At 40.7% G+C, this 54,182-nt stretch carries 44 protein-coding genes and 2 pseudogenes; 23 read left to right on the forward strand and 23 right to left on the reverse strand.

Translation table 11 applies throughout. The annotated features are described in order from the left end of the window. Positions 1-701: 701 nt before the first annotated feature. The 5 genes from FTU62_RS15210 (at position 702) to FTU62_RS15230 (ending at position 6,490) form a co-directional block, all read left to right on the forward strand. Complete coding sequence (locus tag FTU62_RS15210) at positions 702-2,075, forward strand: MFS transporter (RefSeq protein WP_180103107.1); 1,374 nt, start codon at positions 702-704, stop codon at positions 2,073-2,075. A gap of 361 nt (positions 2,076-2,436) precedes the next feature. Further along, positions 2,437-3,882, forward strand: coding sequence for an aldehyde dehydrogenase family protein (locus FTU62_RS15215; RefSeq protein WP_257223239.1), 1,446 nt, complete (start codon positions 2,437-2,439; stop codon positions 3,880-3,882). An 86-nt stretch (positions 3,883-3,968) separates the two neighbouring features. After that, positions 3,969-4,529 (forward strand): DUF1287 domain-containing protein, encoded by a 561-nt coding sequence (locus tag FTU62_RS15220; protein ID WP_180103109.1) that lies wholly within the window; start codon positions 3,969-3,971, stop codon positions 4,527-4,529. 367 nt (positions 4,530-4,896) lie between these two features. After that, entirely contained in the window at positions 4,897-6,381 is a 1,485-nt protein-coding gene (locus tag FTU62_RS15225) for a sodium-dependent transporter (RefSeq protein ID WP_180103110.1), read from the forward strand. A 1-nt stretch (position 6,382) separates the two neighbouring features. Beyond that, entirely contained in the window at positions 6,383-6,490 is a 108-nt protein-coding gene (locus tag FTU62_RS15230; protein ID WP_078194501.1) for a methionine/alanine import family NSS transporter small subunit, read from the forward strand. Positions 6,491-6,563: 73 nt separating this feature from the next. Here the strand turns inward: FTU62_RS15230 and rsmB are convergent, their stop codons facing one another. Next, a complete protein-coding gene (rsmB, locus tag FTU62_RS15235) occupies positions 6,564-7,871 on the reverse strand; it encodes a 16S rRNA (cytosine(967)-C(5))-methyltransferase RsmB (protein ID WP_180079291.1) in 1,308 nt (435 codons plus the stop codon). After that, positions 7,871-8,830, reverse strand: a complete 960-nt coding sequence (fmt, locus tag FTU62_RS15240) for a methionyl-tRNA formyltransferase (RefSeq protein ID WP_180103111.1) — start codon at positions 8,828-8,830, stop codon at positions 7,871-7,873. The genes rsmB and fmt overlap by 1 nt, the downstream gene beginning before the upstream one ends. A gap of 437 nt (positions 8,831-9,267) precedes the next feature. Here fmt and ilvD (FTU62_RS15245) point away from each other — a divergent pair, with 437 nt between their 5' ends. From ilvD (FTU62_RS15245) to FTU62_RS15260, 4 genes are all read left to right on the forward strand, one after another. Continuing rightward, a complete protein-coding gene (gene ilvD / locus FTU62_RS15245; protein ID WP_180103112.1) occupies positions 9,268-11,097 on the forward strand; it encodes a dihydroxy-acid dehydratase in 1,830 nt (609 codons plus the stop codon). A 686-nt stretch (positions 11,098-11,783) separates the two neighbouring features. Then, complete coding sequence (gene ilvD / locus FTU62_RS15250) at positions 11,784-13,469, forward strand: dihydroxy-acid dehydratase (RefSeq protein WP_180103113.1); 1,686 nt, start codon at positions 11,784-11,786, stop codon at positions 13,467-13,469. 151 nt (positions 13,470-13,620) lie between these two features. Further along, positions 13,621-14,943, forward strand: a complete 1,323-nt coding sequence (locus tag FTU62_RS15255; protein ID WP_180103114.1) for a hypothetical protein — start codon at positions 13,621-13,623, stop codon at positions 14,941-14,943. Continuing rightward, a complete protein-coding gene (locus FTU62_RS15260) occupies positions 14,924-15,211 on the forward strand; it encodes a chorismate mutase (RefSeq protein ID WP_180026224.1) in 288 nt (95 codons plus the stop codon). The genes FTU62_RS15255 and FTU62_RS15260 overlap by 20 nt, the downstream gene beginning before the upstream one ends. 69 nt (positions 15,212-15,280) lie before the next feature. On the opposite strand, the pseudogene FTU62_RS15265 reads toward FTU62_RS15260, so the two are convergent. Next, a pseudogene (locus tag FTU62_RS15265) lies at positions 15,281-16,473 on the reverse strand (ISNCY family transposase). 180 nt (positions 16,474-16,653) lie between these two features. Continuing rightward, positions 16,654-17,262 (reverse strand): FMN-dependent NADH-azoreductase, encoded by a 609-nt coding sequence (locus tag FTU62_RS15270; RefSeq protein ID WP_078194113.1) that lies wholly within the window; start codon positions 17,260-17,262, stop codon positions 16,654-16,656. Positions 17,263-17,360: 98 nt separating this feature from the next. Between FTU62_RS15270 and FTU62_RS15275 the strand changes: the two genes are divergently transcribed. Beyond that, positions 17,361-18,272: a LysR family transcriptional regulator gene (locus tag FTU62_RS15275; protein ID WP_180103115.1), complete on the forward strand. Its 912-nt coding sequence runs from the start codon at positions 17,361-17,363 to the stop codon at positions 18,270-18,272. A gap of 379 nt (positions 18,273-18,651) precedes the next feature. Continuing rightward, positions 18,652-19,389 carry a sulfite exporter TauE/SafE family protein gene (locus FTU62_RS15280; protein ID WP_180103116.1) on the forward strand — a complete coding sequence of 246 codons (738 nt, stop codon included), beginning with the start codon at positions 18,652-18,654 and terminating at the stop codon, positions 19,387-19,389. Between the two features lie 3 nt (positions 19,390-19,392). On the opposite strand, the gene FTU62_RS15285 is transcribed toward FTU62_RS15280, so the two are convergent. From FTU62_RS15285 to FTU62_RS15300, 4 genes are all read right to left on the reverse strand, one after another. Next, complete coding sequence (locus FTU62_RS15285) at positions 19,393-20,301, reverse strand: LysR family transcriptional regulator (RefSeq protein WP_180103117.1); 909 nt, start codon at positions 20,299-20,301, stop codon at positions 19,393-19,395. Positions 20,302-20,416: 115 nt separating this feature from the next. After that, complete coding sequence (locus tag FTU62_RS15290) at positions 20,417-21,721, reverse strand: solute carrier family 23 protein (RefSeq protein WP_180103118.1); 1,305 nt, start codon at positions 21,719-21,721, stop codon at positions 20,417-20,419. A gap of 297 nt (positions 21,722-22,018) precedes the next feature. After that, positions 22,019-24,703: a phosphoenolpyruvate carboxylase gene (ppc, locus tag FTU62_RS15295; RefSeq protein WP_180103119.1), complete on the reverse strand. Its 2,685-nt coding sequence runs from the start codon at positions 24,701-24,703 to the stop codon at positions 22,019-22,021. Positions 24,704-24,855: 152 nt separating this feature from the next. Continuing rightward, the gene (locus FTU62_RS15300) at positions 24,856-25,479 is read right to left on the reverse strand and encodes a TetR/AcrR family transcriptional regulator (protein ID WP_180103120.1); all 624 of its coding nucleotides are present in this window, start codon (positions 25,477-25,479) and stop codon (positions 24,856-24,858) included. Between the two features lie 151 nt (positions 25,480-25,630). Between FTU62_RS15300 and FTU62_RS15305 the strand changes: the two genes are divergently transcribed. From FTU62_RS15305 to dnaJ, 4 genes are all read left to right on the forward strand, one after another. Beyond that, a complete protein-coding gene (locus FTU62_RS15305) occupies positions 25,631-26,737 on the forward strand; it encodes an efflux RND transporter periplasmic adaptor subunit (RefSeq protein ID WP_180103121.1) in 1,107 nt (368 codons plus the stop codon). After that, entirely contained in the window at positions 26,737-29,874 is a 3,138-nt protein-coding gene (locus FTU62_RS15310; RefSeq protein WP_180103122.1) for an efflux RND transporter permease subunit, read from the forward strand. Before FTU62_RS15305 ends, FTU62_RS15310 begins: the two co-directional genes overlap by 1 nt. 133 nt (positions 29,875-30,007) lie before the next feature. After that, complete coding sequence (locus tag FTU62_RS15315) at positions 30,008-30,385, forward strand: hypothetical protein (protein ID WP_180103123.1); 378 nt, start codon at positions 30,008-30,010, stop codon at positions 30,383-30,385. A 106-nt stretch (positions 30,386-30,491) separates the two neighbouring features. Next, positions 30,492-31,610, forward strand: a complete 1,119-nt coding sequence (gene dnaJ / locus FTU62_RS15320) for a molecular chaperone DnaJ (protein WP_078194104.1) — start codon at positions 30,492-30,494, stop codon at positions 31,608-31,610. 84 nt (positions 31,611-31,694) lie between these two features. On the opposite strand, the gene FTU62_RS15325 is transcribed toward dnaJ, so the two are convergent. Further along, on the reverse strand, positions 31,695-33,338 hold the full coding sequence (locus FTU62_RS15325; RefSeq protein WP_180103124.1) for a PglL family O-oligosaccharyltransferase: 1,644 nt from the start codon (positions 33,336-33,338) through the stop codon (positions 31,695-31,697). A 198-nt stretch (positions 33,339-33,536) separates the two neighbouring features. Between FTU62_RS15325 and dapB the strand changes: the two genes are divergently transcribed. Both dapB and FTU62_RS15335 read left to right on the forward strand, forming a co-directional pair. Further along, entirely contained in the window at positions 33,537-34,358 is an 822-nt protein-coding gene (dapB, locus tag FTU62_RS15330; RefSeq protein WP_078194102.1) for a 4-hydroxy-tetrahydrodipicolinate reductase, read from the forward strand. Between the two features lie 58 nt (positions 34,359-34,416). After that, positions 34,417-35,061 (forward strand): START domain-containing protein, encoded by a 645-nt coding sequence (locus tag FTU62_RS15335; RefSeq protein ID WP_180066868.1) that lies wholly within the window; start codon positions 34,417-34,419, stop codon positions 35,059-35,061. Between the two features lie 32 nt (positions 35,062-35,093). On the opposite strand, the gene FTU62_RS15340 is transcribed toward FTU62_RS15335, so the two are convergent. Then, positions 35,094-35,522 carry a hypothetical protein gene (locus FTU62_RS15340; RefSeq protein WP_257223240.1) on the reverse strand — a complete coding sequence of 143 codons (429 nt, stop codon included), beginning with the start codon at positions 35,520-35,522 and terminating at the stop codon, positions 35,094-35,096. Between the two features lie 107 nt (positions 35,523-35,629). On the opposite strand from FTU62_RS15340, the gene FTU62_RS15345 reads away from it, so the two are divergent. Further along, positions 35,630-37,066, forward strand: a complete 1,437-nt coding sequence (locus FTU62_RS15345; RefSeq protein ID WP_180103125.1) for a PLP-dependent aminotransferase family protein — start codon at positions 35,630-35,632, stop codon at positions 37,064-37,066. Positions 37,067-37,136: 70 nt separating this feature from the next. Here the strand turns inward: FTU62_RS15345 and FTU62_RS15350 are convergent, their stop codons facing one another. The 12 genes from FTU62_RS15350 to FTU62_RS15405 form a co-directional block, all read right to left on the reverse strand. Continuing rightward, complete coding sequence (locus tag FTU62_RS15350) at positions 37,137-38,159, reverse strand: NAD(P)-dependent alcohol dehydrogenase (RefSeq protein WP_078194099.1); 1,023 nt, start codon at positions 38,157-38,159, stop codon at positions 37,137-37,139. Between the two features lie 24 nt (positions 38,160-38,183). Further along, complete coding sequence (locus FTU62_RS15355; RefSeq protein WP_180103126.1) at positions 38,184-38,753, reverse strand: DNA-3-methyladenine glycosylase I; 570 nt, start codon at positions 38,751-38,753, stop codon at positions 38,184-38,186. A 20-nt stretch (positions 38,754-38,773) separates the two neighbouring features. Further along, positions 38,774-39,019, reverse strand: a complete 246-nt coding sequence (locus tag FTU62_RS15360; RefSeq protein WP_078191630.1) for a hypothetical protein — start codon at positions 39,017-39,019, stop codon at positions 38,774-38,776. 15 nt (positions 39,020-39,034) lie between these two features. Further along, positions 39,035-39,562 (reverse strand): M23 family metallopeptidase, encoded by a 528-nt coding sequence (locus FTU62_RS15365; protein ID WP_168379469.1) that lies wholly within the window; start codon positions 39,560-39,562, stop codon positions 39,035-39,037. A 67-nt stretch (positions 39,563-39,629) separates the two neighbouring features. After that, the gene (gene mutY, locus FTU62_RS15370; protein ID WP_180103127.1) at positions 39,630-40,676 is read right to left on the reverse strand and encodes an A/G-specific adenine glycosylase; all 1,047 of its coding nucleotides are present in this window, start codon (positions 40,674-40,676) and stop codon (positions 39,630-39,632) included. Positions 40,677-40,831: 155 nt separating this feature from the next. Beyond that, the gene (locus FTU62_RS15375; protein WP_078191628.1) at positions 40,832-41,191 is read right to left on the reverse strand and encodes an HIT family protein; all 360 of its coding nucleotides are present in this window, start codon (positions 41,189-41,191) and stop codon (positions 40,832-40,834) included. 51 nt (positions 41,192-41,242) lie between these two features. Then, entirely contained in the window at positions 41,243-41,983 is a 741-nt protein-coding gene (locus FTU62_RS15380) for a dienelactone hydrolase family protein (protein ID WP_180103128.1), read from the reverse strand. A 194-nt stretch (positions 41,984-42,177) separates the two neighbouring features. Next, positions 42,178-42,870, reverse strand: coding sequence for an FKBP-type peptidyl-prolyl cis-trans isomerase (locus FTU62_RS15385; RefSeq protein WP_180103129.1), 693 nt, complete (start codon positions 42,868-42,870; stop codon positions 42,178-42,180). Positions 42,871-42,924: 54 nt separating this feature from the next. Next, the gene (locus FTU62_RS15390) at positions 42,925-43,638 is read right to left on the reverse strand and encodes an FKBP-type peptidyl-prolyl cis-trans isomerase (RefSeq protein ID WP_180103130.1); all 714 of its coding nucleotides are present in this window, start codon (positions 43,636-43,638) and stop codon (positions 42,925-42,927) included. A gap of 247 nt (positions 43,639-43,885) precedes the next feature. Then, positions 43,886-46,072 (reverse strand): polysaccharide biosynthesis tyrosine autokinase, encoded by a 2,187-nt coding sequence (locus FTU62_RS15395; protein WP_180103131.1) that lies wholly within the window; start codon positions 46,070-46,072, stop codon positions 43,886-43,888. Between the two features lie 16 nt (positions 46,073-46,088). Beyond that, a complete protein-coding gene (locus FTU62_RS15400) occupies positions 46,089-46,517 on the reverse strand; it encodes a low molecular weight protein-tyrosine-phosphatase (RefSeq protein ID WP_180024801.1) in 429 nt (142 codons plus the stop codon). Continuing rightward, positions 46,517-47,575, reverse strand: coding sequence for a polysaccharide biosynthesis/export family protein (locus FTU62_RS15405; RefSeq protein ID WP_180103137.1), 1,059 nt, complete (start codon positions 47,573-47,575; stop codon positions 46,517-46,519). Before FTU62_RS15405 ends, FTU62_RS15400 begins: the two co-directional genes overlap by 1 nt. A 415-nt stretch (positions 47,576-47,990) precedes the next feature. Here FTU62_RS15405 and tviB point away from each other — a divergent pair, with 415 nt between their 5' ends. From tviB to FTU62_RS15430, 5 genes are read left to right on the forward strand one after another with little or no spacing between them, the layout of a single operon-like run. Continuing rightward, complete coding sequence (gene tviB, locus FTU62_RS15410; RefSeq protein WP_180103132.1) at positions 47,991-49,268, forward strand: Vi polysaccharide biosynthesis UDP-N-acetylglucosamine C-6 dehydrogenase TviB; 1,278 nt, start codon at positions 47,991-47,993, stop codon at positions 49,266-49,268. A 22-nt stretch (positions 49,269-49,290) separates the two neighbouring features. Continuing rightward, positions 49,291-50,313, forward strand: a complete 1,023-nt coding sequence (locus tag FTU62_RS15415) for an NAD-dependent epimerase/dehydratase family protein (protein ID WP_180103133.1) — start codon at positions 49,291-49,293, stop codon at positions 50,311-50,313. 2 nt (positions 50,314-50,315) lie between these two features. Further along, a complete protein-coding gene (locus FTU62_RS15420; RefSeq protein ID WP_180103134.1) occupies positions 50,316-51,584 on the forward strand; it encodes a flippase in 1,269 nt (422 codons plus the stop codon). Further along, positions 51,581-52,588, forward strand: coding sequence for a RimK family alpha-L-glutamate ligase (locus FTU62_RS15425; RefSeq protein WP_180103135.1), 1,008 nt, complete (start codon positions 51,581-51,583; stop codon positions 52,586-52,588). Before FTU62_RS15420 ends, FTU62_RS15425 begins: the two co-directional genes overlap by 4 nt. Positions 52,589-52,595: 7 nt before the next feature. Beyond that, complete coding sequence (locus tag FTU62_RS15430) at positions 52,596-53,981, forward strand: O-antigen polymerase (RefSeq protein ID WP_180103136.1); 1,386 nt, start codon at positions 52,596-52,598, stop codon at positions 53,979-53,981. 93 nt (positions 53,982-54,074) lie between these two features. On the opposite strand, the pseudogene FTU62_RS15435 reads toward FTU62_RS15430, so the two are convergent. After that, positions 54,075-54,182, reverse strand: a pseudogene (locus FTU62_RS15435) (IS5/IS1182 family transposase); the annotation flags it as partial.

Below are 54,182 nucleotides of genomic sequence, written 5' to 3' on the forward strand. Positions count from 1 at the left end.
TTCCCGAACTCAGAAGTGAAACCTCTTAGCGCTGATGGTAGTGTGGGGTTACCCATGTGAGAGTAAGTCATCGCCAGCTCATTATTCGAAACACCCCCTGACTCGTGCAGGGGGTGTTTTTTTATGCGGGGAAAAAAGGGGCGAAGAAAAGCAGAAGCACAAAACAGGGAGATGATAAAAATATTGATAGATTGTGGCTTGAATTATCTAAACATGGATGATTATTAGACAATAAACGCATTTAAAAATCATTAATTGAGGGAATTCTCAGCTTAAAAATGTCGGAAAACATGAATGTAAGTCAGCTAAAACAACAGTTTAAATGTCTAATTATCGACTTAAGTGATGGCTGATGACTTATGATTTAGAAATCTACGACTTAGATCGTAGAACTGCGATTTTTTTCTATAAAATTTGAGTTTTATTCTGACAATTTTCATATCAAATAATCTATCGTCTGATTGTGGTTTAGCTTCTAATAACACATTGATAATTAATCATTATTAAAACTAGACCCGCAGTCCATCGATTTTTTTATGTATAAATATTTCAAAAATATCTAAGTTTTTATGACATTTTATTCCCAAACGACATAGATATATCTGAAAGGTATGGGTCTATACCTTTGTAATTTTGGACAATTTACATTGAAAAACGGCATTGTAGCGAAAAATAAAACTCACAATTGGAGGTGAGGTTCAATGTCTACAAGCACAATGAATGTGAATAGCGTTGTCGATAACGCTAAGTTCACAAAATCGCATTTCAGCATCATGATGTGGTGTCTAATTCTTATTTTATTTGATGGCTACGACTTAGCGATCAATGGTGTTGCGCTGCCTTTATTGATGAAAGACTGGGGATTAACAGCTGTTCAAGCAGGTATGCTAGCGAGTACAGCACTTGCAGGGATGATGTTTGGTGCCATGATGTTTGGTACTTTGGCTGATAAGATTGGCCGTAAAAAAGTCATCATGATCTGTGTATTTTTATTCAGTACATTCACATTTTTAGGTGGTTTTGCATCAAATCCTACTGAATTTGGTGCTTTACGTTTTATTGCTGGACTTGGCATTGGTGGAGTATTACCGAACCTTGTGGCATTGACGTCTGAATATGCACCTAAGCATCTACGCAGTACTTTAGTGACCACTATGTTCAGTGGTTATGCAATGGGTGGCATCATGGCCGCTCTATTTGGTTCATGGTTTACTGCGGATTATGGCTGGCAAATCATGTTCTTCATTGCGGGTATTCCACTGTTACTGTTGCCGTTTGCTTGGAAATTTTTACCTGAATCGCTCACATTTTTGGTGAAGGCGAATCGTCACGATGAAGCTCGTAGGATGATTCAAACCATTGCACCAGAGCAAACGGTGACTGCAAATACTCAACTTGAACTGACTGAAGTTGCTGTTCCGGGTGGAGCGTCTGTTAGAGCATTGTATAAGCAAGGTCGTGGCATAAGTACGATGTTGTTTTGGCTATGCTTCTTTATGTGTCTATTAACCCTGTATGCATTAGGTAGTTGGTTACCAAAACTAATGATGGCCGCAGGTTATTCATTAGGTAGCAGTTTGACGTTCCTCTTGGCGATGAACATTGGTGCGGTAATTGGTACGATTGGGGGAGGTATCTTAGCGGATAAGTTCCATTTAAAACCGGTGATCATTACATTATGTCTGGCAGGTGCTGTGGCATTATCTTTACTCGGCTTTAATTCTCCACAGCCTGTGATCTACCTGTTGGTTGCAGTCGCAGGTGCATCAGCAATTGGTTCTCAAATCTTACTCTATAGCTATGTTGCACAGTATTATCCGCTGTCTGTTCGTTCGACAGGAATTGGTTGGGCATCTGCTGTGGGGCGTACAGGTGCGATTGTTGGTCCGATTCTGATCGGCTATTTATTATCACAAGAATTGCCACATCAAATTAACTTTATGGCCGTGGGAATTCCAGTGGTGATCGCAGCGATTGCAGTGTTCTTTATTCGCAAAGCGCAAACGGATGAAGAGGTTGACGCTTTAGAAAATGTGAATAAGGCTTCAGTGAAAACACAACGTTCGTATAGCTAAATCATAGATTTAAAAAGCCCGTCATTTGATGGGCTTTTTTCATGTTGTATTCACATTTTTTATTATTAATTTAGTTTTGAAGAATTTATTAATATTATGATAAATAATGAGATTTTTTATTTTAAATAACTTTTCTAATTTAATGTCATTGTTATATAGAGACTCGATCATACGTTTTTCAGTGCAAGCAGAGGTTTGAAAATAGGGGATGAAGTTCAGGGCGTATAAGTAATCAAGTTTGAGGCTTGTGGTTCATTTTGTTACTTAAATATAGTGAACTCTGTGCTCAGTCAGCGCATGATAGAGAGCATAGATTTATTCACATTTATCAATAATGTCTCAAGATCATGGAAATATCATCATGTCCAAAGCCGTACAAGATATAAAAGATTATCCGCTCTATGTTGCAGGTAAAGCAGTGACTACCGATCAGTGGTTAGAAGTGAATCAAAAATATACCCAAGACGTATATGCACGCGTTGCACTCGCAGATGCTGCAACCATTGAAAAAGCCATTGATTCAGCGGTTAAATCTAGCGCTGCAATGGCGGCATTGGAACCTTTTCAAAAACAAAAAATCTTACTGCACTGTGTTAAACGTTTTAATGAAATGCGTGCAGAATTGACTGAAATTTTAATTGCGGAAGGTGGAAAACCGCGTAAAGCCGCAGCTGCTGAAGTTGAACGTTTAATTAATACCTTTCAAATTGCTGCCGATGCTGTCACACAGATGGATGATGGTCGCATGATCCCATTGGCGGTTACCGCAGCGGCATCTGGCTATCAAGGCATGGTCAAACATGTGCCAATTGGTCCTGTATCGTTGATCAGCCCGTTTAATTTTCCGATCAATCTGACTGCGCATAAAATTGCACCTGCCATTGCCGCAGGCTGTCCATTTGTGTTGAAGCCTGCAAGTTTGACGCCTATTTCAGCTTTAAAAATTGCGGAAGTTTTGGCAGAAACGGATTTACCTAAAGGTGCTTTTTCAGTTTTACCTTGTCCACGTGAACATGCAGATGTCTTGGTCACAGATGACCGATTTAAACTGCTCAGCTTTACCGGTTCAGATGTGGTTGGTTGGGATATGAAAGCGCGTGCGGGACGTAAAAAAGTGACTTTAGAACTTGGCGGTAATGCTGCGGTATTGGTTGAGCCTGATACTGAAATTTCAGCGGCATTTATTGAACGCTTAGTCGGTGGGGCGTATAACCATGCAGGGCAGGTGTGTATCAGCGTACAACGCATCTTGGTGCATGCTGATATCTATGCCGATGTGAAGAAAAAACTCGTGGCGAGAATGAAGGAGCTTAAAGCGGCTGATCCACAGTTGGAAAGCACCATGGTCGGTCCAATGATTAAGGAAGCAGAAGCAACACGCGTGCATAAATGGGTCGATAAAGCAGTAAAAAAAGGTGCCAAAGCATTGGTTCGTGGTGAACATCAGGGGGCTTTGCTCGATCCAATTTTATTAGAAAATGTCGATGAATCGCTAGAAGTGTATAAAGATGAAATCTTTGGCCCTGTAGCGATTTTAGAGAAATACAAAAACTTTGAAAAAGGTATCGCCAAAATTAATAGCAGCCGTTTTGGTTTACAGGCGGGCATCTATACGCAAAATTTGAATAAAATGTTGTATGCGTGGAATCACTTAGAGGTCGGTGGAGTGATTATTAATGACATTCCATCTTTCCGTGTTGATAACATGCCATATGGTGGCGTAAAAGATTCTGGCTTAGGCCGTGAAGGAATTCAGTCTGCCATTCGAGATATGCAAGAAGAACGCGTATTGGCGATAAAACTGTAGCAGTTTAAACTTGGGCTTGGTTCAGTATGGATCTGTTCGAAGCCCATTTTTTAATCATTTCAAAAACCTAAAGTGCATAAGAAAAAATGAAAAGAATTTTATTATTGGTCAGTTTGATGACCGTGAATATGGCTGTCTTTGCCTTTAACGCCACTCAAATGGTGACGGATGCACGCAGTCAGATTGGGAAAACCTTATATTATGATCCTGCGTATACTGCACTGCGTTATCCGATGGGAGATGTCCCTTTAATCAAGGGTGTTTGTACCGACGTGGTAATTCGTGCATTACGACAGCAAGGAATTGATTTACAACAAGCCATTCATGAAGATATGAAAGCCAATTTTAAGCAGTATCCACAAAAATGGGGCTTAAAAGGAACAGATAAAAATATTGATCATCGGCGTGTTCCCAATATTCAAACCTGGATGCTACGTCAGGGCTTTGTTGTCAAAGATAAGCAGTATTTGGCCGGAGATATTGTCACTTGGGACTTAGGGCGTGGTTTAGTGCATATCGGTGTGGTTTCAGATCGTAAAGTGAAAGCTAGCGGTGTTCCGCTGATTATCCATAATATTGGAGAGGGCACACAGGAAGAAGATATTTTGCATGCCTATCAAATTACCGGACATTATCGAGTGAAATAACTTTAAAAATTTAATTGGAAATAAAATATTCCTAAAAGTTATATTATTGATAACTTAAATTGTATGAAAAATAAGCTGATTAAATGAACATTTAAGCCTAAACACATTATAAAAATGGAATATTTTCCGTAGAAATTACAGAAAAACTTAAAAAAAGTGAGTATTGTTAATTCATACAAAGGGAAAGTTATTTGTGGTGTTTTTAACCAAAATGCGCATGTGATTTTTCTGTTTGCAATTTGGTATAGACGCTCACAAGGTATCTCACCAGATCAAACACCCAGAATTTTATTTTTATGGTTCTTTTTTTGCTCGCGATATAACCATAACAAGCAGCAGTTAAAGATGCCTGAGGTTTAGGTGTTCTATGTCAGATAATCGTGAAAACTGGTCGGCACGATCAGGATTTATCATTGCCGCTATTGGTTCCGCTGTAGGTTTGGGAAACATTTGGCGTTTCCCTTACGTGGCGTATGAAAATGGTGGCGGTGCATTTTTAATTCCCTATTTAATTGCAATTTTTGCAGCGGGTTTGCCTTTATTATTCTTAGATTATGCAGTGGGGCATAAATTCCGAAAAGCACCGCCTACTGCATATAAAAAACTTATGAACAGTGAGGCATTAGGCTGGTGGCAAGTGATGGTGACACTCATCATCGGGATCTACTATGCCAGCGTATTGTCATGGGCCGGCAGTTATATTTTCTACTCAATTGGTCAAAAATGGGGTGAAGATACGCAAGGCTTCTTCTTTAATACCTACTTGCAAAATGCCGATGGAATTGCCTTTGGTTTTGTACCGACCTTATTTTTTGGATTGGTGATTGTTTGGGTGATTACCATGTTCATTTTATATGGTGGTGTGAAGAAGGGTGTAGAGCTTTCGAATAAAATCTTTATTCCATTGTTGGTGATTTTGTTCTCGATTTTAGTGATTCAAGCAGTGCGTTTACCGGGTGCTACAGAAGGTCTAAATGCATTCTTTACACCAAATTGGGATGCGATGACTGACTATAAAGTATGGTTAGCAGCCTTTGGTCATATCTTCTTCTCGTTATCAATTGGTTTCGGGATCATGTTGACCTATGCGTCTTACTTAAAAGCAAAAACCAACTTGACTGGTTCAGGTGTTGTGGTTGCATTAGCTAACTCATCATTTGAAATCTTAGCGGGTATTGGTATTTTTGCAGCATTGGGCTTTATGGCGCATAGTGCAGGTGTACCTGTAAATGAAGTTGTTTCAGGTGGTATTGGCTTGGCCTTCATTGCTTTCCCGAAAATCATTTCGAGCTTGGGTACGGGCGGTGATTTATTTGGTTTCTTGTTCTTCTCATCACTTGCAGTTGCGGGTATAACGTCAATGGTGAGTATTTTGGAAGTGCCAATCGCGTCGTTCCAAGATAAATTCGGCTGGTCACGTAAAAAAGCCGTAACGATTGTGGCAGGTGGTTCTGCCATTGTATCAACCTTAATTTTCTCAACCCACAGTGCAATTACTTTCGTTGACATCATTGACTACTTTGCTAATAACATTGGTATCGTAGCGGGTGGTTTGTTCTCGATTATCTTGGTGTCGTGGTTCCGTCGTCCATTGCTTGCGCAATTACGTGATCATGTGAATCAATATTCAAGTATCAAATTGGGCTTTGGTTGGAACTTCTTATTAACGGTTGTTACTCCGCTTTCATTATTAGTAGCTTTAGGCTTAACCATTAAAGACGTTGCATCTAAAGGCTATGGTGGTTATCCAGTAGACGTGTTATTGCCTGTTGCTGGTGTGGTCATTGCATTCTTTATGCTTGGTGCGATTGTATTTAGTTGCATGAAAGACAAAAACCCTGAGGAGAAATAACATGAATACATCTGCATTAATCATGATGATCATTTCAATGGTTTTACTTTGGGGCGGTTTGATCTTAGCGTCGATTCATTTAGCAAAACATCCAGATGAAGAAGATTAAACTTCATCGTTGATAAAAAGGAACCCGAGGGTTCCTTTTTTATGTGGTACTAAAAAGCAAATTCTATTGTAGATTAAGCTGTTTTTTGAATGCGGCAGTAGAAGAAGCCATCGCCATAACCCACTTTCGGGAACAATTGACGACCATGGATTTGTTCAACACCCCAATCCGCTTCAATTTTAATTTCTTGGGCATCGGCATGATTGGCAAAGAACTCAACCATTTGCTGTTCATTTTCAGCTTTTAAAATCGAGCATGTGATATAAAGCAGCGTGCCGCCGACTTTAAGCTGCTTCCACATGTTTTCCAAAATTTGTTTTTGTAACACTACAGTTTTTGCAATGTCGCCCGATTGACGTAGTAAACGTATATCAGGATGACGACGCATTACACCGACAGCAGTACATGGGGCATCGAGCACGATACAATCAGCAAGTTCAGGAGCAGTATAGGTGATGGCATCGGCAGTCTGAATTTCAACATGTTTACCATCGAGATCCAAACGATCAAGGTTTTCAACCACACGTTTCAGGCGCTTCTCATCTTGATCCAATGCGATGAGTTTCTTCGGTTGGAAGGTCTCTAAAATATGTGCGGTTTTACCACCCGGCGCAGCACATGCATCAATCACGAATTTACCATCGAGATTTGGTAATAGTGTTGCACACAGCTGAGCATGTTCATCTTGTACTGAAAAACCACCAGCTTCAAAGCCCGGTAAGCTTGGAATATGTAGGCTTTCGTCCATCACAATACCGACATTAGAGAGTTCACAGCGATGTGCATCGATGCCTTCATCTTCCAAAATATCAAGGTATTCATCACGGCTCACTTGGCGTGTATTGACACGTAAAGTCAGTGGTGCAATTTGCTTAAGCTCATAGCTGAGCTCGTCAAATTGTTCGCCCCAGTCTTTTTTCAGGCGTTTGGTTAACCAACTTGGTAGATTTGTGGCTTGTTCAAGCACGTCGTAGAACTGTTCTGTTTCACGTGTTGCACGGCGCAAAATTGCGTTGATTAAGCCACTTAGACTTCCCATACCCAATTGTTTTGCAGCTTCCACCGTTTCAGAAATTGCAGCGTGAGCCGCGACACGGGTACACAATAATTGGTACAAACCAAGGTATAAACAGGTTTCAACCACTTGGTTATCTACTGGTTTAGACAGTAATGGTAAAGTCAATTGTTTCAATGCATACCATTGACGTAAACAACCGAGCACCAATTCATGGAATAACGCACGGTCTTTATCTGACACGATATTCATTTGCTGCGCGAGTACCGATTGCAGCGATTGACCATTTTGGACAGCCAATAACGTCTTCACTACCTGAGCACGTAAATTAAGGTCTCGGGTCGAGGCGTTGGGAGATTGCTTCATTATAAAATTTGTCCAATAGTCAATTTTTGGGTTTGTAAAATTTGTACAGGGTTGAGTGGTTTAGCACCCGGCCATTGTAAAGAGGTCAAAATAATCACGCTGCCATTGGCACAGGCAACGTGTATGCCTTTTTTGTCGATGGCAATGATTTCACCTGCTTGAGCGTTCGGTGCAGACACAGCAGAAAGTTCAGAATGCCAAACACGTAAGTTGTTTTGTTCATTCAACTGAATAAATGCTACCGGCCACGGATTAAAGGCGCGAATGTTACGATCAATTTGTACGGCATCGATGGACCAATCAATTTTTGCTTCGGCTTTTGAAAGCTTATGTGCATAAACTGTTAATGCTTCGTCTTGGACTTCACGGCTGTCTAAATATTGCTGCAATGTTTGTTCAGTGTCTAAAACGGCAGCAATTGCAGTTGCACCTTGCTCTGCAAGTTTGTCATGCAAAGTTGCAGAGGTATCCGTTGCTTCAATCGGGCAGATGGTTTTATACATCATGTCGCCAGTATCGAGTCCGGCTGCCATTTTCATAATGGTGACACCTGTTTCAATATCACCTGTTGCGATGGCACGTTGAATCGGTGCTGCACCGCGCCAACGTGGCAGCAATGAACCATGAATATTCAGGCAACCATATTTCGGGGTATCTAGCACGACTTGCGGCAAGATCAAACCATAGGCTGCAACCACCATAACATCGGCATTTAAAGCGGCTAATTCAGCTTGTGCGGCTAAACCTTCTTCAGTCGATGATTTGAAATGAAGGGGTTGGTAAACAGGAATATGGTGCTTTAAAGCCAATTGCTTTACGGCAGAAGCTGTGAGTTTTTGTCCACGTCCAGCTTTGCGGTCAGGTTGAGTGTATACCGCAACAATTTCATGTTGTGTGTTGAGCAATGCAGCTAGTGCTGTTGCGGCAAATTCTGGCGTACCGGCAAAGATGATTTTCAAAATGAATGAACCGAATCTGTGTTGAATATGTGGATTATAGCAAATGATTAATGCGTAATTTAGAACATTAGAAATTGATTTTTGCAACTTTGAAGCTGTCCAAGCTCAATGATTTCATAACCCAAAATCGCAAATTTGCAATTTTTAAATAAATTATATTTATATAAAATTTAAAAATTATTCATGAAAGTTTTGTATTGTGCAGCCATTGATGGCGGTATAGTAGATTTCAGTTAAAAGATTTTTGTCGTCAAATCACTCGGTTTTATTTATAGACCCATCTGCCCAAATCTCAGCTTAAAAAGCCATCTTTAAAAACAATGGCTTGGTGTATGATAGGTTTAAAATTCGACTGATTTTACATCATTGTCAGTATGATTTAGCCAGAGTGAATCTGTAGGATTCATTTCAAGCTCAAACTTTGTTGGAAATATAAAATGCCTGACTATCGTTCAAAAACATCGACACACGGAAGAAATATGGCGGGTGCGCGCGGCTTATGGCGCGCAACTGGTATGAAAGATGAAGACTTCGGTAAACCAATTATTGCCGTCGTGAACTCATTTACTCAATTTGTACCGGGTCACGTTCATCTTAAAGACCTTGGTCAACTCGTGGCGCGTCAAATTGAGCAAGCAGGCGGTGTAGCTAAAGAGTTCAATACCATTGCAGTCGATGACGGTATTGCGATGGGTCATGATGGCATGTTGTATTCATTGCCTTCACGTGACTTGATTGCAGACTCAGTAGAATACATGGTGAGCGCGCACTGTGCCGATGCCATGGTATGTATTTCCAACTGTGACAAAATTACTCCAGGGATGTTGATGGCGGCAATGCGTTTGAACATTCCAGTGGTATTTGTCTCTGGTGGTCCAATGGAAGCGGGTAAAGTTAAAATCCGTGGCAACGACAAAGCCATCGACTTAATTGATGCCATGATTGTGGCTGCAGATGACAACTATACCGATGAAGAAGTAGCAGAATACGAACGCTCTGCATGCCCAACTTGCGGTTCATGCTCAGGTATGTTCACCGCAAACTCAATGAACTGCTTAACAGAAGCATTGGGCCTGTCTTTACCGGGTAACGGTTCTACACTGGCAACACATGCAAACCGTAAAAAATTATTCGAACGCGCAGGCTCTTTAATTGTTGAATTGGCTAAACGTCATTATGAACAAGATGATTACAGCGTATTGCCACGTGAAATGGTGACCAAAGCCTCGTATGAAAATGCCATGACTTTAGACATCGCGATGGGTGGTTCAACCAATACCGTTCTACACTTGTTGGCTGCAGCCAATGAAGCTGGCGTTGATTTCACGATGGACGACATTGACCGTTTGTCTCGTAAAGTGCCTGTTCTGTGTAAAGTTGCACCTGCGAAAAACGACGTGCATATGGAAGATGTACACCGTGCGGGCGGCATCATGTCCATTCTCGGTGAATTAGACCGTGCAGGCTTATTGGACACATCTGTAGGTACTGTTCACGAAGCAACACTTAAAGATGCTTTGGATAAATGGGACATCATCCGTACTGAAGATGAAGAAGTGTATAAATTCTTTAAATCAGCACCAGGTGGTGTACCGACTCAAACTGCATTCTCACAAGACCGTTACTACTCACGTTTAGACGGCGACCGTGAAAATGGCGTGATCCGTAATGCTGAACATGCGTTCTCGAAAGACGGTGGCTTAGCTGTGCTTTACGGCAACATTGCGCTCGATGGTTGTATCGTAAAAACTGCGGGTGTAGATGATTCAATCTTGAAATTCAACGGTACTGCACGTGTGTTTGAAAGCCAAGATTCAGCAGTAGAGGCGATCTTGGGTAATGAAATCAAAGCCGGTGATGTGGTTGTGATTCGCTATGAAGGCCCACGTGGTGGTCCGGGTATGCAAGAAATGTTGTACCCAACCAGCTACTTAAAATCGAAAGGTCTAGGCAAAGAATGTGCATTATTGACTGACGGTCGTTTCTCGGGCGGTTCGTCAGGCCTGTCTATTGGTCACGTTTCACCTGAAGCAGCAGAAGGCGGTGCAATTGGTTTGGTGGAAGATGGTGATTTAATTGAAATCGATATTCCAAACCGTACCATCAACTTAGCTGTTGATGAAGAAACCATGGCTGCTCGCCGTGCAGCGCAAGAAGCCAAAGGTTGGCATCCAGTTGAAGAGCGTCCACGCAAAATTTCGAAAGCATTGAAAGCCTATGCAATGCATACCACAAGTGCGGCGAAAGGCGCAGTACGTGAAATCTAAATTTTAGATCTCCAAATAAAAAAGCACTCCACATGGAGTGCTTTTTTAATTTACATCTACATAACTTGCATTGGATACGAGGAAACGTCATCTGCAACTGTTTGAGGCAAACGGTAATTTAAAAGTGGATGTTTCTGCGATCAATTTTTTAGTTGCAAACAGTTGCCGAGTTTTGCGGATGACAAATGGTTTTGGTTACTTTTGCCGAAACAAAAGTAACATACGAGCTCCGAAAATTAGCTTTTATAGAGGTAAGACTCCGCTGTAATCAGCTTTTAAATGAAATAATGGGACAATAATTCTAAGTTATAGATTTCTTAATCTGATTAAATATAATGTTTCTTGAAGCAACTAAATAAAATTTAATAATTAGTGGATTTCATTAAAATTCTAAAAAGACAGCCTCGAATAGTAGCTATAATTTATGTGGCTTTGTGTAGGCAATCCCTTACTTTTGAAAGATCAAAAGTAACAAAATCTTTTGTTCTCCTGATATGGTATCCCTGCCATACAGGAAAACAGCGACATCCATGTCGCTTTGTCATGTGATTGAATGGTATTGCATGCGCTAAAAATCTCTTTTGTTGAGATGTAATTTCTTTTACATGCCGAGCGCTTTCTATACAATAAATTTAAAAGAACCCGCCAAAGCTGAAGCCAAAATCAGCCATCGCCAAGGAAGAACAATGAGTAAAAATAATATCCGCGAACATTCAGCACCTGTTTATGACGGCATAGAAAATGCGCCTGCACGTTCCATGATGCGTGCCACGGGCTTCCAAGATGCCGACTTTAAGCGCCCATTTATAGGCATTGCCTCGACTTGGGCCAATGTCACGCCGTGTAATATGCATATTGATGGCTTGGCGCGTGAAGCTGAAAAGGGGGTGAATGCTGCAGGCGGGAAAGGCATTATTTTTAATACCATCACCATTTCTGACGGTATATCCAACGGTACAGAAGGCATGAAGTATTCATTGCTATCGAGGGAAATCATTGCCGATTCCATTGAAGCCGTAGTGGGCTGTCAGGCCTATGATGGCGTAATTGCCATAGGCGGCTGCGACAAGAACATGCCGGGCTGTATCATGGGTTTGGCGCGATTAAACCGTCCGGGCCTGTTTATTTATGGTGGCACCATCAAACCCGGAGCAGGGCATACCGACATGATTTCGGTATTTGAAGCAGTGGGTCAGCATGCCAAAGGCGAAATCAATGAAATTCAAGTGAAGCAGATTGAAGAAGTCGCGCTGCCGGGGCCGGGTTCATGCGGTGGTATGTACACGGCCAATTCGATGGCTTCAGCGATTGAAGCACTGGGCATGAGCTTGCCGGGGTCTTCAGCACAGGAAGCGGTATCCGCGGATAAAATTGCCGATTGCCAACGCGCAGGTGAAGCCGTGATGAACCTGCTGCGTTTAGATATTAAGCCGCGCGACATTATGACCAAAGCTGCTTTTGAAAACTCGATTAAAGTGCTAATTGCCTTAGGTGGGTCAACCAATGGCGTACTGCATTTGATTGCCATGGCGCATACCGCAGGCGTGGAACTGTCTTTGGATGATTTTGTGCGCATCGGTAAAGATATTCCTGTGGTGGCCGATGTGCGGCCATCGGGTAAATATTTAATGTCGGAACTGATCGCCATTGGTGGTATTCAGCCGCTGATGAAGCGCATGCTGGATGCAGGTATGCTCGATGGTTCTTGCTTAACCGTTACGGGCAAAACTTTGGCGGAAAACTTAGCGGAGGTAGCAGACTATCCTGCAGGTCAACAAATTATTCTGCCGTTTGATGCACCGATCAAAAAGGATTCGCACTTAGTAGTGCTCAAAGGCAATTTATCACCGACAGGTGCTGTGGCTAAAATTACCGGTAAAGAAGGGCTGTATTTTGAGGGGCCTGCGCGGGTATTTGAGGGTGAGCAGGGTGCCATGCGCGGTATTTTAGATGGCGAAGTACGAGAAGGTGAAGTAGTGGTGATCCGCGGTGTTGGGCCGAAAGGCGGGCCGGGTATGCCGGAAATGTTAAAACCGACTTCAGCGATTATTGGTAAAGGTCTAGGCCAATCTGTTGCACTGTTGACTGATGGGCGTTTCTCGGGCGGCAGCCATGGTTTTGTGATCGGGCATGTGACACCAGAAGCCTATGAAGGCGGCCCAATTGGCTTGGTCAAAAACGGCGATAAAATATCAATTAACGCTGAAACGCGTGAAATGACTTGGCATGTGGCAGAGGATGAAATTTCTGCACGTCGTGCGGCCTGGGTCAAACCGAAACCAAACTATACCCACGGCGCATTGGCTAAATTTGCCAAGTTGACCTCTGGTGCGGAAAAAGGTGCGGTGACTGACCTAAATCTAGACGTCTAATCCATTGTTAAACATTGAACATTCAGCCCTGACTTGATATAAGTTTTGCACAAGGCTTATATCTCATTTAAAACAGCTTCATAATAGAAGTTGAATTTTAAGCATGTGCTGGCAGGTTCGGCACAATCCATCATTTTGAGGCAAAAAACGCATGTCACTGTTACGCCGTTGGTTCGATCCAATCCGATCGAGTTGGTTTTATCAGAAACCGACCCGACAAGCGGTGTTACCCACGGAACAAGGTCTGAGTGTTTATCTTCGACTGGATGATGTCTATAGCTATTTGGCTGCGCAGCAGCTGCCTCAATTAGAAGAAATTCTCAGTGATGAAATTAAACCACTAAAAGTGATTATTTGTCGTCAGAGTGCAGAACCTCCTAATCAAATGTCCTCGATAGAATGGCAACAATATTGTCTGAATGATGCCCAAATTTTAGCGCGGCAGCATCGTTTTAGTTTTCATGAAACACCTGAACAACCGACCGCTGAAGCTTTAGAACAAGCCGAAATTATTCTAAAAAATACGCCATTACGCGGCCAAGACTTTCTCTATTTACTTGAAGATGTGTTCCACATGCTGTGGCAAAAACAGTATGGCAAGCTGAGAACACTGTACGCGATGGCCAGCCGTCATCATAAAGCGCAAGATTTTCCAGAACGGATCTTTTCTGACTTACCAATTTTGACGGGTTATTTTGAATTTGGCGAACGTAAGTACCATGCTGTAGATGATTTACTTCGTTTAACGCGCCGTTTAAAACAACAAAAACTCCTGACAGATAACCCGATCTTTATGATCAATCATATTGAATGGCGTGAGCACCTGATCAGTGATGCAGAAGAGTTGAATGAAATTCAGGGACTCGATCCTGAGCTTGATCTCTACATCGCGATGGAAGATCCGATTTCATGGTTACTGTTGGCTTATATTCGTGAGGAATTGGCGGACTATTATAATATTCAGCTGAATGTGTATCCATTGTCGTATCACGGTCGAGATTTGTTTGACTGGAGTTTGGCAACACGTCTGTCTAAACGGACAGAAGTTAAGTTCACGCCATTTTGCCGGCCTACAGAAGCTGCGACATTAGCTATGTCACAGCTTTACTACAGTGCGCCTGAAGAGCAACGTATTGATGTGATGTATCGCATTTTGGAAGCCGTATGGACCAAAGGACGTGATTTATCCTTCAAAGCACATTTTCAGGCCTTACAGTATGAGTTAGAGATTTCTGAACTGACTACTAACGATATTGCTGAAAAATTAAAAGAAAATGATATGCACTGTGAGATGAAGTCACAGCCCGATTTTCCTGTTTTAGAATTACGTATTGCAGGTCAAAGCTATGTATTTAATAGCTTATACCGCGTATGGATGATTGAAAGTATTTTCAGTAATGTGTTAGAAGAGAAGTATAAAAGTGAAAACACCGCTGAAAGTGAAGCCAGAGAAGATGAAGAAAGTAAAAGTTGAGTCATTAGAGCAAGCCCGTGCACAGATTGATGTGATTGATCAGGGGATTATTGAGCTCATTGCAGCACGTCAGTTTTATGTCGATCAAGCGGTGCGTTTTAAGCGTTCAGTACAGGATGTTCAATCACCAGAGCGTGTCGAAGCGGTAATAAGTAAAATTCGTCTACAAGCCACAGAGCACGGTGTAAATGCAGATATTGTGGAACGTTTATACCGCGATATGATTCAGCATTTTATTCAACGTGAGTTGAAAGAAATCCGCCCATAGTTGGGACGGATTTGATGTTATTCCCCAATTAAAATGTCTATGCGATAAACCATTTAAAATGTCCTGTTTTTAACTACAAGAGTCAAGCACAGGATTTAAATTTCTTTGTTCAATCGCTGTTTTCTGTGCTTGTCTTCGTGGCATCTTTTGAGAACGATTGCGTTTGTTTTGGTGTTCCATTTGTTCATGCTGTTGTTGAATATGTGCCAGCACAGAACCCAATCTTTGATTTTCTTCGCTGTTTTCCAAGATATATACGCATTTATCATAAGTAATCGTCAAGCTGTTCGTGACCCTGCGGGGTTCACGCCAGGTAAAAACATCATCTAATTCTTCGGCTGTTTCAGCGATAGGCCGATGTAGATCCTTGGGATTAAAAGCCATCTTGGCGAATTTACGATTAAATTGCTCAATAAAGCACGGCAGCCACTTATTGGCATCTACAATTGAACTATGCCTTCTAAACGCATCTCCTTAATCAGACGATCCTGAAGTGTTCTATTCGCTCGTTCTACACGACCTTTGGCTTGAGGGGAGTTAGCGAAAATGATATCGATATTGAGAGTGCTCAGAACACGTCCAAACTGGGTAATCTTGGTGTCTTTCTTGCTACTTTGATTCACCCTAAAAACTGAATGTTTGTCACTGTAAAATGCCAATGGCTTACCATGCTGTTCGATATATAAACGTGTCGAAATCATATAGTCAAAGGCTGACTCTGACGCACAGAAGCGTAAATGCTGCAATTTTCCTGTGGCATCATCGATGAACACCAGTAGACAGCATTTAGCAGCGCGTCCTTCAAACCAGTCATGGTGTGAGCCATCAATTTGGATCAGTTCACCAAAGCAATCCCGGTTGTAACGAGGCTGATACGGGCGCTTCAGGCGCTTGGATCGAGGAATCCAGAGCTCATTGGCAGTCATCCAGCGACGAACCGTTTCCACAGGAATATTCAGACCAAACATGCTCATCAGCTTCTCATGAGCCAAGGTTGGGCCAAAGCCCAGCAGATGTTCAGAAATAATGGAAAGGCATTTAGACTTTACGGCTTCATCATGGCGACGATGGCCAGGTTGACCACGACTGGCATGTGTCAGGCCTGAAACACCGTCTTGCTTTAGCTTCTGTAATAATCGGGTAATTTGGCGGGTAGAAAGATTGAGGATTTCAGAAGCACGGACTTGGGTAATACGATGATCTCGAACATCTTGCAGTACAGCAAGACGTTGAATTTCTTTATCAGACATAGTGATCAGCATCTATATTTTATATCTAGCCCATGATGGTTAAACCATCATAAACTAGACATTTTTATTGGTGAGAATATAGACACTTTAAATGGGTTCTAACAGCTGAATTTCATATAACAGCCATTATGTTAAATAGGAACCTTAGAACAATAGAAAATTATAATTTCATTGCCATAAGGAAGAATATACTTACAATCCTACGTTCGTTTGTAAAGCAATTTGCTGTGAAGCTAATTCAAGTGCTTTAGATTTCCCTAATGGTTTAATATCAGTGCCTTCAGCATATATAAAATCTACCTTATCAATACCAATTAATCCTAATACTGCTATTAAATATGCTGTAACAGCATCTGTTGGAAGATCTTGATGAAAACCACCACGTGAACTAAAGATAATTGATTTAACACCTTTAATTAATCCTACGGGTGCGGTTTCTGTATATTGAAAAGTTACTCGTGCTCGTGCAATTAAGTCGAACCAGTTTTTTAATTGGGTTGGTACATTTAAGTTATACATTGGTGCTGCAATCAATAATAGATCACAATCTTTCAGCTCTTGAATAAATTGATCAGAGAGAGCTACTGCTGCTTTTACCTCAGGTTTTTCATTCGCCTCTCCACGTAAGGCATTAAATATCTCTAAGTTTAATACTGGTAAGTTCATAGCTCCTAGATCATGTTCAATTATTTGGTCAACATAACCACTTTGCTTACGTCTATATAAATATTTATTAATGAGCTGATTACTTAGAGATTTTTCCTGCATAAAACTAGATTTGATAACTAAAATTCTGTTCATAGTAAGGTTCCTAATATGAATTTTAATTAGATTATCATTGATAAATTGGATACAAAAGTGATAATAAATCAACTCATTGATTCCCAATTGGAACTAATATGCGTGTTAATGATCTGAAAAGTTTGATGGCATTTATTAGTGTTGTTGAACAAGGAAGTTTTACTAAAGCATCAGAAAAATTACATCTGACTCGTTCCGCTGTCAGTAAGATGATTTCAAAGCTTGAGGTACAGCTCGGAGTAGTACTTTTTAACAGGGATACACGTCATTTAGCTCTCACAGAAGAAGGTAGTATTTTCTATGAACATAGCCAGCGGGCTGTACAAGAATTATTAATAGCTGAGACATTATTTGAAAGTAATAATCGAAATATTCAGGGAATGATACGTATCTCTATGCCTGTATTATTTGGACAAAAGTTCATAGTTCCGATATTAAGAGACTTAGCAGATGAACATCAAAATTTGAATATGGTTCTTTCTTTTAATGATCGTTATATTGATTTAATTGAAGATAATTATGACCTAGTGATAAGAATTGGTAATTTAGAAGATAATAGTCAATTAATGGTTAAAAAGATTTCTGAGCATGCAATGTGGCTCTGTGCCACACCTGAATATTTAAAAAGATACCAGGTTCCTGAGAGCATCAAAGATTTAGATAACCATCAGACTATTGGATATTTGAAAAATGGGCAGCTTGAAAAGTGGATATTTCAAAGTTCTCATCATAAAACTATGAAATATTTGCCAAAAAATAAAGTTCAAATGGATGACATAAAAAGCATATTAGATTATGTACTAATGCATGGAGGAATTGGTTGGTTACCTTCCTGGTTGATTCAAGAATATATACAAAGTGGTCAATTAATACACCTACTTACTAACTATTCAAGTACTAACTATCCTATTCAAATTGTATGGAAAAGATCAAATTTCTTACCAATACGTGTTCGTACTACCATTGATAAAATAGCTTCATCAATACAAAAAGATAGCGTCATTAAATAAGATTTATAAGAGAGGAATTCTAAATTGATAGTAATACAAAATCTTTCTAGTTTAATTTTTAAACACGGATTTATTAAGCTTTCCTAAAATTAACATAATACACGTTATGCGAAATTCTTGAAATTTTCCTATAAGTATCAATATTTTATTAAAAACCGTTCTAGTAAACAGCATATTGGAACGGTTTTTATATCACTATTCCACCAATACGCTTATAACTTATTCGAAATCAAAAGAGTTTGTTTAGCCCATCTACGCTATCTGCTTTAGACGCTATAACCTAGCCTCAACTTTTTATTGAGGCTCTATTCCAAAAACACTGATTTTTCAAAGCGCCTGAATTGCATAGCATAGAACCAATTCTTCAGCGAGTTTCGCCATGATTTGGTTCGTCATCACAGTTTTTGCAATCGCAGGTCTGATTAAAGGCACGATTGGGTTAGGCCTGCCAGCGGTATCGATGGGCTTACTCACCATGGTGATCAGTCCATTTCAGGCAGCCACGTTATTGATCATTCCATCCATGGTCACCAACTTTTGGCAACTATTTGCCGAAGGGCAGGTGCTGCGCCTCATTCAACGCTTTTGGCCCTTGTTACTTGGGATTATCGTCGGTTCAATTTGGAGTGTTTTTCCAACTTTAGGACATGGTGAATTTAAAAGTGAAGCTTTACTGGGGGGCATGTTGGCACTATACGGACTGTATGGGCTTTGTGCCAAAAGCTTGCCGAACTTTGCACCACATGAAAAATGGCTATCTCCAATGATCGGTTATCTCGGTGGAGCGCTGACTGTTGCGACCGGTGTGGTGGTGATTCCTGTGGTGCCATATTTGCAAGGTTTGCAGCTCAAACGTGATGACCTCGTACAGTCACTCGGTTTGGCCTTTACCACGTCAACCATTTGTTTGGCAGTGTTTTTACAGCAAAATCCCGTGGAAAATCTCCCAATTGATTATGCCATGTCAGCCATGGCACTGATTCCAGCGCTCATTGGTATGTGGGCAGGGAAAAAAATCCGTTACCGCATTCCAGAACAAAAATTCCGTAAGGTGTTTTTTATCGGGTTGATTGCCCTCGGTGGCTATATGATGCTGCACCAGTTTGGCGTGATTTAAAGCCTAGACTTGGCCATCTAAAGTAGATTTTTGTGACAGTAGAAACTGACTGAAATGCTGATAATTTAAGGGTAAATCATCAAAATTACGCGCGGTGAGGAGCAGTTTTCGATTGGCCCATTCACCACTGAGCTCAACTTGTGCAAAGGCATACAAACTCATTAATCGTTGGGCCGCACGTTTTGGCATGATGGCAATGCCCACACCATTCGCCACCACTTGCGCGATCGCGGCAAAGTTCGGCAAACGTAACCGATACTGAATTTCACAGCCGAATAATTTGGCTTGTGCCTCGATCGATTGTTGCAAGGAATGATATTGCATCAAACCGACAAAGGGATAATTTAAAATCTCTGCGGGTTTGACGCTAGATATCGAGGCCAATTCATGAGTTATAGGACAAATCAGCACCAACGGATCATCTGCAAACTCTAGTGTTTGTAGTTGTTCGGATTTAAAGAAACCTGAAATTAAGCCCAGTTGTGCATTACCTTGCTCTATCGCTGCAATGATGTCTTTAGACTCGGCTTCATGCAGCTCAATTTGTGTGTTGGGATTTTCCAGTAAATAACGTGGTAGCAAGACCGGTAAATATTCACTTTGTGCAGATGAATTACACCATAAGGTCATATTTGAACTTAGCCCATGGGCAAAGGGCAGCATCGCGTGTTCTAATTGTTGCCCCTCACCTAAGATGCGCTGTGCATGTTCAACCAAGGTTTGACCGGCAAGAGTCAGTTTGACCCCTTTGGCTTGGCGAGTGAACAGGGCCGTGCGGTAATGCTGTTCGAGTTTTTTGATCCGTTCACTGGCTGCTTGTAGCGAGATGGCAGAACGAGCAGCGCCTTTGGTCAGACTGCCGCTGTCTACAATGTGCAGCACCAATTGAAGGTCGAACAAATCCAGTCGCATAGGGTGTATTCCTTGGCTAATGCCTTATCTTACCGAAAGAGCAGCTATAAAAAAAAGCGACCTTTCGGCCGCTTTTCAAATGAATGTTGTATTCTTTTTTAAATGCTTTGGAGGCTTATTCTGATTTATCGCCCAAGCTAAAGAACCAGTTCAAAATCAGCGCTGCAAATGTAGCAGTACCAATACCACCTAAGTTGAAGTTACCGAATTGAAGTGCAAAGTCACCTGTACCTAAAATAATCGTGACTGCTGCCACCATCAGGTTTTTATTTTTTGAGAAATCGACTTTGTTTTCAATCCAAATTTTCGCACCTGCAATGGTAATTAGACCAAATACAACAATCGATGCACCTGTCAAAATGGCTTGCGGAATGGTATGAATAATCGCACCAAACTTTGGAGAAAGACCAAGGAAGATGGCGAATACACCTGCAAATACAAACACGATGGTCGAGTAAACACGCGTTACTGCCATCACACCAATATTTTCGCCATAAGTGGTCATACCCGGACCGCCGACACCGCCTGAAAGTGTGGTTGCAACACCATCTGCAACGAAGGCTTTACCAATGTGCGGATCAAGATTTTCACCTGTCATCGCGCCCACAGCTTTAATGTGACCTAAGTTTTCAGCCACCAAAATCAAAGCAATCGGTGCAATGATCAGCATGGCATTGAAATCAAAAACAGGCGAATGGAATTGAGGAACACCAAACCAAGCGGCTTCTTGTACGGGAACGAAGTTGATTGGCGTGCCATGACCCATGACATTGGAAATGATGTAATACACCAAATATGCCAGTAATAGACCGACCAACAGTAATAAGCGTTGTAACAAGCCCTTCGTGAACACAGCAATTGAACCCATACATAGTATGGTTACTAAAGCCATCCACATATTAAAGTTATTACCGGCAACCCCTTTAATGGTCACTGGGGCAAGGTTGAGACCAATGATCATCACCACTGCACCTGTAACGACAGGCGGCATGAGTTTTTCAATCCAACGGGTACCCGTTGCCATCACGATAAAACCAAAAATGGCATATAAAATACCGCAGGCCATAATCCCGCCAGCAGCCAATGCGATATTGGCATTTGCTGCGCCAGTACCTGACGCTGCATAACCTGTTGCGGCAATGACCACACCAATAAAGGCAAAGCTTGAGCCTAAATAACTTGGTACACGACCACCTGTCATAAAGAAGAACAGGATGGTACAGATCCCCGACATTAAAATCGCAAGGTTGGCATCAAAGCCCATCAAAAATGGCGCAAGGACAGTTGCACCAAACATTGCAAAGGCATGTTGTATCCCCAATACAACACTTTGCACCGGAGGTAGGTACTCATTTGTACCTACAGGACGTGCATCAATATTGCCTTCGTACGGGCGCCATTTGGGAAACCAATTGGACATAAAATGAGCACTCAATAGATAAATTGTGCACATCATACTCTTGTTTTTTAGAAGATTTAATCTCTTTTAAAAATATTTTGTTCAAACTAATTACATGACTTTACATATAAATTTACCAAATGGTAAAAGTTTTAAGGGTGTAAAAAAGGCATTAAATCATGCAATTAATCAAATAGGCTTGGAGCCAATTCTTCATAAATTTTTCTTATTTTATATATTCCAAAATAAATTAAAACCAATATGACTGGTCAAAAAAAAAGCACACAGTTCTGTGTGCTTTTTGAAAACTTGGAAGATTTAGCCAGTGTTACGCAAACCTGCCGCAATACCCGCGATACTGACCATCAACGCATGGTCGACTGGGGTATTTTCAGCCTGACGCTCGGCAAGGTATGCACGGCGGCGTTTCATTAGCTCGGCTTGCAGTAAATGTAGTGGCAATAAATAAGGTTTACGCACCTTCATGGATTGGTCGAGCACATCGTTACTGCTAAGTAATTTCGATTCACCTTTGAGTGCTAATAGCGTTTGTACCGCATCACGTAAACGCTGACGTAACTCTTCGCCCAACTGTTTGAGGTCTGCGTCATCTGTCAGATGAGACTCATAATACAGCGCCACATGACCATCGGCTTTGGACAAGACCATTTCCAACATATCAATTAACGTTTGGAAATACGGCCATTGCTCTAACATTTCTTCGAGTGTCTGCTTTTGACCTTGATCAATCACTTGATTAATCGCAGCACCAGTACCGAGCCAAGCAGGAAGCATCAAACGGATTTGCGTCCATGCGAACACCCAAGGAATCGCACGTAATGACTCAATCCCACCGCTAACTTTACGTTTGGCTGGGCGTGAGCCGAGCGGTAACATTTGTAGTTCCAGTTCTGGCGTTACAGTCCGTAGGTATTTTACAAAATGCGGATTTTCACGCACGGTTTGACGATACACCTGTACCGACAGATCCGTCATGCTGTGCATGAGCTGACGCCATTCCTGTTTAGGTTCAGGCGGTGGCAATAAGGTCGCTTCTAAGGTCGCAGCGGTGTAAATTTCTAAGTTTTGTAAGGCAATGCCTTCTAATCCAAACTTGAAGCGAATCATTTCCCCTTGTTCTGTGACACGAATCGCTCCTGAAATCGAACCCGGTGGCTGTGAAAATAGGGCTTGCTGTGTCGGTGCGCCACCACGGCTGATTGAACCGCCACGGCCATGGAATAATGTCAGTTGTACATCATGCTTTTTCGCAACTGCGGTTAATTCTTCCTGTGCACGATACTGCGCCCAGTTTGCCGACATAAAGCCCGCATCTTTGGCTGAGTCTGAATAGCCAATCATCACCTCGTGTTTACCCTGAATATGCTGCTTATACCAATGCATATTAAATAGGGTATTCATGGTACGGGCTGCACCATCCAAATCTTTTAAAGTTTCAAACAGTGGCACGACGCGTAGCGCTTGTTTGATGCCGGCTTCTTTTTGCAGTAACAATACAGCCAAGACATCACTCGGATGTTCGGCCATGGAAATAATATAAGCCCCTAAACTTTCAGGTGGCTGTTCTGCCAAAGTGCGCATGGTCGCAAAGACTTCTTGTACATCTGGATGTTCAATCAGGCTTTGTTTTGGCTCATTTAAAAACTTCGGTAGCAATGGACGTTTGCTTTGGAGTTCCTGAATCAAGAAGTTTTGACGGGCTTGCTCCGTCCATGTTTCAAAATTACCTAAACCTAAATATTCCGTAATGGCAGAAATGGCTTGGCGATGACGTGTGGATTCCTGACGAATATCGAGTTTGAGTAATTCGATACCGAAACAATTCACTCGATGAATAAAGTCGAGTAACTGACCATTGGCAATTTCAGGTAAACCGCTGTCAATCAGTGAACGGTAGCAAACCAATAGTGGATCGAGCAACTCATGGCGGCTTTTAATGACTTGGCTATCGTCAGCATCTTCGCCACGGAGTTTCAGTGCCAACCAGTGACGAGTGGCTTTGAGGCGTTCCCGCGCATCACGGAGATATTCACGATACGGTTCAGGGTGGAAATGACCCAAGGCATCACTAAGCTCTTTGCTGCATTCTTGAATCGAAAGTTCCCAACGCAGGTCTTCGATATCGCGTAAATACAGGTCGGCAGCTTTCCAACGTGAAAGCCAAAGCACTTCTTGAGTAATATTATGGGTGACGTTTGGGTTGCCATCACGGTCACCACCCATCCATGACGCAAAGCGTACAGGGGCAACATGTAAAGGCAAGGTCTTGCCACAATGATCTTGAACCATGCCATCCAATTCACGCATGAATTTGGGTACAGCATTCCACAAGGTCTGTTCAATGGTCGTGAAGCCCCATTTTGCTTCGTCGACAGGCGTCGGGCGATGTTGACGAATTTCATCCGTTTGCCATGCCGAGCAAATCAGTTGTTTTAAATCATCCAGTACGGCTTTGCGTTCGCGTGGCGTAAGTTTTTGTTGATCCATTTTAAACAGGCAATCATTAATCCCATCATATTTTTGGATCAAGGTACGGCGGCTAACTTCAGTTGGATGTGCAGTCAGTACCAATTCAATTTTTAATTCACAAATTTGTTGGAACAGTTGTTCCGCACTGATGTTATTGCTTTTAAATTTTTCAAATAAATGATCGAGTGGATTCGGTGAAGGTGCTTGCTCATCAAACTCACTTTGGCGACGGCTACGCACCACATTGTATTGTTCGGCAATATTGGCAAAGTTGAGAAAGTGCGTAAATGCACGGGTCAGTGGCAGAATTTCTTCATCTTTTAAATTTAAAAATAATTGTTCTAACTGTTTTTCAGCTTCAACTTGTCCATCGCGCGCGCCTTTAGACAAAGCACGAATTTGCTCTACTTGATTAAACAAATCTTGTCCTGCATGCTGCTTTAGGGTTTCACCTAATAAATTGCCCAGTAAGCGCACGTCTTCACGTAATGGAGCATCAATTTGTTGAATCATTTGTTATTTCTCCGCGTATTCCTGTCTCGACTATACCCCGAAAGTGCTGTGGCAAAAGGGGGTACAGACAAAAGTCGGATGCCTTTTCTAGGTAAATGAGCAATAGCTATGCCATTTGTTTCAGTTTAGCGTTGAAATATTTCAGAAAAAGCTTAGCTCTGCGTGCCGAGTTGATATTTCAACATAAAGATGTCGATGGCAGAGTGAATAATGGCCTGTCGCTCTGCTGCTTCAGGTACTGGGCGCATGCCCAATAAGACTTCTTGATGGCGTAGTCCCATCAGTAGCGACACAATCAGTTCAGTTTGTCGGGCAGGGTGATCCTGCTGAATGAAATTTAAAGCCGCTGCGTCTTGAAAGAAATTTTCCCAGACTTGGCGCATTTTCAAATGTGAGGCACGGAAAAACTGTTCCACCAAGGGACTGTGTTCGGCAGCCAACTCCAAAAGTAATAAGTCCAGTTTAATGGCTTCTGGCAAATTCATGATGTTCAGCCCCAACTCACAAATTTCAACGAAAGCCTGCATAAAATGACTTTCGCTGTGCAGATGTCGCGGGCGAGTATTTAAAATATATTCACAGGTATCTTCAATTGCACTGGTAAATAAAGTGGCTTTGTCCTGAAAATGGTTATAGACCGTCAGTTTGGTGACCCCTGCATGTTGGGCAATCTGATTCATGCTGCAACCGTGATAGCCCATTTCTAAAAATAATTGTTTTGCAGACTCTAAAATCCGTTGTCGTTTTTCTAAGTCTTTCGGGCGGCCGACATTCATTTGCTGAAAAAATTCCAAAAAAGGCGAAAAGGTCATTGATTTAGGATAATTAATCTAATTAATGTACCGCATGGTTTATTAATTAAAAAATAACCAAATTAATTGAATAATATTCTGCACTAAAAAAGACTTTTTATTAAGAGCGAACTTCATGAGTACGATTAAGACCACAGTTGTCAGCATGATTATCGTTTGCAGTGTGACCTTATGGGGATGCAGCAAGGATAAAGCCCAAACGGAACAGGAAGTGCCATTTGTGATGGTGACTCAGCCGGGTGCCACATATTTTGAACAAAAAAGTTATGCGGGTGATGTACAAGCCCGCCAGCAAACAGCTTTAGCGTTTCGGGTTGGCGGTCAAATCACTGAGCGCTATGTCGATGTTGGAGACCAAGTCCGAGTCGGGCAAGTCTTGGCAAAATTAGACGTCAAAGATGCACAGTTGCAACTGAATGCAGCACAAGCGCAGCTTGAAAGTGCGCGTTCCGCTGCACAAATTGCTGAAGATGAACTAAAACGTTTTAAGCAATTATTGCCAGTCAATGCCGTGAGTCGCTCGCAGTACGATGCGGTAGAAAACCAATATAAAGCAGCACAGTCGAATTTAAAGCAAGCTCAATCAAATTATGATGTGAGTCGTAATCAGACCGGTTATAACCAATTAATTGCCAATAAAACTGGGGTCATTACTGAGCGCAATATTGAGATTGGTCAAGTGATTGCAGCAGGACAACCGGCATTTCAATTGGCGATTGCAGGTGAACGTGAAGTGGTCATTGGTGTGCCTGAACAAGCGGTTACTGAAATTAAAACAGGGCAGGATGCATGGGTCACCTTGTGGTCTAAACCACAGGAAAAATTTGCAGGCTATGTGCGTGAAATTAGTCCTGCAGCCGATCAGTCTCGTACATATAGTGTCAAAGTGGCATTGCGTGAAGGCAATAGTGCCATTCAACTGGGGCAAAGTGCACGGGTATTTTTAACCAAAGCACAGCAGAATGTTTTGCATGTGCCGTTATCGAGTGTGTCTGCGAGTGGTCAGCAGGCATATGTGATGGTGGTCAATGCAGATAATACGGTACGTAAAGTTCCAGTGAGTTTAGGTGAATACGGACGTGACAGCGTGCCCGTACTTAGTGGTCTGCAAGCAGGGGATTTTGTGGTGGTTGGCGGCGTGCATTTGCTCCGCGAAAAACAAAAAATACAACCTGTTGATCGTGAAAATCGTGCGGTACACATTCAGACAGGAGTTAAATAATGAATTTTAACTTGTCTGAGTGGGCACTGAAAAATAAAGGCTTAATCCTTTATTTTATGATTCTGCTGGGCATCGTTGGGATATTTTCTTATTCCAAATTGTCGCAGAGTGAAGACCCGCCATTTACCTTTAAAGTCATGGTGATTCAAACCTATTGGCCTGGTGCAACAGCCAAAGAAGTTTCGCTACAGGTCACCGATCGGATTGAAAAAGAACTGATGACTACGGGGCAGTATGAACGCATCATGGCGTATTCACGTCCGGGTGAATCCATGGTGACCTTTGTGGCCAAAGACAGTTTACGTTCGCAGCAAGTCCCCGATGTTTGGTATACCGTGCGTAAAAAAGTCAATGATATTCGCCATCAATTTCCATCTGGGGTGCAAGGTCCTTTCTTTAATGATGAATTTGGTGACACCTTCGGTAATATCTATGTGCTCACCGGCAAAGACTTTGACTATGCCACCATGAAGGAATATGCCGACCGTTTACAGCTCCAGTTACAACGAGTCAAAGACGTTGCGAAAGTGGATTTGATTGGTCTACAAGATCAAAAAGTTTGGATTGAAATTTCCAACACCAAAGCCACGCAAATGGGCATACCCGTGACGGCGATTCAACAAGCCTTGCAGCAGCAAAATACGGTTGCCAGTGCCGGCTTCTTTGAAACCAATTCAGACCGAATTCAAGTGCGTGTCAGCGGCAATTTACAAAACATTGATGAACTGCGTCAGATGCCTTTATTGGTGAATGGTCGAACCATTCAATTGGGTGATGTAGCAGATGTACATCGGGGCTTTAGTGATCCACCGCAGCCGCGTATGCGTTTTATGGGAGAAAATGGTTTAGGCATTGCAGTATCGATGCGTAAAGGTGGCGACATTCTGGCTTTGGGTAAAAACCTAGAAACAGAATTTGCCCGCTTGCAAAAAACCTTGCCCTTGGGCATGGAACTAAAAAAAGTGTCGGATCAGCCTGTAGCCGTGAAGCGCAGTGTCAATGAGTTTATGAAAGTCCTCGCTGAGGCGGTGATTATCGTCCTATTGGTGAGCTTCTTCTCCTTGGGTTTCCGTACAGGTCTTGTCGTTGCATTTTCCATTCCATTGGTCTTGGCAATGACCTTTGCCGGTATGCAGATGTTTGATGTCGGTTTGCACAAGATTTCTTTGGGAGCATTGATTCTCGCACTCGGCTTATTGGTGGATGATGCGATTATTGCTGTCGAAATGATGGCGATCAAAATGGAGCAGGGCTATAGCCGGTTACAAGCCGCCGGACATGCATGGCGGACGACTGCATTTCCAATGCTAACAGGCACGCTAATTACGGCTGCAGGATTTTTGCCGATTGCCACAGCCGCATCGAGCACAGGGGAATACACTCGCTCGATTTTCCAAGTGGTCACTATCGCATTGGTGGTGTCATGGTTTGCAGCAGTGCTGTTTGTTCCCTATTTGGGGGATAAATTACTGCCCGATTTCAACAAAGATTTGGTACAAAAAGCCCCGTGGTATCAGCGCCTGTGGGCACGTTTGCGCAAACAACCTGAACCTCAGCCGATGGTGCATCATGCTGGCGAACATCACGATCCTTATCAGTCTCCGTTTTATCAACGTTTCCGTGGTTGGGTCGACACTTGTGTGACCTATCGTAAGACGGTGATTGCAGCGACGGTTGGCATCTTTGTGTTATCGATTTTAATGTTTAAAACTGTACCACAGCAGTTCTTCCCACCGTCAAACCGTGCTGAAATTTTAGTGGATTTAAAGCTCGAGGAAGGTGCATCTCTGAAAGCCACAGAAGCGGCCGTAAAAAAAGTCGAAGCGTTCTTGTCGAAAAAACAAGGCATTGATAATTTTGTGGCTTATGTGGGGACAGGTTCACCGCGGTTTTATTTACCTCTAGATCAGCAGTTACCCCAAGCCAGTTTTGCTCAGTTTGTGGTATTGGCTTCATCTTTAGATGATCGCAATGAATTTCGTCAGTCATTAGCAGAAGAAATTCGTAAGCTCTTACCTGAAGTACGTACACGGGTTTCACTTTTAGAAAATGGCCCACCCGTGGGTTATCCATTGCAGTTCCGCGTGTCGGGTGAAGATCTGAGCTTGGTGCGTGAGTGGGCACAACGGGTGTCTGCAAAAGTCAGTGAAAACCCGAACACCACCAATGTGCATTTGGATTGGGGTGAGCCAAGCAAAGTGATTAAACTGGACATCGACCAAGATCGCGCACGTCAAATGGGGGTTTCCAGTCTAGATCTGTCCAATTTCTTGAATAGTTCAATCAGTGGTGCAGTGATTAATCAGTATCGTGAGAAACGAGAGCTGATTGAAATTCGGATGCGTGGTGATCAAGCCGAGCGATTGGATGTCGGTTCTCTCAGCAGTTTGGCTGTACCGACCAGCAATGGTGGTTCAGTGCCATTGGCGCAGATTGCGAAAATTGAGTATAGCTTTGAAGAAGGTTTGATTTGGCATCGTAACCGTTTACCGACCATTACTGTGCGCGCGGATATTCGCAGTAAATTGCAACCTGCAACGGTGGTGGGTGAGTTAAAAGATTCATTTGATCAGTTACGTGCAGAGATGCCGAATGGATATCTCCTCGAAGTAGGCGGTACTGTGGAAGAGTCAGCACGTGGTCAAACTTCTGTAAATGCGGGCATGCCATTATTCCTCGCAGTTGTCATGACCTTATTGATGATTCAACTACGCAGCATGTCACGGGCGATGATCGTATTTTTAACTGCACCTTTGGGCATTATTGGCGTGGTGTTATTCCTGTTATTGTTCAATAAACCCTTTGGTTTTGTGGCAATGCTCGGCACGATTGCACTGTCTGGAATGATTATGCGCAATTCACTGATTTTGATTGATCAGATTGAACAAGATATTCAGTCTGGGGAGTCGGCTTGGGATGCGATTATCAATGCGACTGTCCGTCGTTGCCGTCCAATTGTGCTGACTGCATTGGCCGCTGTATTGGCGATGATTCCACTTTCTCGCAGTATTTTCTTCGGTCCAATGGCCGTGGCGATTATGGGGGGATTGATCGTGGCGACCCTGCTGACCTTGTTCTTTTTACCTGCGCTATATGCACAGTGGTTTAAAGTGAAAAAAACTCAGCAGAATCCTTAAAAGTGTCATAATATTGGGTGCGAAATATTGAATTTTTCTCTATAGTAGCACCTGATCTACAAAGACATTTTTAAAAAGTAAAACAACCACAAGTGCAGCGCGGCATATTGTGGTGTACGGGGTTGAATCACAGATGACAGCAGAGAGTTTAGCTAAGTATCGCCGTTATGTTGTGATTTCTTATGTCTTCATGTTTTTCGCTTTATTTACCCTGATTAGTGGTGTATTTGCCTACGGCTTTGCACGCAAAGTCACTCAAATCGATTCTGCAGAAGTTTGGCTCCAAGCCCAAGCGCTTTGGGTCATGCGCACCGTCGTGATTTATTCCATGATGGCCATTTTTGCCGCACTGTGGTTTATTCCTTTATTTTTCTATTATTGGGACACCTATCTTTGGGTGACTGCATGCACGGTAATTGGTGTGGTCTTTGCTGCGATTGCCTTTTTGTATTTATTAAATGCATGGATCCAAGGTCTATCCAAATTCGTTAAAAATAAGGCTGTTTTCTAAGTCGATTTATTTTTTTCCTGCCTACCCCTTGAAAAAATGGTTTGATTCCCCAATTTCAGACCACAGTTAAGTATTAAATTAAATTCCGTGAGGAGCATCGCCAGACATGGCTAAACGTGATTATTATGAGGTTTTAGGTGTATCTAAAACCGCAAGTGATGATGAAATTAAAAAAGCCTACCGTAAGTTGGCGATGAAGTATCACCCTGACCGTAATCCAGATAACCCAGAAGCTGAAGAAAAATTCAAAGAAGCTGCAGAAGCATATGAAGTTTTATCGGACAGCGAAAAACGTAGTATGTATGACCGTATGGGACATCAAGCTTTTGAAGGCGGCATGGGCGGCGGCGGTGGCTTCGGTGGTGGTTTTAGCGCAGAAGATATTTTTAGTCAGTTTGGTGACATATTCGGTGGCGCATTTGGCGGTGGTGGCCGTGGTGGTCAGCAACGTGCACGCCGTGGTTCAGACTTACGCTATGTTATGGAGCTTACCCTTGAGGAAGCTGTAAAAGGCGTGAAAAAAACCATTACCTTTACTGCGCCAGCGCCATGTGATGCCTGTAATGGTAAAGGATCTAAAAATCCAAATGACGTCGAAACCTGTAAAACTTGTCATGGTGCAGGTCAAGTGCGTATGCAACAGGGCTTTTTCTCTGTACAGCAAACCTGTAGCACCTGTCGTGGTCAAGGTAAAATCATTAAGAATCCATGTAATAAATGTCATGGTTCAGGGGTTTCTGACCGTCAGCAAACTTTAGAGGTGACCATTCCTGCAGGTGTGGACAATGGTGACCGCGTACGTTTAAGTGGCAAAGGCGAGGCGATCCGTGATGGCCAAGCAGGCGACTTATATGTAGAAGTGGTGGTACGTGAACACGAAATCTTCCAACGTGATGGCGCTGACCTGTATATGGATGTGCCTGTAAGCATTGCAGATGCTGCATTGGGTAAAGAAATTCAAATTCCGACTCTCGATGGTCGTGTGAGCTTGAAAGTACCTGAAGGGACTCAAACTGGTAAGTTGTTCCGTTTACGTGGTAAAGGTGTGAAACCTGTACGTACCAGCATGACCGGTGACTTACTCTGCCGTATTGTGGTGGAAACGCCTGTAAACTTAACGGCTCGTCAACGTGAATTGTTGAAAGAGTTACAAGACACGATGGATGGCGATGACAATAAATCATCTCCGAAGAAAAAATCATTCTTCGACCGTTTATTTGATTAATTGATATGATTTGCTTGAGTTCGCTGTGATGTGAACTTAGCTATAAAAAAGCCTGCATAATTGCAGGCTTTTTTAATGAGCGTTTTAAGGTTTCGGCTGTGATATAGGCGCTAATAAACTCTCATAGCTCATGTCCAGCCTATAGATATTTTTAAGACGCTGTAGCTGATGACGTGCTTCAGCCTCACGACCATTAAATGCTAATAAACGTGCATATTTAATGATGTGGTATTTCGCTGGGTAGCTGCGAACCAATTTTTCAGTATCCTGAATGATTTGTTCAGAAACGATGGAATATGGATTTAAACGAATAATCGCTACCCGATGTCTAAATTCTGTGAGTAAATAGATCGGCTCATGATTAGTGATTTTCTCCGGCGTTTTTTCATATTTTGATGCCTGACCCAGCTGAATTGCTGCATTGGCATAATCACGATAAATCACCGTAATCAGCACAGCGCCAATCACGAAAACAATGCGGATAAACCACGGAGACAAACTCAAAGTAGCCGTCTGTGGCTTGGCCGCTTGAAGAATCCCGATAATAAAACCTGCTGGCAGTAAGAAGTATGCGTAGTTTTGCGGAAACTCTAGCATGGCATGAATAACGAAGACACCGACCATTAATAGGCCAATGACAGATAATGCGGACTTGGCTAACTTCTGTAATTGGATCCCCCAATAAGCGAAATAGGCCAAGAACGGCACACCAATAATGGCGCCATTCCACAATAAGAAATCCAAAATAAAATTGTGTGAACTACGAATCCATACAGGCCCTTGTACCGTGTCAGAGATCGAGACAAAAGCGCTACTGGTTTGATGCCAACCATAGCCAAACCAAGGCTGTGCAGCTACGGCATGCGCCATTTGTTGCCAAATGGCTAAACGAGACATATCTCCACCAGCACGTTCAGCTACGTCACGACTTTCTTGAATATTCATGTCGGATATTTGGCTCATGATTTGACTTAATTTTGGCATCAATACAATCAGTGCCACAAAGCCGATAAACCAGGCCAAGCTGTAAAACCAGCGAAGACGGATATAATCTTTGTACTGTGCATAAGCCAAATAGACTAGGACACAGATACTTGCCACCCAAGAGGTGCGAGATTGGCTGAGCGCGACCCCAATTAAAATAGGAATTGCACAAGCGACCAAATAGCGGGTTTTAACTTTTTGCTGTTCATAAACATATAAGCAGGCTAACAAGGACATGAGCAGAAACGTGGCCATGTTATTTGGCTGAGCAAAGTTTGCAAATGGGCGCGTAGTTCCACTAATTTTCATCACAAAAGGAAGAAACGAGTCGAAATCTAACCACTGACATATTGCGATGAGTCCCGTCATGACCCCAGATGCAACAAAGGTATAGCTTAGGTATAGGAAGGTTTTTTCGCGTTTTTCCGTACCTTGCGAGAGGCTGAAACCAAGATTGATACACAGCCAGAAGCTGAACACAAACAGCATACAGAGCAAGGCAATACTAAAATAATACACCTGCCCAAAAGCCAATTGGACGAAGGGAATCAGCGCTAAGAGCAACAGGGGCAAGGAAATTTTTGCCACCATGAGCTTTTCTTTAAAGAACGTTGCCGCTAAGGCAAACAGGGCAAAGAAAGTATAAAGCTCACCGGTATACGTGGCCCAAGGTCGGTAATGAATCGGAATCAGCCATGCCAGTGCAATACAGACTGCCGCACAAAGATACAATAGGGTTTTCATGAATATTCAAGATCAATAGAACGCGCCTATCATACCGTGAAAATGCTCAAACTTGGTGAGGGAATAGTCAGCGTCTGTCGAAGAGCTTGATTTGCAAAAGTCCTTCGGAAAATGCAGGATTTTTTTGTTTGTAACTTAGCCTGCGCATGGAGTTTTGATATAGTAAGACCAATTTCGAATCAACATTAGGAAAATGTTATGTCAGCAGCTCCACGTATTGGTATCTTGGGCGCAGGCGGTCGTATGGGACGCATCTTAATTCAGGCGGTTCAGCAAGCTGGCTATCAATTGGCTGCTGCGGTAGAACGTCCTGAAAGTAGCTTGGTCGGTGCAGATGCCGGTGAACTTGCAGGGATTGGCGCGGTTGGCGTAAAGGTTGTTGGTAACCTTGCTGAAGTTTTAAAAGATTGTGATGTCGTGATCGACTTTACTGCACCTGCAGCAACGGCACAGCATCTTAAACTTTGCCGTGAAGCAGGCGTTGCGATTGTCATTGGTACTACAGGTATGAATGATGAGCAAAAAGCTTATCTCGATGAAACAGCAACAGAAACCCCAGTGGTCTACGCAGCGAACTATTCTGTCGGTGTAAATGTTTCAATCAAACTTCTTGAATTGGCATCAAAAGTGTTTGGCGATACTGTAGATATTGAAGTGATTGAAGCTCATCATCGCCATAAAGTTGATGCACCATCAGGTACAGCGCTAATGTGGGGCGAAGCCATTGCCGGTGCTTTAGGACGTGACTTAAAACAAGATGCTGTGTATTGCCGTGAAGGTCATACGGGTCCACGTGAACGTCAAACCATTGGTTTCCAAACGATTCGTGGTGGTGACATTGTCGGTGAACATACTGCGATGTTTATTGCGGATGGCGAACGTGTTGAAATTACCCATAAAGCGACCAACCGTATGAACTTTGCCTCTGGTGCAGTACGTGCAGCTGCATGGGTAGTTGGTCGTGAAGCACGTAAGTACGATATGAAAGATGTACTGGGTTTTAACGATATTGACGTATAAAAGCGCGTTAAAATCCGTTATAACAACAGCATAAAATTAAAATAAGACGATCAATGGAATGAAAAAAGTCATCTTTATGGCCTGTGCTGTCGCATTCACTGCGGCAGTACAAGCGAAAACTATGGATAATGCCAAACTCACGATTAATAAAAATAATATTAAGGTTTGGACCTACCAAAATGCTCAAAATCCTGTCTTTCAATACAAAGCTGAAACCAGTTTTGATGTGCCCATCGAAAAAGCGGTTTCCCTGATTTTAGATGTGGAAAATGCAGTGAATTGGGTCCCTTATATGGGCAGTGTCAAAGTCTTATCCCGCGATGACCAGAAAGGTGAATTCAGTTTATATATGGTGTTGGATTTTCCTTTTCCCTTGAAAGACCGTGATTTAGTGGTACAAGGCAAAATGCGTAAAGATGCACAAGGCATCATTAGCATCCAAAATAAAGCAGTTAAAAAAGGTTATCCGATTAATCCCAATTATGTACGTCTAACCGACTATGAGGGCGATTGGACCTTCCAGCGTTTAGGCAATCAAAAAGTCAAAGTGTCGACCTATGGCTATGCCAATCCGGAAGGCTCCATTCCGCTCAGTTTCGTGAATATGTTTGTGCAGCAACAGCCTTATCAAATGCTACAAAAAATGAAAGTGCAGTTGGGTAAAAGCAAAACTGTTGCGACCTTTCCCGAAATTTTAAAATAAGCCTTAGCAATGATTTAGTTCAATATGAACGATCAATGACTTTGCATCTCAGGCAGGCGAAATGCAGTCAACTGCTGCATGTGCTGTGTTTCTGGAAGTTCGATGCTGAGTAAGGTCTGTTCTGGAAATTGATGCGGATGTAACTTGATTTGAAATTGCCGCGCGGTCATTTGTTCACAGGCAAAGCGAAGTTTGGCTTGCTGCGGCATGATATTCATGCCGTTTTCAGATTTGGCTTTATAAATATATAGCTGCTGATGTAACCCGCCGCTGGTGATCGGTTGGATCTGTTCAAGTTCATATTGCGTCAGTTTTTGGGCACTCAAAAAACCTTGAATTAAAGATTTACAGATAAAATTTTGCTGGCTTTGAGCTTGAGTGTGCTGCTCGGGTTGGCACGCCATAAGCGTGAGTGTGCCGATGATGATTAGACCCGCTCGAAGCTGCGTGAAGTCATTCATTTAATTGTCCCCCTATCGTTATTTTTGAGATATCAACCTGATGCATTCAGATTAAATCTGTTAACTTAATGGGTACAGATACAAAAATGATTAAAAAAAGGGTACAGATGGCTTTTCAATATCAGCAGCTTGCGCAGCAGTTGGCACAGAAAATTTATAGTGGTGAATTGGCCGCAGGGCAGCGTCTTTACGCGCTACGTCAATTTTCACAGCAGCATCAGATCAGTTTAAATACCGCGAAACGCTGCTATGAATTACTTGAAGCCAAAGGCCTGATTTATGTCAAAGAAAAGTCTGGTTATTTTGTACAATCCTCACAGAAAGCCCAGCAAATTGCCGTGCCGAATCATCCTGATTTTGATTCCCGACCACGTGAAATTTCGAATTTAGAATTGCAAATTCAGATCCATGAAGCATCTGCAAATAGTCGCCTGATTCATTTGGGTTCAATTCAGTTGTCCCCCAATTTTGTTCCTGTTGAAGCACTCAGACGTTCAATCCAAAGGGCATTAAAGCATTGTAAACCAGAAGATTTTTTATATAACAATCGGCAAGGTCATCCACAATTGCGTGAAGCGTTGTCGGCACATTGGGCTGAAGATGGTTTTTACATGCCTAAGGATGATATTTACATCAGCAATGGTTGTATGCCTGCTTTGTCAGTGATGTTGCAAAATCTGAGTGCGGAAGGGGAGAGTGTCATTGTCCCGACGCCGAACTATAACGGGCAATTGCAATTATTGGCTTTATTAAAGCGGAAAATTGTTGAAATTCCTGCCAATACGGAAGGTTTTGATTTAGATCGTTTAGAGCAGGCGATGCGGGATTCAGGCGCGAAAGTATGCTTATTGACTGCAAATTTTCAAAATCCTTTGGGTTTTTGTTTAAGTAATGAAGATAAGGAACGAATTGCACAACTGGCTGAAAAATATCAATGTTATGTGATTGAAGATGATATTTATGCTGAGTGTAGTTTCAATGCAAAGCGACCATTGCCTATCAAATATTGGGATCGGGCGGGCTATGTGATCTATTGTGGGTCGATTTCAAAATCTTTATCGCCTTCTTATCGGGTGGGGTGGTTTTGTCTTCCACCACATTTGCAACATTTGCGTCCGAAATTACTTTTGCAAAATGATTCGGTGAATACGCCTTTGCAGTTAGGACTTGCCGATTTGATTTTTAGTCGTGCGTATCGCCAACATCTTGCTGAATTGCGTCCTAAATTAATGGTGCAAGTCGAGCAGTATCGTCAGTTTATTTACGATGCTTTTCAAGGGGTTGATATCCGTCTAAATCGGCCTCAAGGCAGTTATGCACTGTGGTTGCAGATGCCTGAACAAATAGACAGTTTGGCGCTGTATTACCATGCGCAAAAACATGGCATCAATATTGTGCCAGGTTTAATTTTTGGTGAGGACAATCGTTATAACAACTGTATTCGTCTAAATGCCGGGCATGAGTTGTCTGTAGATATTCAGCAGGCCATTTTATTGCTTGCAGATTGGGTGCGTAAGGAATGCAGAAACACAAATATCATCTAGATTAATGAGTCCATAAAGCATACAAAAAAAGCCTGCATGCAGCAGGCTTTTTGGGCTTAGATTTTTGCCGTTAAAAATCAGCTTTCAGCACAATTCGATAACGCACGTTTCCTGAATGCAAACGTTCAATCGCTTCATTCACCTGAGACATGGGATACATTTCAATTTGTGGAGCAATATTTTGACGTGCAGCGAATCGAAGTAATTCACGCAGTGCAGCAGGAGAGCCAGTTGATGAGCCTGTAACTGATTTAGCACCACTGATCAGCATACCTGCGGGGATTTGCATCGGCTCAAGTGCTAGGCCAAGCATGTGAACGCTTCCATTCGGTGCCAAAGTTGAAAGATAGGCTTGCCAATCCAACGTCACATTGACCGTGCTTAAAATCAAATTGAACTTACCACGCTGCGCTTTAATCGCGGCAAGATCACGACTATTCACCACATGGTCAGCACCCAGGGCTTTAAGTTCATCGGTTTTATCTAAGTTTGAACTGAATGCGGTAATTTCACAGCCCCAAGCTTTGAGCAATTTAATCGCCATATGACCTAAACCACCAATGCCGATCACGGCAACATGGTGAATGGCCTGAATTTGGTGCTGTAAGATGGGATCAAATACCGTAATCCCGCCGCAGAGCAGAGGGCCAGCACTGGTTGGGTCGAGATCATCTGGAAGCGGAATAACCCATTGCCAGCCAGCACGGACTTTGTCGGCAAAGCCACCTGCATGACCGACGATCGTCGCTGTCTTGGTTCCGGTACATTGCACTTGGCGACCATCGATACACGAGTCACAGTGTTGACAACTTTCTGCTGTCCAGCCAATGCCTACACGTTGTCCGACTTTGAGTCCTTTTGCTTCGCTGCCGAGTTGGGTAATGGTTCCAATCACTTCATGTCCTGGGACCACAGGATAAACCGAAGATTTCCAATCATTTTGGATAATAGAAATATCTGAGTGACAAAGACCGCAATACTCGACTTTGACTTCAACCTGATGGGCTTGTAATTCACCTGCATCAAATTGGTAGGGAACAAGGGCTTCACCACTGTTCATTGCTGCATAGGCGTGGATTGTATTGTCACTCATTATTCTATCCTTTATGTTTTGAGGTCATTCTTCGTGCGTGTATTTAAAGTCACAGTGATTTTCATGATCATTGACCATGCCGATAGCTTGCATCAGAGCATAGCAAGTCGTTGGGCCTACAAATTTAAAACCATGCTTTTTTAATGCGTTGGACATGGCCTGACTTTGAGCGGTTTGTGCAGGGGCGCTACGATATTCAACGACATCATTATTGGCAATGTGTCCTTCGACAAAATTCCAAAGAAATTCCACAGGATGAATCCCTTGGGCTTTTAACTGTTGCCATGCTTTTGCATTATCACGAATGGCAGTGAGTTTGCCGATATGGCGAATCAAACCTGAATCTTGTAATTTTTCTTGTAATTGTAGGTCACTCAACGCTGCGATTTCGGCAATGGGATATTGAAAAAAATGCTGCTGATAGCAGGCCCGCTTTTTCAGCACAGTGATCCAAGACAGCCCCGCTTGTTGTCCTTCAAGACATAGCATTTCAAAGAGATGCTGCTCATCAAAGCTAGGTTTAGCCCATTCAGTGTCGTGGTAGGCAATATATAAAGGATCTTCGGAGCACCAAGCACAGCGTTGTATCGTCATGTTGAATGCTCCTTTTCGACTTAAATTTTAAAGACTGTCCATTGATCGTTTTTATTGTCCCAATACAACAGTTCCGCTTGATCGAGATCGGCAAATTGAATCCATACATCTTTACCTGATTTGTCTGCGTAGCCGGTGCTGATGAGTAATGCTTCTTCAGTGATCTCCATGATCCAGCCCTGATAAGACTGTCCATTGAGGCTGATTTTTTGTTGATTACCAGATTCTGCAAATTCCACCAGACGATTGATCAACGCTTCTGACATGTATGTTTCCTAAAATTAACGTAAATACGGATAGGGATTAACGGCATTGCGACCTTTACCACCCAAGTAAATGCCGTAATGCAAATGTGGTGCAGTATGTCGAGCATTGCCAGTATTACCTACATAGCCAATGACATCACCTTTTTTGACATAGTCGCCGACATTTAAGCCACGTTTATGACCATCAAGATGCGCATAATAATGCCAAGAACCTGCGGGCCCCATAATCCATATCACTTTACCACCCAAATTGTTATTACGTAAGTCAGCAACTAAACCTTCTGTAGCACTGAGAACTTTTGTTCCACGTGGAACAATAATATCAATGCCTTCGTGGCTTCGTCCTTGGCTACGCGCTGCGCCCCAAGTATCCTTGAGCGCACTTCGTTTGACTTGATGAACAGGAACAGGCAATTGATTGGATAAACGCATGTTTTGTAATTTTTTCACTTCATGAGCAGGCAATGTACTGCCTGATGGTTTGGGTGGAGTCGACGTACAGGCGCTGAGTAAAAGCAAAATAAAACCAATACCGCCGAACAACCCTCTACGAAGCTGAAAAAATCCTTGAGTCACATTTGTCCCTATTCAATTGATGAGCAGTTCAAAACTATGGCATAGAATGGCTTTCGAGTTCTAGCGTAGAAATAAGTTTTTTCATGGCGGTTGGAATACCAAGTGCAGTGGCTTGTATCGGTGTAAACCACTGTGCATTACATTCAATCGCTAAATGCTCTTTTTGCTCGGCGGCAACGGTAAATACAGTAGTCTCTAAAAGCCAAGTAAAGTGGGTAAAGCTATGTGATATTTGCACTTGAGTGGTGGTAGGTTTCAGACCAAGCTGTTGAGTGAGGGATTGAAACTCATGGGGTTGATCAAAAATAGGTAAACACCACAGACCACCCCATAGCCCGCTATTCGGACGTTGTATCCAAAGCCATTCTTCTGCAGATTGAATCAGCATGACTTGAGCCTCTCTCACTGGAACAGGTTTTTTAGGCTTTTTATAAGGTAATTCAGTTTCTAAACCCTGAGCATGTGCTTTGCAGTGCTGTTGCATGGGACAATATAAACAGAGTGGTTTTTTCGGCGTGCATACAGTTGCACCCAGATCCATAATCGCTTGGGTATAATCGTGGTTACGTACCGTGGGGCAGAGCTCTGTCGCCAGTTGCCACATGGCCCGTTCATGTACAGGTTTCGATAAATCATCTTCAATAGCAAAGAAACGAGACAATACTCGCTTGACGTTGCCGTCCATAATCACGCCATATTGTCTTAAACCTAAAGACATCAGCGCACCTGCGGTAGACGGGCCGATGCCCGGTAGTTCCATCCACTGCTCAAGATTGCTTGGAAAATGTCCCTGACGTGCAACAATACCCGCGGCTTTGTGTAAGTTCCGAGCCCGTGCATAGTAGCCTAAGCCAGCCCAATAGGGTGCCACATCATCCCAAGAAGCATGACCTAAATCTTCAACAGTTGGAAATCGTTGAATAAATCGATCAAAGTATTGTAAGACGGTTTTGACTTGAGTCTGTTGTAGCATAATTTCTGAAACCCATACTTTGTAAGGGTCATCCTTCACTTGCCACGGTAAGTCATGACGACCATGGACATCAAACCAGTCGAGAAGGGCATCAGAAAAGTTAAACATGCAAAACAGTCAAAATTGAAAAAACCCGCCTAGTATACATCTTTCTATAGGTATTCTTTTTGTTCAAAACGAAATCTGTATATCAGGGGAAATGCAAAAATAGCGGTTATCAAAAAAGGAGCCGAAGCTCCTTAGTGAGTGTCAATTTTTAAAGTTTAGCTTTTAAAGCCCCAGCGGGTATCAAGCGCCAATGTTTGGTTTTCATAACGTGGAATAATGTGAATATGCACATGTTCAGTGGCTTCGCCAAAAACTTGTCCATCATTAAACCCAATATGAAAGCCAGTAGGTTGATAGCGTAAATTTAATTCATTACGCGCTTGTTCAAGTAAGGACATTAAACTTTTACGTTCTTTATCAGTAATTTCAAAAAATGAACCAACATGACGTAGTGGGACAATGACAGCATGTCCTTTAGACAGTGTATGTGGTTCAGGAAGTACAACACCAAAATCATTTTTTGCAATCACGTCATATTCGTCAAAATTGCAATATGGACAATTGAGTTCTGTCATTGTGCTCTCCTCATTTTTATAAATTCAATATTGGTAGTGGTTCTTATGGCTTTAAGAACCAAGCTGGCGTGCTAACAAGGCATACATGGCCGCTAAGCTTTGCTGTTCTGCAGCAGCGTTATAAGCTAAATCTACGCCGTTGGCTTTGGCACGTTCATCCGCCATCGGGTTGCTAAAGCCGTGTTTTGCGCCTTCAAAAATATTGATTTGATACTGCACTTGGGCAGTATCCATTTCATTTCTAAAGGTTGCAACATCATCTAAGCTCACCATCGAATCGAGCTCACCATGTTGCACTAAAATCTCTGCTTGGACTTGTCCTGTTTGTGCAGGAGTCGCTGTAGCAAGTGTTGCATGGAAGGTCACCACAGCTTTTAATGCAGCACCTGAACGCGCTAAATCCAGCACGACTTTTCCGCCATAGCAAAAGCCTATAGCTGCGAGTTTATCTGCATTTACTTCTTTTTGCTGTGCCAAAGTGTTTAATGCAGCAGACGCACGGGTCACAATGGTGTCGGCATGATCAAAAGTTTGCATCATCCATTCATAAGCTTGCTTGGCATCTGTGGTGACTTTTTTGTCACCATACATATCCAAAGCGAAAGCAGCATATCCTTGTCCAGCCAATTCACGTGCACGTTGTTCGGTATATTCATTGCGTCCCCACCATTCAGGGGCAACTAATACACCTGCGATCGCAGTGTCTGACTCTGGTGCGGCAAAATAGCCAAAAAGTTGAGTTCCATCCGCTGCTGTATATTGAATTTCGCGCGTCTTAATTTTAACGGTCATGGTCAAATCCTTATGTGCGGCTACGCAGTTAATGAAGATTTAAAATAAAGGGGAAAATAGTTTTTGTGAAATAAATATAAGATATCAATGTGAATTTTAAGTCAAATCAATCAAAAAAATTGTAAAAGAAAATAATGGAAAGAAGAAATATTGGGGAGCACCGAGATTTGTCGATGCTCCTGAATGGAGTATTGTTATTTCGGGAGAACTTCAATGAGCTCTACATCAAAAATCAGCGTGCTGTTTGGCTCAATGACGTCTGCTGAACCAATTTGACCATAGCCTAAATTTGCAGGAATGAAGAAGCGATATTTTGCACCTTCTTTCATCAACTGTAGACCTTCCGTCCAACCCTGAATGACTTGGCTCACTTGGAATATCGCAGGTTGGTTGCGTGCAATTGAACTATCAAAAACAGTGCCATCAATTAAGCGCCCTTCATAGTGAACTTTCACTGTTGAATTGGCTTTGGGTGACTTACCTTTGCCGGCTTGAATGACTTGATACTGCAGGCCAGATTTCGTGACCTGAATACCTGGTTTTTTGGCATTCTCAGCAAGGAACGCAGTGCCAATAGTCGCATTTGCATCCGCTTTTTGCTTCAATTCAATCAGTTGTTTCGCTTCGGTTTGCTTTTTATATTGGGTTAAGGCACGGGTCATTTCTTCATCTGTTAATGAAGAAGCTTGACCTTTAGATGCTGCCTTTAAACCTGCAACAAATGCATCAATATCCAAATCCTTAATGGATTCAGCATTACTGCGTCCCATTAAATAACCAAAACTATAACCCACTTGTTCTGCAGCACTACTTTTATTACTGACATCTTTGGCAAATACAGTGCTTGAGCAGAGTGCCACACACAACATACTGATCTGTAATTTCATGACCGAGTCTCAAAATAAAGCAGGAGAGCGAAAAGCTCTCCTGTGCCGGTTTTATTATTTAACTTCAATGAGTTCTACATCAAAAATTAAAGTACTGTTCGGTGGAATTGTTCCTGGAACACCTTGTGCACCATAACCTAGGTTTGAAGGAATATACAAAGTCGCTTTGCCGCCTTCCTTCATTAACTGTAGACCTTCGGTCCAACCTGGAATTACTTGGTTCAATGGGAATTCAATTGGCTCGCCGCGCTGTACTGAACTATCAAATACTGTGCCATCCACTAACTTACCTGTGTAGTGAACTTTAACAACTGATGTGGCTTGCGGTTGTCTACCTGTACCTTCTTTCGTTGTTAGGTACTGTAAACCAGAAGCTGTGGTTTTAACCCCAGCTTTGCTTTTGTTTTCTGTTAAGAAATTATCGCTGCTACTTTGTGCTTGCTTATTGCTTTCAAGTTGTTTGTTTTGCATTTCTTGCTGGAACTCAGCATATGCTTTTTGTAATTCTTCTTCAGTATATGCAGGTTTTGCACGAGCATGGCCTGCACGAACGCCAGTGACAAAGCTATCAATATCTAATTCTGGAGGCGTTTGATGGGCAACTTCATAACCTAGAGCATAGCTGATTTTAGCGACAGCCGAAGCGTTTGCAGCTGGTTGAGTTGATGTTGCTGATTGCGTAGCAGGTGTTTTAGTTGCATAGTAAACAGGAACAAGTGCGGCACCGCCGAGTAATACAGCGACAGCGATAGGTAGGGCCTTACTCATATATTTTCCCACAATTATTTTATATGTAAAAAGTTGCTGAAATTCTAGCAGACTTTTCCTGTTCAGCGCTTACCTATCTCTACGATCAGGTAAGGTGCAGGAAAGATCATCATAGTCATGTTCTTATTTTTATACTATAACGGTATGAATATATAAAACATTTTTTATACAGAAAGAGGCATGCAACATAAATTTCGCAAATAAAAAAAGCCACCGTATTCGGTGGCTTTTTTTACAACGCGCTGAATCAGTCTTGGTCTTTTGAAGCTTTATAACCATAAGAATAGTTATAGCCATAACCATAGCCTGCTGAGCTACGTTGAATGTCGTTTAAAATAATACCATTGACCTTCACACCCACTTGTTCAAAGCGGTTCACGGTTAACTCTAATTCTTTCAACTGAGTTTTCGCATAACGAGCAATCACCAGATTCACGCCAGCAAATTGTGAAATGATAATACCGTCAGTTACAGCAAGTACTGGAGGTGTATCAATGATCACATGATCGAACATCGGTGAAATTAGATCTAAGAATTCTTTAAATTTACCAGAACTTAAAAGCTCAGATGGATTAGAAGGGCTCTTACCGCGAGTAATCACACTTAAATTTGGAATTTCAGTGGTTTTAATGATGCTGTCTAGATCACGCTGACCATTTAAATATTCAGAAAGACCTGGTTGATTGTCATGATTGAAATATTTGTTTAAATAACCACGACGTAAATCAGCATCAATAATTAAAACGCGTTTATTACTTTGTGCAAGAATTGTAGCCAAGTTGGTTGAAATGAATGATTTACCAACTTCTGGTGCAGGCCCTGAAATCATGATCAGGTTGTTTTTTGCAGATGTCAGTGCAAAGTGAATAGCAGTACGCATGCTACGTAGACTTTCAATTGCAATATCATCGCTATTTTTAACCGCAAGTACAGGAATGGTCTTTTTCTTCTTGAGTAACTTGATGCGACTTTCTTGAACAGGTGAACGTGGCACAGTGGCATAAACCGGAAGATCAAGGGTGTTCTCAATTTCTGAAGAATCTTTGATTCCTGAGCGTAGCATGTTACGTAGTAGTGCAAGTAATGTACCGAGGAAACCACCGAGAAAAATTGAAAGTATCAAGATTTGTAGTTTTTTTGGTGCAATCGGTTGAATTGGTTCTACAGCAGTATCCACAATACGGACATTACCAATTTCACCAGCTTTGGCAATTCGTAATTGTTGATAAGAGTTAAGTAGAGCAGTGTACAGCTGTTGCTTGACTTCAACTTCACGATAGAGCTGTAAATAACGACGTTGTAGGTCTGGTAATTTTTTTAAGGTGGTATTCAATTCACCAATTTTGCTATTGATTGCACCTAATTGGGCATTCATTTGTTGCATCACTGGATGTTCACTAGTGTACTTCGCAGAAGCTTCAGCAACTTTTTGCTCTAATTCAGCTTTTTGAGTTTCAAGAGTGACACTTTGAGTTAAATAGAGTTCAGATTCTTTAGTGACATCGACGGTATTAAACTCTTGACGGAATTTGTTAAATTCACGTTCTGCGACATCAAGCTGCTGTTTTAATTCAGGGAGTTGTTCGTCTAGGAATTTTAATGTTTGTGCACTTTCAGCCGAACGTCTTTCAATATTTTGATGGCTGTAGGCTGCTAAAATGGCATTTAAAACTTTTGTAATATGTTCTTTATCTTGGCCTTGATAGTTAAGGCCAAGCACGCCCGTCATTTTACCTTTTTCAGCAACAGAATAATTTGCCAAAAGACTGTCAACTGCAGCAGGTAAAGACTGTTTTTGAATTAAATAGTCATCTTTGAATTGATCTTTGCTATAAATTGAGATTTCCCAAAGACCTTCTGCTGTACGCAAAGAGCTTTTTTGGTTCAATGGTGCTGTTAAAATTGTTTGTTCAGTCTGGAGGTCAATTAAAGAAAATTTATTATCTTGAAATTGGAGACCAAGGTTCTTGTCACGATATTGTGCAGGAATATCAAATTGGCGTATTTCAAAACTTTTCTCATTATCTTTGAAAATGACAGATTTATTTTTATATTCGGTGGCATATTCATGCGGTGAAAATAAGCGATCAGTGAAAGAGTTTTCAGTACCCGAAATTTTTAAATCTAGATGTAAGTTTTGAATCACGGTGCCTAGAACTAAACGTGATTTAAGAATCTCAATTTCTGCTTGCGCTGGTTGTTTTTGATCAATCATATTAGAAAGATCACCTAATAAGGCAGCAGAAGTCCCTTTATTCTCTTCGACCTGTACTAAAGCATTGACTGCATAAGTGTCGGGGGTGGTTCTAAGATAAAGTAAGGCACAAACAAGACTTAAAATTACACATAATGCAATTAACTTCCACTGTGCAATCAGAGAGAAAAATAATTCCTTTAAATCAATTGTATCTTCTGTATTGGTATTTTGGCTCATAATCGTACATCAAAAGTTAAATTTGTTTAGTCCAATCTGCAACGCAAGATTGGATCAGTTCTGAGGTCTGGTCAAAAAAAGCTTGATCGTGCTGATATGGGTCAGGCACATTTTTACCTTGCCAATGGCCTAAACGAAAAGTCTTTCCTTTTGCAAATGGCCATGTTTGTTCAATATGCTTTTGTTGATTTGAACTCATGACTAAAATTAAATCTGATTTCTTGATCAGTTCAGCATTTAATTTTTGCGCAATGTGTCCACTCATATCGATGCCAATTTTTTGCATACAGTATTGAGCTTTTTCATCTGCTGGATGTCCAACCATGCCTGAGATTCCCGCTGAATAAATATTCAGATCGGGATGATTCTTTTTCAGAAGATATTCTGCCATAGGACTTCGGCAAATATTACCTACACACACCACCAGAATATTTTTAAATAACATTATTGACCCATTCTGTCGATGTTATAGATCATATTTGAGAAAGGAATCACCTGATTGATCACGCGCTGCCAACGTGCCAAGCCAGATGCATCAACATATACAATATCGTTGCTACGCATTCTGAACTGGTTTGCGAGTCCAAAGTCACCAATACTGGTTAAATCCAAATGATAAATTTCGGTCATCGGACTATTCATATCACTACGTACTACGTAGATTTTACCTCGACTTGCAGAAAGCGAGTTTACCCCAAGACTTTCGCCCAAGACATCACTTAAACTCATTCCTTGATCACGCATTGGTAGGGATTGATTTTTACCAGATTCACCCATTACATAAATTTTCTGATTTTCGCGTGAATTGACATAAATTGTATCGTTAGGCTGTATGAGTAGATTATGTAGTGAATAGCCAGCCTTTTCTAGCTGAATGCTATTTAAGTTGTAAGTTTGTCCTTGGCGTACCAAGGTAATAGACGTATTATCGCCAAATTGCGTATTCACACCGCCAGCAAGACCAAGTGCAGTATATACGCTGGTAGGTTGGTCGGTGAGATTAAATTGCCCACCTCTCATTACATTACCTTGGACAGAATAACGCAGGCCTTGGTAGGAAAGAACGCGAACAATCACATCTGGAGTTTTTAAATAGCGGGCAAGTTGGCTACGTAACTCCTGATTAACTTTTGTTAGGGATTTTCCGGCAGCTTTATATCGGCCAATAATAGGGAATTGAATATATCCATTTTGGTCGATTTGGTAACCGTTTGATTTTATCGCCTCTTCATTACTAATGGTATTTGTAGGTGGCGTTATTTCCGGATATGCCCATAAATAAATGGATAAAATATCACCAGAATTTAATCGATATTGTTGTTGTTGTTGTTGATTGAAAAGGTGAGCAAAATTTTGTTGATTAATCTGTGCGGGTTGAACGGCTGCTAAATTGTCTTGTGATAATTTGATGACATTTACAGTTGAACCTAGATCTGTTTGGAAAACACCTTCTTTTGGTAAATCATATGTTTGAAGACCTGATGTGATTGCACAACCCGTCATACCTAAACTGAGTGCTAACAAGAAGCTATAACGATAGTAACTCACTCGAAATCCTACTTATAAAAATAATTGAATTGTAAAAAAGGCAATCGCCTGATTTTTAAAATATATAACGCAGCATTTTATACTATGTAAAGTAAACATCCTAGGATTTGCTGTCAAAATGTGTTGCTACAGTGTAATGATTATTGTGTGAAATAAAACACATATTTGTTAATGAATACATAATAAATTCATTTAAGTAATTGGTGTTAAAAATCAAATATTAATATATTGGATAAAAAATAGACGTTGAATTTTGCAGTTATAATTTTTGATTACGAAAAATAATAATTCCCGAAAAATATAAGGGCGATTTCTGCTATATTATGAGGCGTTTTTCACATGATTAAATCATAAATTATAAGGCTCTGGAATGTTGCAACTCTCGGAACTAAAAATAGCAGTTATTGGGTTGGGCTATGTAGGTTTACCTTTAGCTGTTGAATTTGGTAAAAAAAAACCAGTTGTTGGTTTTGATATCCATCAAAAAAGAATCGATGAATTAAGAAGTGGTCAAGATCACACTTTAGAAGTTTCACCTGAAGAATTAAAAAAAGCAGAATATTTACAATTTTCAGCTGATTTGGATACTTTAAAAAGTTGTAACTTCTTTATTGTGACTGTACCAACGCCGATTGATGAATTTAAACAACCTGATTTAACGCCACTAATTAAAGCTTCACAAAGTATTGCTCAGGTACTTAAAGCAGGTGATGTCGTCGTTTATGAATCAACGGTGTATCCAGGAGCAACTGAAGAAAGTTGTATCCCTGTTTTAGAGCAAGTGTCTGGGCTTAAATTTAACCAAGACTTCTTTGCGGGTTATAGCCCTGAGCGGATCAACCCAGGTGATAAGCTGCACCGTGTAACCAATATTTTAAAAATCACCTCAGGTTCTACCCCTGAAGTGGCTGACTTTGTTGATCAAGTTTATAACTTAATTATTGAAGCAGGTACGCATAAAGCAGCTAGCATTAAAGTCGCAGAAGCGGCTAAAGTGATTGAAAACACCCAGCGTGATGTAAACATTGCCTTAATTAATGAACTGGCTGTGATCTTTAATAAAATTGGCATTGATACCGAAGCGGTATTAAAAGCAGCAGGTACCAAATGGAACTTCTTACCTTTCCGTCCGGGATTGGTGGGTGGTCACTGTATTGGTGTAGACCCGTATTACTTAACCCATAAAGCACAAGCCATTGGTTACCACCCAGAAATTATTTTAGCCGGTCGTCGTTTAAATGATGCGATGGGGGCTTATGTAGTCACTCAGCTAGTTAAAGGCATGATTAAGAAAAAAATTCAAGTTGAAGGCGCTAAAGTTTTAGTGCTTGGTTTGAGTTTTAAAGAGAACTGCCCAGATATTCGTAATACGAAAATTATTGATATTGTGCATGAACTGCAAGAATACCATATTCAAGCAGATGTCTATGATCCTTGGGTAGACGCCGCTGAAGCTGAGCACGAATATAATATCATACCAGTACAGCAGTTAGAGCAAGGTCAGTATGATGCGGTGATTTTAGCAGTTGCACATGATCAGTTTAAAGCGATGGGTGCCGCAGAAATTCGTGCATTGGGTAAAGCTGAGCATATTTTATATGACCTAAAATACGTACTTGACCAATCTGAATCTGACATCCGTTTATAATTTGAATTAAGGAATATAAAGAATGAGCCAATATCAAAGCGTATGTGAGCAATTACAGCAACATCCTAAAACGTGGTTAGTGACAGGGGTGGCTGGTTTTATTGGCTCTAATCTTTTAGAAACCTTATTAAAACTCAATCAAACGGTTGTAGGTCTAGATAACTTTGCAACAGGGCATCAACATAATTTAGACGAAGTGCAAAGCTTGGTCACTGCTGAGCAATGGGCAAAATTCCGTTTTATTGAAGGCGATATTCGTGAGTTTGCAGATTGTCAAAATGCCTGCCAAGGTGTGGACTATGTGCTACACCAAGCAGCTCTTGGTTCTGTACCACGTTCTATTGCCGACCCGATCACCACCAATGCTACCAATATTAGTGGTTTTTTAAATATGCTGACTGCAGCACGTGATGCACAAGTTTCAAGTTTTACATACGCAGCCAGTAGTTCAACTTATGGTGATCATCCTGCTTTACCTAAAGTAGAAGAAAATATTGGTAATCCTTTATCACCATATGCAGTGACCAAGTATGTAAATGAATTGTATGCCGATGTGTTTGCTCGCACTTATGGTTTTAAAGCGATTGGTTTACGTTACTTTAATGTTTTTGGTAAACGCCAAGATCCAAATGGTGCCTATGCAGCAGTTATTCCAAAATGGACAGCAGCCATGATTGCGGGCGATGATGTATTTATTAATGGCGATGGTGAAACCAGCCGAGATTTCTGTTTTATTGAAAATACGGTTCAAGCCAATATTTTAGCGGCAACTGCATCCGATGAAGCTAAAAACCAAGTGTATAACGTGGCTGTAGGTGATCGTACAACTTTAAATGATTTATTTAATGCCATTAAAGCGTCATTAAATGCTAATGGTGTAAGCTATTCAAAACAACCTGTATATCGTGATTTTAGAGCAGGTGATGTACGCCATTCTCAAGCAAGTATTGAAAAAATTAAAAATATGCTTGGTTATAATCCTAATTTTGTTATTTCACAAGGAATTGATTTAGCAATGCCTTGGTATATAAACTTTAGTAAGTAAATATGCTTAATAGAGTTAAGGCATTTAAAAACCGTATAAGTGCCAATAAAGATGGAAAAGCTTTAGCTAGTAACTTTGGTTATCTAATGATAATGCAGATAACAGGTTACATTTTTCCATTGCTTACTATTCCTTATTTAGCAAAAGTCATTGGTGTAGATGGCTTTGGTAAAATTGCTTTTGCAGCAGCAGTAATAGTCTGGTTTCAGACCATTACTGATTGGGGATTTAGCTATACAGCAACCCGTGATGTGGCGCGTAATAGAGACAGTTTAGAGAAGGTTTCAGAAATTTTTTCTAATGTATTGTGGGCTAAAAGCTTACTTGCTTTAGTATCTTTTATCATACTTTATATCATCACTGAGCTTATTCCTTATTTAAAGGAAAATCAGATTTTGTTATTTATTACTTTTATACTGGTGCCAGCCAAAATTTTATTTGCAGATTGGTTCTTCCAGGCAATTGAGAAAATGAAGTTTATTACAATTTTTGATTTAATTTCTAAAGCAATTTTTACATTATGTGTTTTTATTTTTGTTAAAGAAAAAAATGACTTTATTTTACAGCCATTATTTTTAAGTCTAGGTTCAATATCGGTAGGATTGGCTTCATTTTATCTAATTGTATTCAAATTTAAGATTAAGATATTATCACCTAACTACCTAGAAATAATAAGTACTATAAAAAATAGTAAAGATGTATTCATAAATAATATAATACCAAACTTTTATAATAGTTTCTCATCAGTACTTCTTGGTTTCTGGGGAGGAAGTATAGCAAATGGTTTACTAGATGCAGGTAGTAAATTTGCTAATATTGCTCAACAGTTTATTAATATATTATCACGAGTATTTTTTCCATTTTTGTCTAGAAGGTCAAATAAACATAATATCTATGCGAAAATAAATATTTTTATTTCAGTTGTATCTGCTATTTTATTAATTGCTTTAGCACCCTTTATTATTAGAATATTTTTTACTCCTGAATTTTATGGTGCAATACCAGTTTTACAAATTATTGCATTTTCTTTAATTTTTCAAACATTAATTAGTACCTATGGTCTGAATTATTTGATAATTCATGGTTTTGAAAAAACTTTAAGAAATATTACTATTGTATGCTCAATTGCTGGTTTTGTTTTTTCATTTCCACTCATTTATTTTTATAATTTCTTAGGTGCAGCTATTTTAATTGCAGGAACTAGAACCATTCTAGGTTTATGTATTATGTATAAAGCTAAAGCTATTCAACGGAGTATTTTAGCAAAATGAAAATTGCTATCCATCATAATCCTCATAGTTTTTCTGATCGCTGGATAAAATATTGTGAAAAAGAAAAAATTGAATATAAAGTAGTAGATGCTTTTGATAGTAATATCATTGAGCAACTCAAAGATTTTGATATTTTTATGTGGCATCATCATCATGCGCAATATAAAGATGTGCTAACGGCTAAAAGAATATTATTTGCTCTAGAACATGCAGGAATTAAAGTATTTCCTGATTTTAAAACGGGTTGGCATTTTGATGATAAAGTAGCTCAAAAATATTTGTTAGAAGCAATAGAAGCACCATTAGTACCAAGCTATGTATTTTATGATAAAAAGCAAGCTTTAGCTTGGGCAAAAAACACCTCTTATCCTAAAGTTTTTAAACTAAAAGGTGGTGCTGGCGCCTCTAATGTTAAGTTAGTAAAAAATTTTAATCAAGCCAGTACTCTTATTTATAAGTCTTTCGGTAAGGGATTTAAGCAATATAATGGTATAGAAGCTTTAAAAGAAAAAGTCAGAAAATTAAAAATAGGTAAAGAAAATTTTACAAATGTTTTAAAAGCATTCATAAGAGTCTTTATACCTACTGAATTTTCTAGACACCAACCTGCAGAAAGAGGCTACGTATATTTTCAAGACTTTATGCCTAACAATGATCTAGATATTCGTGTAATTATTATAGGAAATAAGGCTTTTGCTATAAAGCGTTTAGTCAGAGAAAATGACTTTAGGGCATCAGGTAGTGGAGAAATTGATTATACTAATAATATAAATTTAGATTGTTTAAAAACAGCATTTGAAATTCACAATAAAATAAAATCCCAATGTACAGCTTTTGATTTTATTTTTTCTGAAGATAATAAACCACTAATTGTAGAAATTAGTTATGGTTTCTCAGTAGAAGCATATGATAAGTGCCAAGGTTATTGGGATGAAAATTTAAATTGGTATGAAAATAGCTTTAACCCACAAAATTGGATGCTTAAACTATTAATAGGAAAATGAATTTTTTATGTTTAGGTTATTTTATTTTTTTTCAATAATTATATTATTTATAATTAAGCCTGACAAATATAGTGCTTTTGATTATGAATATAATTTCATTTTAGGAATATATTATTCCGTCATATTTTTAGCTTTTCTACTAGAGCAAAGGTTAAAGGATAGTAACTGGTTAAGATTTGACGTTATCTTTCTATTAGGTTACACAATTGTTCATTTTCAAATACCATTCTTAGCATCACTTGGTATTGAGCCATCTAATCCTTCATTTGTCTGGCTTAATAAAGAAGTAGTAAATTATTCTACTTGGATGAGTACATTAAGTATTGTTATATGGATATTTGCATATTCTTTAATATCAAAAAGAGTCATTTTAAAAAATGAATCTGATTATTTAACAATTAATTATAAGTTGTACGATAATATTTTAATTTTTGTATTTGTAGGTTTTATATTAACTGTAGGTAATAATTTTCTAAAAGGTGCTTATGATGTAAATAGCTGGGGAGGTGGGGCAACTTATTTTTTATTAATACTTAAAGTTATGATATATTTAAGAATAATCTATTTTTTTCAAGATATAAATAAAAATATTTCTTTTAAAGAGATACTGAGAAAAATTATATCTAATAAACTTTTTGTTACAGTTTTAAGTGCATATACATTATTATTTTTTTTTACAGGATCAAGAGGAGAGGTGCTAAGAATAGCACTTATATTAGCTTTTTCTTATTCAATTTTCATAAAAAAAATATCTTTTAAATTTATTTTATTGTCAATTGTAATTGGCTCAATTATTTTTACATTAATGGGTCTAGGACGTGGACGAGATGCAAATGAATTGAGTGATCAAAATATTTTACAAAGGGGTTATGCTGAATTAAAAGAAAAAGATACAAATATAAATTTCACCGAGGAATTAGCATATTCAGTTCGGATCCAATATAGGGCTGTTGATGTTGTTCCAGATAGTCATCCCTATTTATATGGTGTTATTTATTTACCTACTATAGTGAGTGCTATACCTTTTGCTAGTGGATTTTTCGTTAAAAATTTTGATATTCCTGATGCATATTTAGATTCAGCTAATTTCTTTACTTATCTTGGTCAAGGAAATAATGTTACGTATGGAGAAGGCTCGGAAATTTTAGCAGATATTTATATTAATTTTGGATTATATGGTGTATTTTTTATTATGTTTTTATTTGGAGCTATATCTGCAAAAGTTTCGAATGAAGCAAAGAATAAAAGGATTAATTACTTATTGATTTATTCAATATTATTAATGTCTGCCATTGCGATTAATAGGGGGACTATTTTTTATTTTTATAAAGATATAGTTTATATACTGTTTTTACATTATTTTTTCTCTGGAAAAATAAAATGGTTAAGATAAAACAGCTTAATTTTTTAAATTATATTCTTTATGCTTTTAGAGTATATTTTATAATATTTTTTTATTTAAAGTATAATAGACTTCTTTCATAATTCATTTTTTGCTCAGCTCTAAATTATAGATTCCTGCAATTAAATTGAATCTTAAGCCCAGTCTTTTTCCTCGATTACGATATCGCTCGGCAAGGATTTTGAAAGTTTT

The organism is Acinetobacter sp. YH12126 (assembly GCF_013418745.1).
Taxonomy (GTDB): domain Bacteria; phylum Pseudomonadota; class Gammaproteobacteria; order Pseudomonadales; family Moraxellaceae; genus Acinetobacter; species Acinetobacter amyesii.

What these genes read in the sequence shown, in the direction of transcription:
- ilvD (WP_180103112.1), top strand. Translation starts at nt 9,268, where the DNA reads ATGCCTGACTATCGTTCAAAAACATCGACACACGGAAGAAATATGGCG.
- FTU62_RS15255 (WP_180103114.1), top strand. Translation starts at nt 13,621, where the DNA reads ATGTCACTGTTACGCCGTTGGTTCGATCCAATCCGATCGAGTTGGTTT.
- FTU62_RS15390 (WP_180103130.1), bottom strand. Translation starts at nt 43,638, where the DNA reads ATGAGTAAGGCCCTACCTATCGCTGTCGCTGTATTACTCGGCGGTGCC.
- dnaJ (WP_078194104.1), top strand. Translation starts at nt 30,492, where the DNA reads ATGGCTAAACGTGATTATTATGAGGTTTTAGGTGTATCTAAAACCGCA.
- FTU62_RS15425 (WP_180103135.1), top strand. Translation starts at nt 51,581, where the DNA reads ATGAAAATTGCTATCCATCATAATCCTCATAGTTTTTCTGATCGCTGG.
- FTU62_RS15420 (WP_180103134.1), top strand. Translation starts at nt 50,316, where the DNA reads ATGCTTAATAGAGTTAAGGCATTTAAAAACCGTATAAGTGCCAATAAA.
- mutY (WP_180103127.1), bottom strand. Translation starts at nt 40,676, where the DNA reads ATGTTTAACTTTTCTGATGCCCTTCTCGACTGGTTTGATGTCCATGGT.
- ppc (WP_180103119.1), bottom strand. Translation starts at nt 24,703, where the DNA reads ATGATTCAACAAATTGATGCTCCATTACGTGAAGACGTGCGCTTACTG.
- FTU62_RS15345 (WP_180103125.1), top strand. Translation starts at nt 35,630, where the DNA reads ATGGCTTTTCAATATCAGCAGCTTGCGCAGCAGTTGGCACAGAAAATT.
- FTU62_RS15210 (WP_180103107.1), top strand. Translation starts at nt 702, where the DNA reads ATGTCTACAAGCACAATGAATGTGAATAGCGTTGTCGATAACGCTAAG.
- dapB (WP_078194102.1), top strand. Translation starts at nt 33,537, where the DNA reads ATGTCAGCAGCTCCACGTATTGGTATCTTGGGCGCAGGCGGTCGTATG.
- FTU62_RS15350 (WP_078194099.1), bottom strand. Translation starts at nt 38,159, where the DNA reads ATGAGTGACAATACAATCCACGCCTATGCAGCAATGAACAGTGGTGAA.
- FTU62_RS15290 (WP_180103118.1), bottom strand. Translation starts at nt 21,721, where the DNA reads ATGTCCAATTGGTTTCCCAAATGGCGCCCGTACGAAGGCAATATTGAT.
- FTU62_RS15405 (WP_180103137.1), bottom strand. Translation starts at nt 47,575, where the DNA reads ATGACGGGTTGTGCAATCACATCAGGTCTTCAAACATATGATTTACCA.
- FTU62_RS15395 (WP_180103131.1), bottom strand. Translation starts at nt 46,072, where the DNA reads ATGAGCCAAAATACCAATACAGAAGATACAATTGATTTAAAGGAATTA.
- ilvD (WP_180103113.1), top strand. Translation starts at nt 11,784, where the DNA reads ATGAGTAAAAATAATATCCGCGAACATTCAGCACCTGTTTATGACGGC.
- FTU62_RS15355 (WP_180103126.1), bottom strand. Translation starts at nt 38,753, where the DNA reads ATGACGATACAACGCTGTGCTTGGTGCTCCGAAGATCCTTTATATATT.
- FTU62_RS15310 (WP_180103122.1), top strand. Translation starts at nt 26,737, where the DNA reads ATGAATTTTAACTTGTCTGAGTGGGCACTGAAAAATAAAGGCTTAATC.
- FTU62_RS15380 (WP_180103128.1), bottom strand. Translation starts at nt 41,983, where the DNA reads ATGACCGTTAAAATTAAGACGCGCGAAATTCAATATACAGCAGCGGAT.
- FTU62_RS15430 (WP_180103136.1), top strand. Translation starts at nt 52,596, where the DNA reads ATGTTTAGGTTATTTTATTTTTTTTCAATAATTATATTATTTATAATT.
- FTU62_RS15375 (WP_078191628.1), bottom strand. Translation starts at nt 41,191, where the DNA reads ATGACAGAACTCAATTGTCCATATTGCAATTTTGACGAATATGACGTG.
- FTU62_RS15315 (WP_180103123.1), top strand. Translation starts at nt 30,008, where the DNA reads ATGACAGCAGAGAGTTTAGCTAAGTATCGCCGTTATGTTGTGATTTCT.
- FTU62_RS15275 (WP_180103115.1), top strand. Translation starts at nt 17,361, where the DNA reads ATGCGTGTTAATGATCTGAAAAGTTTGATGGCATTTATTAGTGTTGTT.
- FTU62_RS15260 (WP_180026224.1), top strand. Translation starts at nt 14,924, where the DNA reads ATGAAGAAAGTAAAAGTTGAGTCATTAGAGCAAGCCCGTGCACAGATT.
- tviB (WP_180103132.1), top strand. Translation starts at nt 47,991, where the DNA reads ATGTTGCAACTCTCGGAACTAAAAATAGCAGTTATTGGGTTGGGCTAT.
- FTU62_RS15225 (WP_180103110.1), top strand. Translation starts at nt 4,897, where the DNA reads ATGTCAGATAATCGTGAAAACTGGTCGGCACGATCAGGATTTATCATT.
- FTU62_RS15305 (WP_180103121.1), top strand. Translation starts at nt 25,631, where the DNA reads ATGAGTACGATTAAGACCACAGTTGTCAGCATGATTATCGTTTGCAGT.
- FTU62_RS15335 (WP_180066868.1), top strand. Translation starts at nt 34,417, where the DNA reads ATGAAAAAAGTCATCTTTATGGCCTGTGCTGTCGCATTCACTGCGGCA.
- FTU62_RS15415 (WP_180103133.1), top strand. Translation starts at nt 49,291, where the DNA reads ATGAGCCAATATCAAAGCGTATGTGAGCAATTACAGCAACATCCTAAA.
- FTU62_RS15340 (WP_257223240.1), bottom strand. Translation starts at nt 35,522, where the DNA reads ATGAATGACTTCACGCAGCTTCGAGCGGGTCTAATCATCATCGGCACA.
- rsmB (WP_180079291.1), bottom strand. Translation starts at nt 7,871, where the DNA reads ATGAAGCAATCTCCCAACGCCTCGACCCGAGACCTTAATTTACGTGCT.
- FTU62_RS15220 (WP_180103109.1), top strand. Translation starts at nt 3,969, where the DNA reads ATGAAAAGAATTTTATTATTGGTCAGTTTGATGACCGTGAATATGGCT.
- FTU62_RS15285 (WP_180103117.1), bottom strand. Translation starts at nt 20,301, where the DNA reads ATGCGACTGGATTTGTTCGACCTTCAATTGGTGCTGCACATTGTAGAC.
- FTU62_RS15385 (WP_180103129.1), bottom strand. Translation starts at nt 42,870, where the DNA reads ATGAAATTACAGATCAGTATGTTGTGTGTGGCACTCTGCTCAAGCACT.
- FTU62_RS15280 (WP_180103116.1), top strand. Translation starts at nt 18,652, where the DNA reads ATGATTTGGTTCGTCATCACAGTTTTTGCAATCGCAGGTCTGATTAAA.
- FTU62_RS15300 (WP_180103120.1), bottom strand. Translation starts at nt 25,479, where the DNA reads ATGAATGTCGGCCGCCCGAAAGACTTAGAAAAACGACAACGGATTTTA.
- FTU62_RS15270 (WP_078194113.1), bottom strand. Translation starts at nt 17,262, where the DNA reads ATGAACAGAATTTTAGTTATCAAATCTAGTTTTATGCAGGAAAAATCT.
- FTU62_RS15230 (WP_078194501.1), top strand. Translation starts at nt 6,383, where the DNA reads ATGAATACATCTGCATTAATCATGATGATCATTTCAATGGTTTTACTT.
- FTU62_RS15400 (WP_180024801.1), bottom strand. Translation starts at nt 46,517, where the DNA reads ATGTTATTTAAAAATATTCTGGTGGTGTGTGTAGGTAATATTTGCCGA.
- FTU62_RS15325 (WP_180103124.1), bottom strand. Translation starts at nt 33,338, where the DNA reads ATGAAAACCCTATTGTATCTTTGTGCGGCAGTCTGTATTGCACTGGCA.
- FTU62_RS15215 (WP_257223239.1), top strand. Translation starts at nt 2,437, where the DNA reads ATGTCCAAAGCCGTACAAGATATAAAAGATTATCCGCTCTATGTTGCA.
- FTU62_RS15360 (WP_078191630.1), bottom strand. Translation starts at nt 39,019, where the DNA reads ATGTCAGAAGCGTTGATCAATCGTCTGGTGGAATTTGCAGAATCTGGT.